A 57,671-nucleotide genomic window follows, 5' to 3' on the forward strand; every position below is an offset into this window, starting at 1 on the left:
CTACCAACCGTGGAACACGTTTTTCCGCCTTTTGTGGTCATCGCAATAAAACGAATGTAACGGTTATAAAAACGTGGGTCGCGTAAAGTTCTTACATCACTATCACTACAAGTAAAATCTAACTGAGCAATCTGCTTCACTATTGCTCCGTCCAAATAGGCAGACCTTTGATTTAAATAATCTACGTAAGCATCTATTTTCGACGCTTTTACCGAGTTGACGTAAAAGTTGGTTATCGAATGAAAGGCCACTACAAATATGGCGATGGGAACTAAGCCGAGTAAAATGGCATACCTTGTATTCTTTGTTATCAAAGTTCGTCCTGCTAATCTGTCAAGCAACCTAAGTGGGATATGAATACTATCTCATTTCTATAGTCCAAAAAGTGAGGAATGACGCTCAATAAAATTATAGACTCAAGTGGCTTTCAGATGTCGGGATTTAGAATGTGAGCACCAAACCACATTCGAGGAGAACAAAGTAGCGACTAAGTGGAAAGTAAGAACGAGCCCAACTGTTAAGTCATCCGTAATAAGAGTGACAACTTGGAGCTTGAGCAATACTTTTTAGATAGGCAGCAGATACGTTAAAAAAATAAAAAGGAAACGATTGATGCCAACCGCTTCCTTGATTTGTTATTGCTATTTAAAAGTGCGTGAATTACGCCACTTCAAGAATCACTTTTTCCAACTTATCTAGGCCTTCATTTAGCACGTCAGATTCGATGGTCAATGGAGGTAACAGACGAATCACGTTCGCTTTTACTCCACAAGAAAGCAGGATAAGACCATTTTCTTGCGCTTTAGAAATCACCGCTTTGGTCATCTCTTGCAGTGGTTTGCCTGATTCTGGGTCAGTAAACTCAATCGCCATCATTGCACCCGTGGTACGGATTTCACCGATAGCAGGCACTGATTGTTGCAGTTTCGTCATACGAACATTGACCACTTCACCGATGCCCATTGCTTTAGCACACAAGTCTTCTTCTTCGATGATTTTCAGCACTTCAAGACCTGCAACACAACCAAGTGGCGAGCCCGCATAAGTGCCACCTAAACCACCGGGTAGTGCAGAGTCCATCACATCCGCTTTCCCAACTACCGCTGAGATTGGGAAACCACCAGCAATGCCTTTCGCCATTGTCATTAGGTCAGGTTCAATGCCTAGATACTCTGTTGCAAACATTTTACCGGTACGAGCAAACCCTGTTTGGATTTCATCGGCAATCAGCATGATACCGTGCTTATCACACAGCTGACGCAAGCCTTGTGCAAACGCTTCAGGTGCTTTGTAGAAGCCGCCCTCGCCTTGCACTGGCTCGAAGATAATCGCCGCAACGCGTGAAGGTTCAATATCGCAAGCAAATAGATCGTCGATCGCTTGTAAGCTTTGCTCAACGCTGATGCCGTGGAACGCATTTGGGTACGGCGCGTGGTAGATTTCGTTCGGGAAAGGACCAAAGCCCGCTTTGTACGGCGCAACTTTACCAGTTAACCCCATCGTCATATTTGTGCGACCGTGAAAGCCGCCTTTAAACGCTATCACGCCGCTACGGCCTGTATGAGCGCGTGCCACTTTTACGGCATTTTCGACCGCCTCGGCGCCAGTGGTTAGAAAGATCGCTTTCTTCTTAGTCTCACCTGGTGCAAGTTCTGTCAGCTTTTCAGCCAGCTCAACGAATGACGCGTACGGCGTAACCATCGCGCAGGTGTGCGAAAAGTTATCCAACTGAGCTTTTACCGCTTCGCTAATGCGCTTGTGAGAATGCCCGGTGTTAGTCACCGCGATACCCGCTGCAAAGTCGATGTATTTGTTGCCTTCGATATCCCATACGTAAGCGTTTTCTGCTTTCTCGACGTAAAGTGGGTACAGTGCGCCCATGCCTTGAGCGATAACTTGGCTTCTTCTTTCGTGTAGTTGTTGGTTTGTCATTGTTTTGTCCTTAATTAGTTGCCGCCAAAGCAGAGATATTTCACGTCCATGTATTCATCGATACCTTGTTTTGCTCCTTCACGTCCGATACCGGACTGCTTAACACCACCGAAAGGAGCCACTTCAGTAGAGATCATACCTTCGTTAATGCCGACCATGCCGTATTCGAGCGCTTCTGCGATTTTCCAAACACGGTGAATGTTTTGGCTGTAGAAGTACGACGCGAGACCGTAGATGGTGTCGTTCGCCATTTCGATCAGCTGTTCGTCGCTGTCAAAACGAATCACTGGCGCGACAGGGCCAAAGATTTCCTCGGAAACAATCTTCATGTCGTGAGTAACGTCTTTGAGAACCACTGGCTGCATAAATAGACCATCGAGCTTTTTAAGTTCTGAAACCGGCTTCGCGCCTTGCTCGATAGCACCATCAATAAGCGTCTGAATGCCTTGCTTCGCTGACTCGCTGATCACTGGACCAATGTTGACCCCCTCTTCCAATCCGTTACCAACTTTGAGCTGCTGAACCGCAGCGTCAAACTTAGCAACGAATTCGTCATACACTTTGCTGTGTACATAGAAACGGTTCGCACAAACACACGTTTGACCTGCGTTACGGAATTTCGACGCCATCGCGCCTGCCACAGCTGCATCAATATCCGCATCATCGAATACGATAAATGGCGCGTTGCCACCGAGCTCCATTGAGGTACGTTTGATGTCAGCCGCACTTTGCTGCATCAGCACGCTACCGACTTGAGTAGAGCCAGTGAAAGACAACTTACGAATCAACGGGTGTGAAGTGAAGATAGCACCGACCTGACGGGAGTTTTCCCCCAATACCACTTGCAGCACATCGCGAGGGATACCCGCTTGATAGGCAAGCTCTGCGACCGCAAACGCAGACAGCGGCGTAGATTCAGATGGTTTTACGACAAAGCTACAGCCTGCCGCTAAAGCTGGACCTGCTTTGCGCGTGATCATCGCAATTGGGAAGTTCCACGGTGTAATCGCACAGGCGACACCAATTGGCTGTTTGATGGTCACCAAACGCTTGTCAGCACTTGGGGCAGGAATCGTCTCACCGTAGGTACGTTTCGCTTCTTCAGCAAACCATTCGATAAAGCTCGCACCGTAAAGCACTTCACCTTGAGCTTCCGCTAGCGGCTTACCTTGCTCTAACGTCATCAAACGGCCAAGGTCGGCTTTGTTTTCTAACAGGAGTTGGAACCAACGATTGAGCATGCCAGCACGCATTTTTGCTGGCAGTGCCGTCCACTCTTTCTGCGCCACACTGGCACGTTCAATGCCATTTAAAATGTCGTTTTCGGTTGAGACTGGTGCGTACCCGAGGAGTTCTCCGGTCGCCGGATTAGTCACTGCAATGCCCTGTTGTGGATTCGCTACCATAAACGAAACAAGGCTTTGGTTTTGTATCTGTTGCATGGTCATTCCTTTTGACAACTCATCATCGCCGCTAAGCCAGCGGCGAGTTTATGTTTAAGCAGGGATCTGCTGCGTAATGCAGTGGATGTTCCCTCCGCCGAGTAGAACCTCTCTCGACGGTATCGCGATGATTTGGTATTCCGGCATCGCGTTTTGCAAAATATCGATCGCCATAGCGTCGGTCTCTTCGTCCAGCATCGGCAAGAACACATGCTCGTTGACGATAAGAAAGTTGGCATAAGAGGCACTTAGGCGTTCGCCAGCTTGTCGACTCATTCCTGAACTGGCGTCAATGCCATTGGCTTCACGCTCGCTGTAATGCAACGGACCCGGTAATGGCAAACGGACAATTTCAATCTCGCGCCCTCTCGCATCGTGCTGAGATTTCAGTACTTGTTCCGCTTGACGAGATAACGCGTATTGCGGATCGCTTGGGTCATCGGTCCAACTTAGTACCACTTTACCCGGTGCGATAACGTGCATCAGGTTGTCGATATGGCCGTCTGTTTCGTCATTGAATAAACCATTTGGCAACCAAATGACTTTTTCGATACCGAGGTACGCCTTTAACTGCTCTTCGATTTGCGCTTTGCTCAACTGCGGATTACGTCCTGGGCTGAGTAAGCACTCCTCTGTGGTGTAAAGGGTGCCTTCACCATCGGTGTGAATCGCCCCACCTTCAAGTACAAACGGTGCGCGGTAATAATCAATACCGATGATGTCGCACACCGAGCCAGCGACAAGATCGTCCTGCTGCCAGTTATCGTAAAGCCCGTTGTATTCGCCGCCCCACGCGTTAAATTGCCAACTAATCCCACGGCGCTCACCCGCCTGATTAACAAGCACGGTCGGCCCAATATCGCGCATCCACGCATCGTTAAATGGGATTTCCACCAAACGTACGTCTGAATGGAGCATTTGACGCGCTCGGTCAAAGTTGTGCGAGCATACCGCCACGCACACCTTGGTCACTTCCGCGATTAAGTTCGCGATTCTGGCGAAAGTCTCTTGCGCGGGTAATGCGTCATCACGCCAGTTGTCTTTCCTTTCTGGCCACGCTAGCCAAACTTCACTAACCGGCTGAAACTCAGCCGGAAAATAGAAGCCATCTTGCGCTGGTGTTGTCGATAACTTCATACTAACGCCTCTTTAAACAGCTAGCTTACCAACGCTGGTGTAAAGGTCTGGACGACGGTCGCGGAACAAGCCCCACGCATGACGCGCTTTCGCTATCGCAGCGAGATCGATTTCTGCGTAAATGATGGTTTCACCTTCACGTGGTGCTTCGGCAATTTTTGCACCAGTGTGGTCAGTGATAAAAGAAGAGCCGTAGAACGTGGTCTCGATACCGTCATCGACCTCAGTACCTACTCGGTTTGACGCGATGACTGGAACGAGGTTTGCTGCCGAGTGACCTTGCATTGTACGTTGCCAGTGATCACGCGAATCCAGTGTTGGATCTTGAGGCTCAGAACCGATTGCCGTTGGGTAAAAAATCGCTTCCGCGCCGTGCAGAGCCAAGCTGCGAGCAAGCTCTGGAAACCATTGGTCCCAGCAAATGCCAGCACCGAACTTACCGAACTTGGTTTGCCACACTTTGAAACCGGTATCGCCAGGGCTAAAGTAGTACTTTTCACTGTAGCCCGGACCGTCAGGAATGTGTGACTTGCGGTAGTTATCTAGTACCGTGCCATCGGCATCTATCATTACTAGCGAGTTAAAAAACGTGTTGCCCGCTTTTTCAAAGTAGCTAACAGGAATAACCACGCCGAGTTCTTTCGCCAGAGCGCTCATCTCTTTAATGAGACGGCAATTCTCCGTTTCTTCCGCAAGCTCGAAATACTTTGCTTCTTGTTTTTTGCAGAAGTAAGGCGCAGCGAACAGCTCTTGCGGAAGAATCACGTTCGCACCGTTTTGTGCTGCTTCACGAATCGCCTTTTTTGCTTTGGCTAAGTTGTCTTCTAGATCCCAGCTTTTCGTCAGTTGAAGGGCTGCAAATTTCACTACTTTGCTCATTGGATATTCCTTATCTCTTAAATCGCCAGTTTGTCACGTAGGTTGTAGTAAGCCGCACCCATTGCCGTAAACGGAATTTGGAAGTGGCGGCCACCTGGGAAGGAGTAATGTTTCAGTGCAGCAAACGCATCGAAACGTTCAGCGTGTCCGGTCAATGCTTCTGCCAACAACTTGCCTGCTAGATGAGTACACGTTACACCGTGACCGCTGTAGCCTTGGAGGTAGTAAATGTTGTCTGCAAACGAGCCAAATTGCGGCATGCGTGAGTAAGTCAGCAAGAAGTTACCCGTCCAGGTGTAATCGATCTTAATGCCTTTCAATTGTGGGAAGACTTTTTCCATCTTCGGACGGATCAGTGCTTCGATGTTTTCTGGGTCACGTGCGCCGTAAACCACGCCGCCTCCGAACAACAAACGCTTGTCGGCAGTTAAGCGGAAGTAGTCAAGTAAGTAATTACAGTCTTCAACGCAGTAGTCGCTAGTCAGCACTTGTTTTAGCTGCTCATCACTCAAAGGTTGAGTCGCCACCACTTGCGTGCCACACGGAATCGCTTTGTTGCTGATGTTTGGAGCCAACCCACCAAGATACGCGTTACCTGCCAAAACCACGTACTTGCTCTTCACGCTACCTTGCGCCGTTTTGACTACTGGGTTAATCCCTTTGTCAATCGACACGACCGCCGACTGTTCGAAGATTTGGCCACCCAGAGAAATAAACGCAGCGGCTTCACCTAACGCGAGTTTAAGCGGGTGAATGTGACCACCGCGCATATCCAACAAGCCACCAGTGTACACTTTGGTCCCTACCGCTTGTTCTACTTCTCCTTCGTCAAGCAGAGTCAGTTGGTCGTTGCCGTAACGCTCCCAGTTCTTCTTATGTTCTTCTAGCCCTTTGAGTTGTTTACTGTTCAGTGCCGTGAACAAGCCGCCTTGCTTGTAATCACAGTTGATGTCGTATTTGTCGATCAGACCACGGATGATATCGCCGCCTTCAAAAATCATATCGCACAGAGCTTTGGCTTGGTTTTGGTCGTAACGGCTTTCAATCACGTCAACATCTCGGCTGTAGCTGTTAACGATTTGACCACCGTTACGACCAGTTGCTCCAAAGCCCACTTTTGCGCTTTCTAGCACAACGACTTTAAAACCTTTTTCTGCAAGGTGTAGTGCAGAAGAAAGACCAGAAAATCCCGCACCGACTACACACACATCGCACTCGATGTCGTTTTGCAACTGTGGGTATTCCGGCATGTTTGGCACAGAGTGCGCGTAGAACGAATCCGTATGCTTGTTCATAGAACTATTCCTTTATTTATCGTAATCGTCAGCAGGCTTAAGGATGGAGGCGAATCCAAGTGGTTTTGGTTTCGGTGAATTTTTCAATCGCGTGGAGAGACTTGTCTCGACCATTTCCGCTCATTTTGAATCCGCCAAATGGGACCGTCATATCACCTTCGTTGTAGTTGTTGACCCAAACCGAGCCGGCTTGCAGTCGTTTTGCTACGCGATGAACGCGGTTGATATTGCTGCTCCAAAGTGCAGCACCTAAGCCGTACTTCGAATCGTTAGCGATCTCAATTGCTTGCGCTTCGTCTTTGAATGGAATGACACACAGCACCGGACCAAAAATTTCCTCCTGAGCGACACGCATCTTGTTGTCGACGTTGTCTAAAATGGTTGGGGAAACAAATGCACCTTGCCCATCGACATCGCCGCCACAACGTACGTTTGCACCTTCTGATTCACCTAACGAGATGTATTCCAACACTTTTGATTTATGATCTTGGTCGATGAGCGCTCCCATGGATGAACTTGGGTCCATTGGGTCTTTTGGCGTGAACGCTTTCGACGCTTGAATAACTTTTTCTAAGAACTGATCTTTGATGCTTTCGTGAACAAGCAGGCGGGTTGCCGCGACGCACACCTCACCTTGGTTGTAGAAACACCCTGCGGCGGTTTCTGCTGCTGCGCGGTCTAGGTTGTCACAATCTTCGAACACGATGTTCGCGTTCTTACCGCCCGCTTCTGCAAACACGCGTTTTAGGTTGCTCTCACCCGAGCTGACCATCAGTTGGCCTGCAATGCGCGTCGAGCCTGTGAAGGCGATGCAGTCTACGTCTTGGTGTTTCGCCAGCGCGTCGCCAGCTTCATGACCAAAACCCGTAACGACTTGGAAAACGCCTGTTGGTAAGCCCGCTTGAGAAGCAAGTTGACCTAGAAATATCGCGGTGAGAGAAGATTTTTCTGACGGTTTTAGAATCACGCTGTTACCAGCGGCTAAAGCAGGACCAAGCTTCCAGCACGCAAGCCAAAGGGGGAAGTTCCACGGTACAACCGCAGCAACCACACCAATTGGTTGATGAGAAATAAAAGCGTGTACATCTTTTTCGGTTGGGGCAACTTCGCCGTATACTTTGTCGATTGCTTCTGCGTACCAGCGTAATGCACTCGCCGCACCAGGAATATCGGTAGAGAAGCTGTGAGAGATAGGCTTACCGGTATCAAGCGTTTCTAGCAGAGCCAATTCTTCTTGGTTTTGATCAATCAAGTCAGCAAACTGTTTAAGCACTGCTTTGCGATGAGCTGGGCTGCTCTCGCTCCACTGACCGGATTGAAATGCTTGGCGAGCGTATGAAACCGCGAGATCAACATCTTCATTTTGGCAACGGGCGATTTCGGTGAATATCTCATCTGTTGCTGGGTTAACTACCGGGATGGTTTGCCCTGTTAAAGCGGCACTGTATTCACCGTTAATGTACGCCCTGTTTTCGATGTTTAGATTGTTTTTTAGTTCAATCCATTGCTCTTGGGTTTTCATACGCTCTCCTTGTGATCACACAAGGCAAGCCCCCACTAAAATGTGGTTGGCGTATGCGCACTTATCATTCGACAAGCCTTGTCTGTGTGATTTGTAAATCGATGGGGCTTCGTCGTGTCAATAATGTACGACTCGCCCGCTGTTATGACATGAGATTGCCCTTTATATTCCAGAGTGATTTCACCCTCTAATACGGTGCCAATCTCTTCGCCTTCGTGTTTGATTTCTGCCGCACCAGTGGTTCCATAAGGTGCGTATTCCTCGATCAAGAATCCGATAACTTGATCTTTGTCGCCATTCGTTACCAGTTTCATGGACACCGTCTCGCTCCCGATTTCCACAAGATCTGACGGCTTGATGACTACTTTCACTTCATCGTTCGAAGGTTGTTCAAAAGTGAAAAACTCTGATAACGATAAAGAAAATACATTAACGATTTTTTGTAGTGAGCTGACCGACGGGCTCACTTTGCCATTTTCAATGGATGAGATTGCACTGTGGGTAATACCAGCGCGCTCGGCTAGTTCCCTTTGTGACAATCCATGTTTTTTTCGTAACTGAACAATATTTTTACCAATCTCTTGATTGTCCATTCATACAGCTCCAAACGTTTAACGAGAGGTAGCCATCATAAATTCATTGAACAAAATTTGAGAGAAATGATTGGTTTTTGCTTCCCATTCTGGGTGCCACTGCACGCCAACGAAAAATTTTTGATTAGGAAGACTAAATGCTTCTACCAAGCCATCCGGGGCTTTAGCTTCTACTTGTAATAGAGGAGCAAGCTGATCGACGCCTTGGTTGTGTAGTGTGTTCACTTCAAAGAAGGTGGTATTTTCCCAATGATTTTGCACCAGCCATTGTTCAAATAAGCTCTGCTTTTGAACTAGTACAGCGTGTGCTGGCGCGTATTTTTGTTCGAAATCTTCAACAGGCGCTTCACGATGGTCATTGAAGCCGGAGTCATGAACGGCTGGGTTTAACGAGCCACCAAGTGCGACATTCATCTCTTGAAAGCCGCGGCAAATACCAAGGCACGGAATGTTTTGGTCAACCGCATGACGAATTAACGTGAATGAGAGCTCATCACGAGCTTCATCTTTGTAGCTCTCTTCGTGCGTTGCATTGTATCGATGTGGCGCGACGTTAGAGTGGCTGCCAGGAAAAAGAAAACCATCACATATGTCTAGGATGGTGGTTACGTCATCGCCCGACATGTCGGGAGCCAACATAATCGGTAGTCCTCCAAAATCCTTTATGGCGCGAAGGTAAAAGTCGTTGACCGCTTGTATCTGATAGCCACCCAACTCTTTAGCGCAGCTAACCACACCAATGATGGGTTTGTGTGTATCTGCCATGATATGTCCGTGTTCAATTTATTTAACACAAACCCTACAAACCATGTACAAAATTATCAACACAGATGACCATTATTATCGTCACAACGTGATCTGACGCACTTTTTAGGCTTCAAAACTGAATATTCATGCTCATTATATTGAACAAAACAAAACCAACTGTTACAAAATAGTTAACAGAAAGACATAAAAACCAGCCGTTAAACATCAAAAACACAGTGTAAGTGCATGTTTAAATTAAAAATAACCTAAAAAACAAACAACTCGCTCAGAGTACTGTAATTTATTTGTTAATTTGGTTATTTCTAATTTCTACTCGTCAGGCTATTTGGAGAAGAAAATGGAATCGTATCTACAGGAAGTAAAAAATTTTAAACAAAAATGGCCCGATATTGAATTTATCGATCTCATCTTTACCGATATAAATGCCACCCCAAGAGGAAAACGCATCCCGATAGATGCTCTAGAAAAACTGAATAAAGGTGTTGCCCTCCCCCTTTCGACCATCACCCTAGATACCAAAGGTAACGTCGTTGAAACAGCCGGGTTGGGAGAAGATCTCGGAGAACCAGATAATCTCTGCTATCCAATCAGCGGCACCTTAATGCCGACGGCAAAAGAACAAGTTGGTCAGCTACTGCTTAGTATGATGGATGAAACCGGGCAGCACCCTAACCCACTGTTCATCCGAAACATTCTCGCTTCTATATTGCAAACACTGCATGCTAAAGACCAATATCCTTGCGTCGCGCTCGAGCTGGAGTTCTATTTAATAGACAAAACCCGCGGCGAAAATGGCGAACCATTAACGGCAATTAACCCCACGAAAAAAACTCGAGAAAAAGATACCGAGGTTTACGACCTTGATGGACTAGATGACTACGCTGATTTCTTGGCCGACCTTAATCGAATTGCATTAGAACAAGGTTTAAACACTTCCGGAGCCCTATCTGAATCGGCACCAGGGCAGTTCGAAATCAACTTCAACCATTCTAAAGATGTGCTTCGAGCATGTGATGAAATCATCATCGCAAAACGCTTGATTCGCCAGGTCGCTCATCAGCACGGATTTGACGCCACATTTATGGCGAAACCTTTTAGTGAGCAAGCGGGTAATGGCATGCACATTCATCTCAGCTTGGTTGATACAGATGGTAACAACCACTTTAGCCAATCAGACGGTCAAGCGAGCGCCTTCTTCTATCAAACCATGGCAGCGATGCTGTCACAAACATCCGATGCCATGGCCCTAATCTGTCCTAACGTTAACTCTTACCGTCGCTTTGTTCCTGGCGCTTACGTCCCGACCAAAGCCGATTGGGGAGAAAACCACCGCGGTGTTGCGTTGCGTGTGCCTATCAGCGATAGCAAAAATCGCCGTATAGAGCATCGTATAGCAGGCGCTGACGTTAACCCATACATTCTCGCTGCAGTAGTACTTTCCGCAGTATTAGCGAGTGAAAGCTACACCAAAGATCAATGTCCACCGACTCTCAGTGATGATGCAATTGAGTTACCTCTGCGTATGTCAGAAGCTCTAGAGCGACTGGAGCACAGTGAGCTAGCTCAATACATCTCAAGAGATTTTATCGATTTGTATCTAGCTTGCAAACAGAGTGAACTCGCAGAATTTGAGCGAGCGATTACTCCATTGGAAATCGACTGGATGTTGCACTCGGCATAAACAAAGGAAATGAACTTTATGACTACGCAGACCAAGGCGCTGGATGCGCCTCTTAAAATCAACTCTCAACACATTATTGTTTCTTTAATCTCGGTTGCGACGTTTGTCTTTTTTACCACAATCGGTTTGAACCATGAGGAAGGCGAAGCCTACGGATGGATGAGTCTTTTACCAACGGCGTTGGTATTGGTCTTTGCGCTGACAACACACCGAACTGTGGAAGCCCTCTTTAGCGGCGCTATTGCCGGTGTTCTTCTGCTTAACCCAACTGAAGCGGTGGAACAGATTGTTGATATTTCCATGAGTGTAATGATGGATGAAACTATTGCTTGGATCATCCTCGTTTGTGGTTTGATGGGCGGCCTAATTGCTATTTTGGAGAAAGGCGGCAGTATCTTAAGCTTCTCCGACATGCTGGTCACGAAAGTAAAAAGCCGTAAGCAATCGATGCTGATGACCTTTGCTTTAGGTATTCTGATCTTTATCGACGATTATTTGAATGCGATTGCAATTTCTTCCTCAATGAAAAAAGTTACGGACGGCTACCAAATCTCGCGTGAAAAGCTCTCATATCTTGTGGATTCAACCGCCGCGCCTATCTGTATCCTCGTACCAATTTCCACTTGGGCAATTTTCTTCAGTTCGTTGCTAGAAGCAAACGGAGTAGCAGAAGCGGGAGATGGTATCAAAGCATACATTGAAGCTATTCCATACATGGCTTACGGCTGGGTAACGCTGGTGATTGTTTTGCTGGTTGCAATGGAAAAGATCCCAGATCTAGGTGCGATGAAAAAGGCAGAAAAGCGTGCGAAGAATGGTCAAGTTCGTCCAGACGGTGCAACAGATGTCGACTTTGGTCCCGATGTATCTGCACATACCAACCCAACCATGGGCCTTGTCAACTTCTTGTTACCAATGATCGTACTTGTTGCCGCAAGTTGGTATTTTGGTATCGATCTACTTGCTGGTGTTTTCGTCTCGTTAATCTTTACTATTAGCTTTTACGGCGCACAAAAACTGATCTCGATGAACGACATGTTCGAAGCTGTTTATGATGGCATTAAAGTTATGCTACTGCCGCTTGCGACCGTTATTGGTGGTTTCATGTTGAAATCGGTCAACGACTCATTGGGCGTCACGCAGTATGTCATTGAGACCGTCAGCCCTTACCTGTCAGCGTCTTACTTCCCTGCGATTATCTTTATGATTACGGGCGCGTTGGTATTTGCAACGGCATCGTCTTGGGGAACGTTTGCAGTAGCGATGCCAATTGTTCTACCTTTGGGCGAACAGCTTGGTGTGCCTCTACACTTAACCGTTGCAGCGCTGCTTTCAGCATCAGCGGCAGGGAGCCACTCTTGTTTCTTTAGTGACTCAACCGTGTTATCTGCACAAGGTTCAGGCTGTACAGCAATGCAACACGCAACCACACAGTTTCCTTATGCGTTGATTGGTATTGTTGCAACCGCGATTTTCTTCTTCATCATCGGTTAGCCCCTTTATCTAATTGCAAAACCCTGCTCAAAAATAGCGGGGTTTTGTTCTATCAAGTCAAATGATCCTCTTAAAACTACTTTACGCGCGTTCAGTATAAAAATACTCAAAGATGTACAGCTGCACTCAATAAGGGTTTGGTAAACCTAATATTTTTGGTTTACGCTTAGCGAAGCGTTTATTGTGCAACAAGGCAGCTTTTGAGTAACTTAAATGCCGCCTTAATACAGTGTTAACGGTTGGAGAGACATGAAAAAGTTAGCCCATGAGATATGGATATTTGACGGAGATCCCGTCCAATTCTTAGGACTCCCATACACCACTCGTATGACTATTGTTAGGCTTTCTGATGGTAGCCTTTGGATTCATAGTCCAATTAAGTTATCAAATTCGATTAGAGAGCAAATCAACAATCTAGGCCAAGTGAAATACTTAATCGCTCCTAATCATTTACACCACTTGTTCTTATCTGAATGGGTATCTGCCTATCCTAGCGCAGAAGTTTATGGCACAAATGAAGTCATTAAGAAGTGCCGTGATATACACTTTCACGCTTCACTTAACCAAGGCGGTAATGCTTGGAACTCTGAGATTGAACAAGAACTATTTTCTGGCTCTCCATTAATGGAAGAGTGTGTGTTTTATCATCGACTTTCAAAGACCTTAATTGTTACTGACCTCGTCGAGAATTTTTCTGGCCAGAACTTTAACTACTGGCAGCGGTTTGTGGCTAAAGGGGCCGGTATTCTTGCTCCGAATGGAAAAATGCCTTTGGATTGGCGCCTAAGTTTTATGTTTAGCAAACAAGAGGCTCGAAAACACTTAAATAAATTGCTGTCTTGGAAACCTAATATATTGGTTATGGCTCACGGCGAAATCGTCCTTGATAATGCAGACGAGTTCTTACAGCGCTCTTTTAAGTGGCTAGTATGAGACAGCATTGAAAACTCACACAACAGAATAGACAAGAAGCTATTTTAAAACATTAGGCCCTTTTAGCTTAGTCTTAGGGACGAATTTACAGCACTACACGTTATGTTTAACGATAAGATCCCCTGTTCCTCTTAATTGAGCATTATGCAGCAATTTAAAATTCCGTTAGAATTGCACTTCAAAAACTTCAATGCGAAGAATTCTGGACATTGATACGGACATAAGTTCAAGAGTTAACATAACGCTATAGCAATCTCTTACTAATAATTTGCTTCGAGACATTGGCATACTCCCGAAACAAACCCTTCTACTCTAAAGGTTTTGTTAATAACAGTTGCCATGCTTGTTAGTTATTCTCGTTGAACTCAGTATCTTGAAGTTGTTTGAATATATAAATTTAAAAAAAGAGACATAAGATGCACAAAAAACTCATCGTTCTAAGCTTGCCTATTCTATTAGCCGCATGTGCGGCACCAAAGTATACGGTAGAAACAATCTCGAAAGAAAATCAGAGCAAGGAAATCACCATCGTAAAAGACAACGCCACGCGAGATGTTTTCTTAGATTCGATGCAAGACTGGTGTTTGGATACCGCCCATAAATGCACAGTCGTAAGCGATGGCACTCCTCCTGTTAGCTCTGAGCTGACACTTACTTACGTATCACGCTGGAGCTGGGATTTTAGAACATTTATCGCTGATGCTCAGATCAAAGCCTACAAAAATAACGAAAAAGTAGGACAAGTTGAATTTAAAGCACCAAACAGCGCGAATCCAGATAAATGGGGTAAAGACAACAAACGAATCATTTCGATGATGGATTTGTTATTCGGTAAACAAACCGTGAGTGAGGCTCAATCCAAGATTAAGCTGGGCGAAATGTAATGAGCCGAGCAATTGCCCATTTAACCAGCCTCATATATTTGTAGAAAAAGATAGGAATGTTTAAGTGACTGAAGTCAAAACCATTGGGCTTTTCTTTATAACCGCCATTGCAGAAATATTAGGCTGCTACTTACCTTATCTCTGGTTAAAGGAAGATAAGTCAGTTTGGCTTTTGGTACCAGCAGCGCTATGCCTTGCTATGTTTGCTTGGCTTCTATCTTTACATCCTACCGCAACTGGCAGAGTTTATGCTGCTTACGGAGGTGTCTATATTTTTGTCGCAATTCTATGGTTGTGGTGTATCGACGGCGTTCGACCGACGCTCTGGGACATAGTGGGGGTTTCTGTCGCTATGCTTGGCATGTCAATCATCATGTTTTCACCCAGAGCATCCTAAACGTAACCGAGGGAAATCCCTACGCTTAGTATTTTGGCTATGTGCTAGATTTATTGATTAATAACATTATGACGTAATTGCTACATAGCCAAAGTACGCTTGGGCTTCACCCCAAAACAGCGCTATTTATAGGAGATACCAATGAACCATGCAGTGAAGGCAAGATTTGATGAGTATCCAAAACATGTGCGTATTCGGATAGAAGAGCTACGAAATATCGTCTTAACTATCGCTTCTGAATTAAAACTGGGGGAAGTTGAAGAATCTCTAAAATGGGGAGAGCCAAGCTACAGTGTGAAAACAGGTAGCCCGGTAAGGATGGATTGGAAACAGAAAACGCCTAGTCGTTATTATCTGTTCTTTAATTGCCAAACTAAGCTCGTCGACACATTCCGCGAACTGTATAGTGACTCACTTGAGTTTCAGGGTAATCGAGCAATAATTCTATCTTTATCAGCACCTTTGCCAGAAGCTTCAATCAAGACCTGTTTAGAATTAGCATTAACCTATCAAAAGCGAAAGAACTTACCTCTTTTAGGTATGTAAGATCGCTTAATAAAACTATTTACGGCCGATTAACCATATTCAACTACTCTACCTTTGTATCCTTTTTAATGCTTCCGCAGTAAAGTTTTAGATTAAGTGGTCACCTTAATAGCGCCGTAACCAAACTAGTAATATCGAAATAAAGAAGAGTTTATGAAATCAAAAATCTTGTTCTTACTTATGCTTGGAGCTCATTTCAATGCTTTTTCAGCGACGAACTATCAAGTCAATGTGGTAGTAACAGAGCCTCAATCAACATTCATTTTTCCGACTTTTGAAATATCCTCTAAAGGAAAAAGCAAAACCAGTTTTGTCGACGGCTGCGCGTACTTAGGAACCCTTTCAGAACCGAGCAAAAATAGCATACAGCTTGAAGCTACCATGTCATGCAACCGAGATGGCGCTACGTCAAGGATGGAAATGCCGGTATTTGTTCTCAACTCCGAGGGTCAAAGCGCGAGTTATGATCTTGTAGAAAACGGGATCGTGATGTGGAAATATTCTGTAGAAGTTAAGCCGTCACTTAAAAAGTGATATATCAGAAATACTAAAGTAACAATCAGCACTATTAACCGCCGCTTAAGTGTAATAGGTATATTCTTTACGACTTAATGACGTTACTTGTTGCCGCAATTCTCCAACTCATGTACAAAACAGCCCTAATTTTAATAGGAGCTAAGTGGCATGAATTTAATTGTACGTCAGGTAACTTTAGGTGATGCTGAAGGCATTACAAACGTCCTCAATCCCATCATTATTGAAGGTTTATACACTGTATTAGATACGCCTTTCACACCTGAAGAAGAAAAAGAGTTCATTACTCATTTCCCAGAACGGGGCGTGTTTACAGTCGCTTTATCCGAAAATAGCTCACAAGTCATTGGTTTCCAAAATATCGAGCCCTTTGCACAATATACAAAAGCTTTTGACCATGTTGGCATAATTGGTACGTTTGTTAGTGACGGTGTTCGTGGCCAAGGTGTGTCTAAACAGCTTTTCAAATCGACATTCGAAGTAGCCAAACAAAAGGGTTACGAAAAACTATTTGCGTACGTTCGCAGCGATAATGAGCGAGCGTTATCAGCCTATCTCAAACAAGGCTTCGAAATCGTAGGGACCGCGAAGAAGCATGCAAAAGTTCGTGGGAAATACGTAGACGAAGTCCTCATTGAGAAGTTTTTGTAGGTGTTAAGTCGCTAAACACTAAGCACGCATATAAGAACATTTGAACCAAGACTCAATTTCCGTCGTAACAATGTCTTTTCTAAAATAGGTTATTTGAAATGAAACTGACCTCGGAAACTGAGTCAAGAATAATAGAAATGGCATGGGAAGACCGCACCCCATTTGAGGCTATCGAATTTCAATTTGGTTTGAATGAATCCGACGTGATTCAGTTTATGCGTAGCCGGCTCAAATCAAGTAGCTTTAAATTGTGGCGTAAAAGGGTTTCGGGGCGCAATACAAAACACAACAAGCTACGAAACTCAGACATCATTAGAGGTTATTGCCCAACTCAATATAAGCCGCGATAGCGAACTGCACTTGGCATAAATTTTTATTACGAATCGCAACATTTATCGCCCTACCTTTGAACCAACTTCATGATTGGAGGGGAATAGTCACCACTTAATTCAACCTAGGTGTTTCAGGGCGATAATAAATTCAATGGGAGTCATATTAACATCCTCAGACGCCATCAAACTAATGATTCCACAGAAAAGATTGATACAAAACGCCCACTAAAAGTAACTCAGATTAAGGCGTCATTTAACCCGTGTATCAATCTCTTTTACCTTCTATTTAGGCACTAGAATCACTAACCTTCTATTTTATCTTTGAAGGCACAGACAAAAAGCTGCATGATTAAAAAGGAAAAATAGCTGATAACGGTTTAACAAGCACTCGGAGCTTGGAGGCAATTTTGAACAAATTACTTATGATATTTGCGTTGGTTTCTTTACCTTGCTTGGCTTCTGCTGATGTTGAAGATCCCTGCAAAGTAAAAGGCGGTGGCGTTATGGCTGGTTATCAGTGTGTAGAAAAGAAGATGGAGTCTGCAGATAAAGAGCTTAACGAAAGTTACAAGGAAGCAATCGCTAGAATAGGTGAGGAAGAAAAAGCACTAAGGAAAACATGGTCTCAGACCGAACTGGTAGAGCCATTTCGAAAGGCCCAAAGAGCTTGGCTAAAATACAGAGACGCCGAATGTGAATTTACGGGCCTGTCTTCCACACCCTCACCCTGGCAAGGTGTCCAGATTGAAGAGTGTAAGTTAAGAATGACGTTAGAACGCGTCGAGTACTTCAATGGAGTATACGTAGGCTAAACGGATTACATCTAACAAAGCACTTCAATAAGATTCGCAACTCTTGGCAATTTCAGTTTAAATGTACTCAGTGTTTAAGATGCAAACGTTCAGGTTGAGTGGTCGCTCCGCTTACTACTTAACCCTGCGTTGTGCGTAAAGCTAATATGGGTGTGAAATAATTATGGAAAAAGACGATTTAGTTGGGCTAGTAGTTAAGTATTTCGAGAAAATAGATGCCGGTGATCCTAGCTATCTGGATCTATTCTCAGAGGATGTTGATTTTTTCTTTCCTAAATTTGGGCAAGCGAAAGGAAAGAGTGCCTTAGTGGAGTTTGGCAATAGGATTGGTAGCTCGTTGATTAGTATCTGGCACGACATAGACGGCTTTCAAATAACGACTGCTGGAAACAAGGTCATTGTTGAAGGACAGGAAGGCGGCGTAATGAGTGATGGTACCTCTTGGCCGGACAACAAAGTTTCCACAGGGCGTTTTTGTAGTGTATTTGAGTTTGAAGGAAAAATGATAAGTCGTATGTTTGTGTACGTAGACCCTGACTTCCCGAGTCGAGATTTTGAGAGAATTTCCGTGCTGTCAGGCGAGAGCAACGTGCGACAAACTGTTCAAGCCTGAATACTACCGTTACCGCATAGCATCTTTGTTATGCGGTAGTATTCGTAGTTAAGGTGTGTTGAGGGCTTTGATATCGCTTTACTCACACCTTATCAGTGCGTTAGCCACATTCCCTTACTGATAGAAATGCTACTTTCTTCAATCGTCCTGTATTATGATAATGAAAAAGATTGCATTAATTTTAAGATTAAAATGAACCAAAAATTTTTTCTAAAACTACTCCCTGTCCCTTTTCTTCTAGCCGGTTGCCAGTCTACGCAAAGCCAGCTACAGCCTATACCTGAAAACGTATTATCAAACCTATCGACTCAATGGGCAGTGGTAGAGGCCTGTTTTCATTCCGATGCTTATAGCTTAGAGCAATCGGTAAACTATCGAGAGGCCATTAACTATTCTTTTTCTACTTGGCTAGTCGATCAGTCCGGTATCGATCAGTCTGTAAATGAAGCTCGTGTAGCGTTATCAGAATATCAGTCTCAGAATGATGGTTTAGGAACAACATGTAAGGATTGGCACCTACCCTTAGAATCTGGATTGCGAGAAGTTAACAATCACAAGAATCAAGTGGCGATAAACCAGCAGCGAGCACATGAAATACATAAAGCAAACGCTTCTAAACCTGTGACCTATTCAACACCAGCATCTACTTCGACTAGTAATGTTGTTCACTGTTACAAATTGGAAGACGTTAGCTTGAATAAGAACATTCAAACGTTTAATGGAATGATATGCCCTATAGGCTGGCTTAAATATTATGGCTATTAATGCATTTGATTAATAAAGCCCTTAAGAATGAACTCAAAGTTTAATTTTTAGTTCAAGGTTGGGTTTCGTGTTTACAATGTTATGTTTCCAGTTGGATTACCGTATTCGAATAGATTGACGAAGTTAATCAATATATGTGTATTGATGCTTACTTTTTATCGAGTTATCTTTGTTTGATAGCCATTAAAACGAGTAAGGAAACAAAGTGACTGTGTTAACAAAAGGCATACACCACGTAGGTTTAACCATATCTAACCTAGAAGCAAGCGCGAAGTTTTTCACTGAACAATTAGGTTGGAGTGAAGTAAAAAGAAATCCAGACTACCCGGCAATATTTGTGAGTGATGGGCATATCATGCTTACACTATGGACGGCTAAGGCTGATGCCGCCACTCCATTTGACAGAAAAACGAATATTGGTTTGCATCACTTAGCTTTACTGGTAGAGACTGAAAAGCAACTCTATGAGTTGCGTGATCAATTTATGGCGTCGGGAATCGAAATTGAGTTTGGTCCCGAGCTTGTTAAAACAGGACCCGCAAAACATTTAATGTGTTACGACCCAAGTGGTATTAGGGTTGAGTTTTTCTGGGCGGGCTCATAAAACAAACATAACAAAGTTTTATAATAGGGATTTGGTACACATGGCATTGTTAGTTTGCACCGCCTTTGGTGTTTAAGGTGCTCAGCAGAAGCTTGTGTATTGAATGCCCTCCCCTCCTACTACACATTTTGCGACTTACGAGTAAGTCCAAAAGGATAAATGTTATGTATAAAATCGGCGTTGTTTTATTTGATGATTTCACGGATGTCGATTTCTTTCTTATGTATGACTTGCTAGGGCGCACAACCGACAGTTGGACAGTAAGTATACTTGGAACTAAATCTGAACATCATTCCCACCTCGGTATGAAAGTTAAAACAGACGGACACCTTTCTGAGGTGACGAATCAAGATGTCGTTCTTATTACAAGCGGCAAACGGGGTATTCCAGCCGCTTTAAAAGATGCTGAATTTATGTCAGCGTTGAATCTTGATCCAAATAGGCAGCTAATAGGTTCGATTTGTGCGGGATCATTCATCCTCCATGAACTCGGTTTACTAAAAGGCAAGCGATTAACAACAAACCCAGATGCAAAGGACGTTCTACAAAGTATGGGAGGAGATGTTCAGGATCTGCCTCTCGTGATAGACGGTAATGTAGCGACGGCTGGTGGCTGTCTTTCACTGATGTATCTAATTGGTTGGTTAACAGAGCGGCTATTTGACTCAAACAAACGAAAAGCTATACAAAATCAATTGATACCTGCTGGGCAATTAGCTCTATTTGAAGAGCTTATTGCCACAACTATTCAATCAGCAGAGTTAGCAAGCTCGGATAACAAGGCGTTAAATAATCATTCATAACATGTGGTGTTTTACATTACGTTAGTTTTAGTGTTTAGGGTAAGTCACACATCAGTCTTGTGTGACTTACCCTTGAACATAACGCCACTTGGGGAAATTAACTTACAGGGAGTAAATCAATTGGTAAAAATGTACGGTTCTGAAGAGACAAGAGCGTTTTGCTGTAATTGTAAAGAAGTAACGCTACATCGGTACGAAAGCTTCTCTAAAGCGCAGGAAAAGACCGAGAAAAAAGCTAAAGGTTTCTTCTCAGGTCTATTTGCAGCAATAATTAGCTCATTAATGGAAGGCGAAGCGACTGGTGACTACAAATGTACAATATGCGGCACCAATCTTCACACGCCAGATAATTTAGATTAATAGTCAGTGTCTCTAATGCCACGGCTAGTGGCACGCAACATGATTTATAGACGGCTCTAGTGGGTTTGAAGCGTATGCACCTTATGCATTGCATTTAGGGTTTTGAGGTTGTGTTGCGGATCAAGTAGTGCGCTTTTATCTCTGACAAGGGGCTAAAGCAGAGCAAAAACAAGGGACAAGAAAAGAAGTAGTTTTACTTGAGTATCAATGAATTACAGACACAAAAAAGCCCACCAAAAGGTGGGCTTTTTTAAAATTTGGTGGGTCCGGGCGAACTCGAATCGCCGACCCCTACCATGTCAAGGTAGTACTCTAACCAACTGAGCTACGGACCCAAATTTTTATGTTCCTAACCATTCAATTCAGAATGGTGCGTCCGAGTGGACTCGAACCACCGACCCCCGCCATGTCAAGGCGATACTCTAACCAGCTGAGCTACGGACGCATTTCTCTGGAACGACGAGGATATTAGCTATAAGCGAACGACGGTGCAAGCACAAATTTACCAACTTTGAACCGTTTGGCGAAAATGTAAACTCAACACGCGTTTTCAGATGATTTTATCGACAAGGACTGAGCCTGCAGGGTTTAAAAGTGTGATCTATATAACTTTTATTATCTCACTTAATTGTCGTAAGGCACTTCACTGAGCATCCAAATCTGTAAGGTTTGCGATACCTTAGGGCAAGTGCCGAACAAAATCTGATATTTAGGTTTAAATGGTTCGCCGATATAGGTTGTACGAATCAACTCTCCTGTTTTGACGTCCACTTGAGTGCTCACCCTGCCTTTGAAGTTTTGAAATATGACAAACTGCTCACTGTGGTAAATCATTTGCTCTCGGTAAAACAAGAAATGATCTTGGGGTGTCTCTGTCAATTCACACTCCAGTGGTTTCAAATTAGGTATCGCACTAACATTAGATGCGATGAACAATGCTGACAAAATCCATCCGTATCGCATATGGCTGCCCTATTCTGCACTCTTTTTCAAAGTATAGGTCTTGCCTTGAGGACAGATACAAAAAAGGCTTTGATCATCTCTAATCAAAGCCCCTTATTTCTGCAGGTTAATTGTCGTGTTTAGTCGTCCGCCTCAAACACAACGTTATAATTTTCGGTGTATGTACAATTCGGCTGACGGCTACAAGTAAAGAAACGTCTCCCTTTGAACTCACCTTGGCTTGCGGTTTTAATGATCATCGGACTGCCGCATTTTTTGCAAAAGCGCACTTCTTTATCGGGCTCAATCAAATCAATGTGTGCCGCAAGCAAACGACGTAATCGCCCAACTTGATAACTGTGCTTTATCGAAGCGCCGATTAAAGGCAGGTTGGCCGTCTTACAAACATGAATCAATAACTTTTGTCTTTCTATCTTACCCTTGTTTAGCTCCTGCCCATTATCCAATTCAACGATAACGCGCGGCTCTAGTGTCCTTGGGTCACAAATAACGTAATCAAAATAGCTTCGAGATATACGATTGTTCGCGACAAAAAACTGCTTCTTATTTTTGATTTCTTTTGGCGTAACCAAACTGGACATGTTTACTTTCGCGAATACTACGGCATGCTCCCCGACCGCCGCTCTTAACGCATTATAGAACGCACCCTCTTGACCTCTGAGCAGAGGGCCTTTCGAGCGATAAGGATAATCACGCGTGTCATCGTGCTTAATCACGTACTTTTGAATAACAAAGAAGAATAAAACCAGAAGAACAACAATGATAAAAATGTTGGTCATAAATAAAGTGCATCCAAAACAACTCGTTGCTCAAAGCGTAAATGGAAATGTTATGCAGAGCAACAAAACCTCGCAATTTTGAGGCGCCACGACGATAGCGAGAAACAGAAAATTTTGCTCACCAATAAAAACGAGCCAATCACACACTTGGATTGGCTCGTTTAAATTTTGTTAATACATTATGTATGCTAAGAATCAACTATTAGCGTCTGGCTGATTCTCTGGCATCGCATCAATAAAAGCTGGCAGTTGATTGCATGACTGCACAACAGCGTTAATGGTTGGATAAAGAGAAGTATCTACACCAAAGCGTTGTGCGTTATAAAATTGTGGTACCAGACAAATATCGACAATAGATGGCGAGCTTGTCAGGCTAAACTTGCAATCACCATTTAGTTTACGATGCTTCTGAAGTTTCTCTTCTAATGCTGTAAAACCTTTGTGGATCCAGTGATGAATCCAAGCGACTTTGCGCTCTGGCTCGCAAGCTAACTCCCCCTCTAAATACTGTAGAACTCTTAAGTTATTCAGGGGATGAATCTCCATTGCAATATCCTGAGCCAAAGCTAGCGCTTGGTATCGAAGCGGCGTTTGTTCGGGGATCACAGTGACATCCGGGTAGTGTTCTTCTAAGTATTGAATGATCGCCAGTGACTGGGTTAACTGAACCTCCCCATCCACCAGCAAAGGAACCAGTTCAGAAGCGTTTAACTCATGGTACTCGTCACTATGTTGTTCGCCACCATTGCGCACCAAGTGTACCGATTTTGAATCATACGATAACTCTTTAAGATTCAAGCAAATACGCACACGATATGCCGCCGATGATCGCCAGTATCCGTATAAAATCATGCTATCGCTCATATCGTCTCCCAACCAGCACTGTTAGTGCTTGAGATATTGGCTAACTTGTTGGTCAATCGAACCGAATATGTTGTTGCCATCCGCATCGAACATTTCCAATCTAATAGAATCTCCAAACGACATGAAGTTAGTCGACGGCTTACCATCACGAATGGTTTCAATCATGCGAACTTCCGCGATACATGAATAACCAACACCACCCTCCTCAATCGAAGTGCCATGTTCGGTGCCTTGCTTATTAGATACCGTGCCAGAACCTATAATTGCCCCAGCAGATAGCGGGCGCGTTTTAGTCGCATGAACAATTAAGTCTGCAAAATCAAACGTCATATCGATACCCGCATTTGGGCGACCAAACGGCTTGTGGTTGTAGGTCGAGACCAGTGGTAAATGCACTTTGTTTTCGTACCACGCATCGCCTAGTTCGTCAGGTGTTACTGCCACAGGAGAAAACGCAGAAGAAGGTTTAGATTGGAAAAAACCAAACCCTTTAGCTAACTCTGCCGGAATTAGACCACGCAGTGAGACATCATTCACCAGCATGATCAAACGAATCGACTCCTGAGCCTCTGCAACACTCGCGCCCATTGGTACGTCACCAGTTACCACAGCAACTTCACCTTCGAAATCAATACCCCATTCATCACTCGCAAACTCGATGTTGTCACAAGGTCCAATAAAGGCATCAGAGCCTCCTTGGTACATCAACGGGTCCGTCCAAAAACTCTCTGGCATTTCAGCGCCGCGAGCTTTTCGAACCAACTCAACGTGGTTTACGTAAGCACTGCCATCAGCCCACTGATAAGCGCGAGGAAGCGGCGACTCACAGTAGTGCGCTTCAAACTCTTCATACCCTGCAACCGTGCCATTGTTCAGTGCAACGTATAGCTCTTCCAGTTGTGGTGCTAGCGTATCCCAGTTATCAAGTGCCACCTGCATCGTCGGTGCTAAGTTCATAGGGTGGAAAATTTCTGTCGCAGGTACGCAGCGCGTTAAGTCTTTGCTCACGACCATCAACAAACCGTCACGAGTGCCATTTTTCTTGGTTGCTAATTTCATCCTTGCCTCTTACTTCTCTTGCCAGCTATAGACGTATTCTTTGTTTTCTACTTTTTCCAGCTCATCCGAAAACTGAAGTGCGTGACGCGTATCAATCATGACCGCGACTTCGTCGGTAAAAGTCTTCTTATGCTCTCGCCCTGCTTTGAAAGCTTTCGGGTGAGGGCCATGTGTAAATCCTGCTGGATGGAATGTCACCATACCCGCTTCAATGTTGTCACGACTAAAGAAGTCACCTGCATGGTAGAACAAGACTTCGTCATAATCGTCATTGTTGTGGTAGAACGGTACTTTGAGCGCTCCAGGATCACTTTCAATTGGACGAGGAACGAAGGTACACACCACAAATCCTGCTCCTACAAATGTGGTATGTGCAGAAGGCGGTAAATGGTAACGATGTGACATAAGTGGACGAATATCACGCCAGTTCACTTTTACTACCGCCAAATCACCATGCCAACCAATCGCATCCAATGGGTTGAATGGGTAAGTGATAACACTGACTTTATCGTGGCGTTTCACCTGAACCTGTGTTTGATTATCAGAGTATTGAGCACGGAACTGATCGTTGATCGACGGCGTTTCTAGAACCGCCGGATCAAACACCGCGTGGTTTCCAACCATGCCTTTTTCGGGCAATGTATAAGCCGCATCGGTGTTTTCGATCATCAGAATGAACATCGGCTCGCTTGGCTCTAAACGCCAGCTCGTTGAGCGCGGGATCATGACATAATCCCCTTCGCTCACTTTCAAATGACCATAATCACAGTAGAGATCTGCCGTACCTTGGTGGATGAATAGCAGTTCGTCGCCATCTGCATTTCTCACCAAGAAGTCCATTTTTTCATCCATACGCCAAACACGAACTTTACAATTCGCGTTGTGTAATAAATGCGGGACTGCCCAAGGGGTAATATGGCTGGCTTTTTCGACTAGATTAAAATCAAACGCTCGTGGACGTAGCTCACCCTCCCACTCAGACCACCCCGTTGGGGCATGTTGATGATGAAAATGTGTTGCGGGGCCGAAGAAGCCACTTCGACCTGCCTCACGTTCATAAATTGCCTCTTCCGGGAAGTCAGCATGTGCTTGTTTAGAGCACACTCCCTCCCGATGAGGGAATGTGATCCATTTATGCATCGCTCAATACTCCTCGGCGAATTTGGTCTTCTTCTATCGATTCAAACAACGCTTTGAAGTTACCCTCGCCAAAGCCTTCATTGCCTTTACGTTGGATGATTTCGAAGAACACAGGGCCGATAACGGTTTGAGTAAAGATTTGTAGCAAGATGCCATCTTTCGTTGGTGCACCATCAATAAGAATCTGCAAATCACGAAGCTTGCTTACATCTTCACCATGGCCTTCAACACGCTGATCGACTTTCTCGTAATAAGTATCTGGCGTTGGCATAAAGTCCATGCCTCGCTCACGCAATGTTTTGACCGTTTCGTAGATGTCGTCTGTGGTCAATGCGATATGTTGAATGCCTTCGCCATTGTATTCACGGATAAACTCTTCAATCTGTGATTTATCATCTGACGACTCATTGATAGGAATTCGGATTTTGCCGCAAGGTGCGGTCATCGCACGGCTGACAAGACCAGTCAGCTTACCTTCGATATCGAAATAACGAATTTCGCGGAAGTTACCAATGCGCTCATAGAAACCAGACCAGACATCCATGTTGCCTTGCTTAACGTTGTGCGTTAAGTGGTCGATTTCGTAAAGACCAACATTCGCTTTTGATAAACGCTCATCAGCATCATCATAAAAACGAAAATCGACATCATAAATGCTCTGCTTTCCATAACGATCGACAAAATAAAGCAAGCTTTCACCGATGCCATAAATAGCAGGAATACTAAGCTCCATCGGCCCAATTTCCGTTTTATATTCTTTACCGCCATTCTCTAACGCATGCGCCAGAGCAACGGTGGCGTCTTTCACACGAAATGCCATGCCACAAACCGACGGACCGTGAACTTTGGCGAATCCCTCAGCTTGGCTATGCGGCTGCGCATTCACAATAAAGCTAATGTCACCTTGTCGATATAACCACGCTTCTTTTGAGCGATGCTTTGCGATTTCCGCAAAACCTAACGATATAAACAGATCTTTAAGCTGTTGAATGCCTTTGTTGTCTGCAGCGGTATATTCAACAAACTCAAATCCGTCTGTTCCTAGTGGGTTATATGCATCAACCATGACTTTCTCCTTGTCTCAGTAGCTTTTGTTTGGACTTATTTTTCTAACTTGGCGCAGGTATTGAGAAATTGGAATACGTGGGGAGAAATCTTTATCTTGGCGATTTTTACTCACAATTGTAAAATATATGTTACACGAAGGGTGCACGTCGAATCCACTTTTGTAAACATTAAATAAACTGCTTACTTTCAATATATTAGATTGATATTTTCGGCTTTACGCCAACATATAAAATGTAAACAAGTTGTTACTTTGGCATTTTATCTTGGCAACGTAACTCAAAAAGTAAAAGGGGATGGAAAATCTATTGCACCCTATCTCTATCCGATTTATTCATTTGCTCCTGCAAAACATCAAAAGTAATGTTTCGTGACGCTTCATACAGTTCGAAAGGCTCATCGGTCAGAATCGTGTCATGGATACCCCTTTATTGATTCACCTCAGTTTTATTCAAAAGTAACTGTGCCATAAGTGGTGCTCTGTTCCCTATCGAGCCGAGCCACAAGGCTTCACGCTCGATCAGAAAAAGAGACATCTAATGACACACATCAATCAAGAACGCTTAGTTGAACACTTTTGCCAACTAGTACGTATCGACAGCGAATCAACAAACGAAAAACAAATTGCAGAAACACTGGCAGAACAGCTAGGCAAGCTAGGCTTTACCGTACGCAAAATTCCAGTACCTGAGCACATTTCTAACGGTTTTAACGTGTACGCCCGTTTAGACGGCAAAAAAGACGGCTCTATTCTAATGAGCTGTCATATGGATACGGTCACTCCAGGTATTGGCATTGAGCCACTCATCGAAGACGGCGTTATCCGTTCAAAAGGCAATACGATTCTTGGTGGCGATGATAAATCTGGTATTGCTGCCATCATGGAAGCCGTTCGTTGTATTCAAGCGGAAAACCGTGAGCACAAAACGTTAGAACTTGCTTTCACCGTGTATGAAGAAGGCGGTTTATTCGGTTCACAATACTTCGATATGTCACACGTCACTTCAACGGAAGCAATCGTGTTAGATACGGGTGGCCCTATTGGCACCATTGTGACCGCAGCCCCAGGCCAGCAAAAAATCATGGCAAAAATCAAAGGTCGACCAGCACACGCAGGGCTTGCGCCAGAAGAAGGCATCAGTGCGATCATGGTGGCGGCTGATGCTATCAACCAAATGAAGCTACTTCGCATCGACGAAGAAACGACAGCCAACATCGGTGTAGTGAATGGCGGTCAGGCCACAAACATTGTTATGCCTGAATTAAAAATCGTGGCAGAAGCACGCTCCCTGAATGGCGATAAACTAGATGCTCAGGTCAATCATATGATCTCAACATTAGAGTCTGTCTGCGAAAAACACGGTGCAGAAGTCGAAATTGAATCTAGCCGAGCCTACGACGCTTTTGTTATTGAAGAAAACCACCCACACGTAAACGCTATAAAAGCAGCATTTTCAGAGTTGGGAATTGACGCCTTCACAAAAGGCACTGGCGGCGGTAGCGATGCCAACAACTTTAACAAGAAAGGTCTCACAACTGTCAACCTTTCAACTGGCATGGCAAAAGTACACACGACAGAAGAGTTTATCGCGGTAAGTGATATGGTCAAAATCACTGAGTTCGTGAAACATTTCCTAGTCAGTTAACGTCGTGCCTTTTGAAGAGCAGATTGACTATCTTCCCCTTCTAGCCTGTGCTTGAAGGGGATTTTAATTTGTATCGAAGCAAAATTACTTCCCGTCATGCCAACTTGATATCAGATCTTCAAAGAAATTCCCCTAGCTCACTTTTTGAGACCAGACAGCTCAACACCTGACACCCTGTTACAGTAATGTTAAAACTCGATTGTGTAGACAATTTATACAATATACATTTTTGGCATCTTTCAGGATGAAAAGAGTGAGACAAGGATGAAATTACCTAAGTTGCTTTTATTAGCGTCGATGATGAGTCCAATACTGGCAACATCAAGCTATGCCGCACCGTATCCCGCAGGTGTGACCCTCGCTGAGATACAAGAAATTACGCTAAACAATGGAGCTGAAGTTACTTCTATTGACCCAGCCAAGCAAGCCGCAGAGCCCGCTTTTAATCTCGGTCGAGACCTGTTTGAAGGTCTGGTCATTCAAGATAAGCAAGGTAAAACCATTCCTGGTGTTGCTGAGTCTTGGTCAGTCAATGACAACAATACGGTTTATACCTTCCACTTACGTGATGCAAAATGGTCAAATGGCGAAACGGTCACTGCACAAGATTTTGTCTACAGCTGGCAACGCTTACTGAATCCAAGCACTGCTTCACCCTACGCTTGGTTTGCGGCCATTCCAAATATCGAAAACTCGCAAGCCATTATGAAAGGCGACGCCGCCCCCGAGTCTTTGGGCGTGAAGGCGCTGGATGAAAAAACGTTCCAGGTAACACTCGAAGAGCCTATTCCCTTCTTTACGAAACTATTAAGTCATCCAGTGCTTGCCCCCGTTCATAAAGCGACCATTGAAAAACATGGCAACCGTTGGACCCAGCCTGAGCATATCGTTACAAATGGTGCGTTTACTGTCTCTGAATGGAAAGTTAACGAAAAACTGGTGATGGTTAAAAATCCACATTATTGGGACGCAAGCAATGTAGTGCTGGAAAAAGTCACTTGGCTACCAATTGGTGATGCAAACGTAGTGCTAAACCGCTACCTAGCTGGTGAGATAGACCAAGCGGTTTCCATTCCTGCCGCCCAGAAGAAAAAGTTAATTCAACAACGCCCACAAGAAGTGGCAAGCACCAGTGCGTCTCTTGGCTCCACATTCTATTACCTCAACACTCAACAAGGACCAACAAAAGACGTGCGGGTCCGTAAAGCCCTCTCATATGCCATTGACCGTCAACTGTTAACGAGTGCTATCTTGAGAAACGGTGGGGTTCCAATGTATACCCTTGTGCCACCTCAAACAGATGGTTTTAAATCTCACACTCCTGAGTTCGCAACTTGGAACCGTCATAAACGTATCGAAAAAGCGCAGCAATTACTGTCAGAAGCTGGATACGATAAAAGCAATCCGCTTAAGTTGACGTTTACCGTACCAACTTTCTCGATGGACGTAAAAATGGCAACGACCATGGCAGGTATGTGGAAAAGCCGTTTGGGTGCGCAAGTCACAATAAAACAGCTAGAACCGAAAGTGTTCTACGCACTTAAAGAGCCGACCGACATTACTCGCGGCGGCTGGACGGCCGACTACAATGAAGCCTCTACATGGTTGGATATCTTCGTTTCTAGTGGCGAGTACAACGATTCTCGTTATAACAACCCGCAATACGACGAGTTAATGGCTCGCTCAAAGACCATGAGCAACCCATCAGAACTGTATCTACAAGCAGAAAGCATGCTGATTGAAGACATGGCCATTATTCCTATTTATCGTCCGGGTAACGATCAATACCTCATCAAGCCTTACGTGGGCGGCTACGAACTGACAAACCCTGAGTCGTCGTACTACCGCAAGAATGTCTATGTAAAAGCCCACTAAAAGCATGTTTTCGGTCTGAGTCGGCAAGTTCAATGTTTACTTGCCGTTCCTCATATCTCTCGGTGGAGAAGGCAACCTGAGCTCAGACCATTTTTTATTCATAACCGTTCGAAGTGATTTCGGATGACCAAAGGATGATGGATCATGATTTGGTACATTGTTAAGCGATTAGCTATCGCTATCCCCACGCTTCTATTCATCGCACTCGTATCATTTTGGCTGATGCACATTGCACCAGGGGGGCCATTTGATATGGAACGGCCTATGCCAGAGGTGGTACGTGCGAATATCGAAGCAAAATTCCATTTGGACCAGCCCTTCCTTACTCAGTTTTGGATTTACATTGGTAATTTCATACAAGGAGATCTCGGTCCGAGCTTCGTTTATCAAGACTTCAGTGTTACACAGCTCGTCGCACAATCATGGCCTGTTTCAGCAGTATTAGGCGTACTCTCTTTTTGTATTTCCGTTCCACTTGGCATGTTGCTTGGCACCATTGCGGCATTGAACCGAAATAGCCGCCTAGATTACGGCCTGATGACACTTTCGATGACTGGAGTTGTGGTTCCGGCTTTCGTGCTTGCTCCAGTTTTAGTCATGATTTTCGCTATTCAGCTCGGCTGGTTCCCTGCTGGTGGTTGGGAAGGAGGAAAGCTGGCTTTTCTTGTTCTTCCCGTGCTCAGCCTGGCGATTGGCTCCATTGCGAGTATTGCACGCGTCATGCGTGGCGCAATGATTGAAACACTCAACCAACCATACATTCGAACGGCAAAGGCCAAAGGTTTGTCCACAACCTACATTTTATTCCATCACGCTTTGCGACCATCCCTGATTCCCGTCGTTGCGATGCTCGGCCCTGCGTTTGTGTCTGTCGTGACAGGCTCGGTAATTATCGACATTTTCTTTGGTACAGGTGGCATGGGACAACACTTTGTGTCTGGGGCTCTCAACCGCGACTACGGCCTAGTAATGGGCATTACTCTGATTGTCGCTTCACTCACTATCTTCTTTAACCTTGTGGTCGACTTGCTATATACGATTATCGACCCTCGTATACGCGTTTAGGAGTCCGGCATGTTAACGATCAAAAAACTGGATACACAAGCTCTTCAAGATCAAGTCGTCGACAATATTGAAGCCGTCGAAGGTCGCAGTCTTTGGCAGGATGCATGGACTCGATTTCGTAAAAACAGAGCCGCGATGACATCAGTGTATGTTTTGGCGTTCATTACCTTATGCATCACCTTCGGCCCCTCTCTTGCCGCTTTTGGCCATGATGAAATTGACTGGGAAGTGCTCATCGATCCATACGAGCTAGGGAAACCTTCACTGAGCAGTGGCCATTACTTTGGTACCGATGATCTCGGGCAAGATGTCTTTGCTCGCACGATGCAAGGCGGCAGGCTCTCTATTTTGGTGGGTTTTGTCGGCGCCTTAGTCGCCGTTGTTATTGGTACGATTTGGGGAAGTATTTCCGGCTATCTTGGCGGCGTTGTCGATAGCGTAATGATGCGCATTATTGAGGTGCTCGATTCGGTGCCATTTATGTTTATGGTTATCCTGTTTGTTACCCTTTTTGGCAACAACATCTACCTGATTTTTATCGTGATCGGAATGGTATCTTGGCTGGGTATTGCCCGTGTTGTACGTGGTGTCACCTTCGGTCTAAAAAAGAGAGAGTTCATCGAAGCCGCACACTCTATTGGGGTTTCTAAATTAACAATTGTCCGACGCCATGTTCTGCCTAATGTGCTTGGGATCGTGATGGTTTATTCCTCATTAATGGTACCAGGATTCATAATGTTCGAATCGTTTTTGAGCTTCTTAGGGCTTGGTGTTCAACCACCCGACACGAGCTGGGGAATCCTAATTTCCGAAGGCGCAAAAACGATTGACGTTGCATTGTGGATGCTGCTTTTTCCCTCTCTGTTTTTAGTTGCCACCCTCTTTTGTTTTAACTTCATCGGCGATGGCTTGCGTGATGCTCTTGACCCGAAAGACCGATAAGGACAAACCCATGCTATCTATTGAAAACATGAACGTGCGCTTCGATACGCCAGATGGGCAAGTGCAAGCGGTCAGTAATCTCTCCTACTCGATTAAAGCGGGCGAAACTCTTGGGATTGTTGGGGAATCAGGTTCGGGAAAAAGCCAATCTGTTTTCGCATTAATGGGGTTAACCGCAGACAACGGCGCCGTGTCTGGAAGCGCAATGTTCCACGGTGATGATTTACTCGCGATGTCGAAAAAGCAGCTCAACCGCATCCGTGCAGAGAAAATCGGAATGATCTTTCAAGATCCGATGACGTCACTTAATCCATTCATGAAAATTGGCAAGCAGCTTTGTGAAGTTCTCATGATTCATAAAGGAATGAGCCGAAAACAAGCAAAAATTGAATCGATTCACATGTTGGATGCGGTGCGTATTCCCTCTCCCGAAACTCGGATGAATCAATACCCTCACGAATTATCTGGCGGAATGCGTCAGCGAATCATGATAGCGATGGCGTTGTTGTGTAAGCCCGAGTTATTAATTGCAGACGAACCAACCACCGCATTAGATGTAACCGTTCAGGCTCAAATTTTGACGCTATTACGAGACTTACAACAAGAGTTCAATACGGCCATTTTACTGATCACTCACGATATGGGCGTCGTCGCCGAGATGTGTGATCGCGTATTGGTCATGTATGGTGGTCAAAAAATGGAGCAATCCGATACCGAGACATTGTTCGCTCAACCTGCTCACCCCTATACTCAAGGCCTGCTAAAGGCTATTCCTTCTATCACTGAAGATATGCCGCGTTTACCAACCATCCCAGGTAACCCACCAAGTGCGTTGATTAACCATAAAGGGTGTCCGTTTAGAGAGCGGTGCGAGCATCGAGAGACGCGTTGCCAATACGAAACCCCACGGTTTTCTCCATTAAACACGAGCCAGTCCATTGCCTGTCACGTTAACGCACCCAGTGTTATCACTCCTATTCAAATAAAAGCTTAAGGAGGCGTTATGAATAAAAAGGAAGTCCTCATGTCTGCTCGTGATTTAAACGTCCACTTTCCTGTGTCACGTCACCTTATTCCAAGTCGACGTAAAATCGTGAAAGCGGTCAATGGTATCGACTTAGATGTTTATCGAGGCGAAACACTTGGCATTGTGGGGGAATCAGGCTGCGGAAAATCAACGCTTGCACGCGCCTTACTTCGCTTAATTGAACCTACACATGGCGAGTTGACTTGGAAAGATCAAGACATGCGCGGGTTTAGTAAGAAAGAGCTTTCCTCTCGACGTAGAGAATTTCAGATGGTGTTTCAAGACCCATCCGCTTGTTTGAATCCGAGGTTAACCATCTCAGAATGCATCGCCGAACCACTGCTCACCCACGAGCCAAAGCTTAAACGGGCAGAGGTAGAAAAGCGTGTCATCGCTATGATGGATAAAGTGGGTCTCTTGGCGAGCCAGCGAAACCGCTATCCACATGAATTTTCCGGAGGTCAATGCCAGCGTGTGGGCATTGCCAGAGCATTAATTCTCAATCCAGATTTGGTCGTGTGTGATGAACCCGTTAGTGCACTAGATGTCTCCATACAAGCTCAGGTCATCAATCTTCTAGATGATCTTAAACAAGAAATGGGGTTAACACTGGTGATGATTGCGCATGACTTAAGCGTGGTGCGCCATATCAGCGACCGCGTTATGGTGATGTATCTTGGTAAACCTATGGAAGTAGGACGTTACGATCAAGTATTTGATGATGCTCAACACCCCTACACCAAAGCACTGTTATCTGCTGTCCCGATAGCTAATCCGCAATTAGCACGTGACCGTGAAATACAACTATTGCCCGGCGATCTTCCTTCTCCACTTAACCCACCGAGCGGTTGCGTTTTTCGTACTCGATGCCCAGAAGCAACAGAAGTATGCGGGCAACAGAACCCAATAAAAACAGGCTCGGAGCAGCATCATATCTATTGCTCAAATATGACTTTAGGAACCATTTAATGAACAATACTAACTCAGTAAACCAACGCCTTACGTTATTGCGTGAGGCAATGTCCTTTCACAACGTGTCTGCATATATCGTGACCAACAATGACCCACATAACAGTGAATACTCAGCGGATCATTGGTTAGCGCGAAGCTGGATTTCAGGTTTTACCGGCTCAGCAGGCGATGTCGTCATTACCCAACAAGGTGGTGGCCTGTGGACTGATGGTCGTTACTATATTCAAGCTGAAGAACAGTTACACGGCACAGGACTTGAACTGTTTAAAGCCAAACAACCAGAAACGCCGACAGTTGCCAAATGGCTGGCTACCACGCTACCAGAAAACAGTATTATCGCGGTTGACGGGCGCGCCATCAGTTACGCTTTTTATCAAGGCCTCAAACAAACCTTTGAAGCGAAAAACATTAAGATCATTCTCGACCTGGATTTACTCACACCGATTTGGCTTGAAAGACCACCTCGCCCAAGTGCACCCGTATTCGAGCACCCCACCGCTTTTGCTGGCGTTGACACTGAAAATAAGTTAGCGAGAATCCGTTCTTGGTTAACCGAGAACCAAGTAGATAGCTTATTAGTGTCAACGCTAGATGATGTCATGTGGACAATGAATATTCGAGGTGGTGATACGAATTACTGCCCAGTTTCTGAAGCCTATCTAGTCGTAGAGCAATCACTTGCGACACTGTTTATTGATAAAGCCAAACTGCCTCAAGACGTTGAAAGAGCGCTGACCGATCAGAGTGTACACATTCGCCATTACAACTACGTAAGTCAGTATTTGAATCAGCAATGTGAGGGATTATCGCTCGCTTTTAACCCGACCCACACAGACAGCTTATTGGTGAGTTCGATTGAAGGGAATGTGAATCTAAAGCCAATGGCTTGCCCTGTAACGGCAATGAAGGCCATAAAAAATGCGACCGAGCTAACTAGCCTAGAACAGGCATTAACAGATGATGGTGTGGCAATCGTAAGGTTTATGAACTGGCTCGAAGAGCAAGTTCCAAGCGGACTCGTTACAGAATTGTCTGCTGAGGCACAACTGAATCACTATCGCCGTCAAACCCGACATTATGTGAGTGACAGTTTCCGCACTATCGCAGGCTTCGCAGCTCACGGGGCAAAAATGCATTATGCCGCCGATGAAGAAAGCAATGCGGCAGTCAATGAAAGCAACTTCTTTCTCGTCGATTCTGGTGGCCAATACCTTGGCGGGACAACAGACATCACCCGTACTTTCCACTTCGGGTCACCGACCATTAAGCAGCGCAAAGATTATACCTTGGTGCTCAAAGCGGTCATCCGACTGACTCAGACTCGATTCATGAAAGGCTCTACGGGTGCCAATCTTGATATCATGGCGCGTGGCGTCTTATGGCAACATGGTATTGATTACAAGTGCGGCACTGGACACGGCGTGGGCGTTTGCTTGAATGTTCACGAAGGCCCACAAAATTTCTCGCAAAGCCACCACGAGGTTGAACTAAAACCGGGTATGGTCATTACTAATGAGCCAGGCGTTTATCGCGAAGGTGAGTACGGGGTAAGAATAGAGAACATTCTTAAAGTTGTAGAAGTAGAACAAAATGAGTTCGGCACGTTTTACGGTTTTGAGACCATCACTCTTGCTCCAATTGCGACCAACGCCCTTGATTTATCAATGCTAGATCAAGCAGAGCTAGACTGGCTCAATCATTACCATTCACGAGTCTATCAAGCACTTAGCCCTTTTCTTGATACGCAAGATAAAAACTGGCTTCAACGCACAACCCAACTTATTGAGAAATAGGATATCAGCAAGCTTTATAACGTTTTCATTTTCATCTCAAACTCCTTGTTTGCCAGCCTTCGGGCTGGTTTTTTTATAGAGATAACGGCGTGAAAAACAAAAACGCCCCGCAATGTTAGCGAGGCGATCAATTAAATTAAAATGATGCAGTTAAAATGCCCTACTGACGACACTTCTGAGCATCAAAATCAACGACGATGGCGGCATTCTCAAAGTCACCAGAGACTTTAACGTAGCCCCAGTAGTTACTCTGATTTGACAACGTAATACACTCTCCATTACCAATATTATCTGACCACCCGTGAAGATTAGCACCATCCGGCCAACCAGAGTTACTGTATTCAAGCTTTAGGTTGCCCATACCGTTCCCCGTCGTTATCGCCAGATTTGAGCTCTCATTCACCGCTGGCACGCTCAGCCAAATGGTTTGTTGATTTGCCAAGCAAACAGGCTCTCCTGCTGTTAGGCGCCCACCGCTTACTTTACTTTGCACCGCGCAGTCTTGTGGCAATGTGTCATTACCGCCCAACGTTGAGATAACAACACTATGAGTGGCGGTTGCCGTCAAGCCTTCACTGTCTGTCACACTTAGACTGACCGAATACTCCCCTTCACTCCCATATTGGTGCGTCGGCTTGGTTTGTGTACTTGTCGAGCCATCACCGAAGTCCCATAAGACGCTGACGATCTTCCCGTTTGGGTCTGTACTGTTTTCACTGCTAAATGTAATGCTTTCACCGACTTTCCCCTTGTTGTTTGCGGTTATGACTGCATTAGGTGCACCATTTGAGACAAGGGCTTGCTGCCACTGCTCAAACTCACTTTGATATAAATTCGCCCATTGGGTGATCGTTGCTTTGTAATTGCTCCAATTCCCTTGGCGTGTTTCCACCAGCATTTGGTTTACGTCATCTTTATGATTTTCAAACATAAAACGTACAGCTAAGTACCCCCAACGATAAATTCGATCGACATCAAACCCATCATAAGTAGTCTCGAAAATCTCACTTAAGGTATATGTCGAGCCGTCTAAAATCGTCTCAAGTGCTGCTTGGTTGTCATTTTCTTGAGCGACATACTCTGCAATGCCTTCACTCCACCACACTATTTTTTCAGTTGGATGACTAAACCCTCCATAGAGATCAAATCGACCATCTAAGTAATGCACGTATTCGTGCTCTAAGTTCCAGACAAAGTGATCCGCGTTCGCATAAGAGGCTTCATAAGCAATAAAGTTGGGAATATTCCCCGGCTGGGAAGGATCGCCTTCCAAGTACATACCGCCATTGTCAGTACTAATATCGAAAATTGGCCCTGCGTACTTACCATAATCGGTGCTTGAATCGAAGATATTGACTTGGAGCTGAGTATTGTGGTCATCTTTTACTGGCTGTTCACCAGTTTCTAATGACTGATGAAAGTAACCCTCTTCGTAACCCATTTTAGAACATGCGGCCGCGTGTTGCTCTTGCGTCATATTCTGGGACAATATTCGAATTGTTGGACTACAAGTATAAGTTTGCGATAGCACTAAGCCTTTTAGCTCAGTTTCGAAATTACAAATTCCGAACTCACTACAATCTGCGTAATATGAGGCAGTGTCCGCCGCCGCAAGCCAAACCGCGTCACCCCGACCATACATTTCATACTGTTCAAAGATTCGACTCAGCTGACTCTTCACAACAGAACTCGCGTTACCCGTATACTTGGTCAAACGCCCGAGCTCTCGCCCCGCATTCGCGGCCATGAACTCATCTTCAGCACCGATTGATGATGCCCTCAGAGCAAAATCGCCTAAAGCTTTGGCAAGGTCCGTTTGGTTGCCAATTATTTGCACAAATTGCTCGTTCCACTGCCCACCAAACAAAATAGTGAAAACACCGTTAACTGCATTGCGCATATACCAGTGCTGGGCGTATTGATCATTCCAACGTGTAAGCCACTGGGTCACTTGCGGTAAGTACGCGTGCTGCAAGCCCGCACTATCCATAGTGATGATGACTTCACTAAGCACTTTGCCGTGACGGTCGCTGTTCTCATAGAAGTTTGCGTTATTAACAAACGCATCCACGGATTCTTTCACCGCTGGGGTAACCCATTCAATAAATGAGATGTTGTCATTGTAAAACTCGGCGTAATAACCCGCGCGCAAGTATAAGAAAAACGTTTCGAGTTCATCGCTCCCGCCACCTGTATACCCCTTCGCCAATGTCGTAGTGCGCTTCGCAATGTTGTACATATGATCGGAGCTAAATACCGACTCCTGAATCCGACTTTCAGCAGAGAATAACTGGTTCACGCACGTCGCGCCCTGACTTAAAATTTCGCTGATCAATTGGTTACTGCTTTCGGTAACCAATGCTTCCAAATCACAAGCAGTGCTCGACTCATCAAGGCTTTCAAGTGACTGTACTCGAGTTGCCTTGGAGGGCTGAATAGGGAGAGTTGCGGTTGGTTGGTATTCAACTCGATTGGATTCAACACCGTGTGTATGAGCCGAATGTGCATGTTGCTCTGTAACTTGAGAAACTGGCTCGCTTAACGCAAATACGCCAGTGCTGGTTAATGTTGTCGCAATCGCGACACTCAAAGTCTTCAGTTCCATCTAATTTCTTCTATATTGAGTTTTCCTTAAATGCATTACGTCTTTTGCATCGCCACTGCCCTTATTACTGCAAGAGCATCTCCATATAATCTACTCGCAAGACAAGATGAAACATTTTGTTAACAACTGAACGTGACGGTGTCAGTTTTTGGTACTCGAGTTGCCGTTGCACGAGCTTGCCAGAAATCGATTTGCTTTAGTAATATTGATCAACTAGTTGTTTATCTTTCCATTCAAATATCTTTTATTGCTCCTCACAAAAGCGATAAAATGGTTTCTTTTCTTTTTGCTAAACAACTCCTATGACCGACGCTGATATTGAGCTACAACACCTTTGGTTAGAAGTCCAAGCCGAACGCTGGCAAAACCTGCCACGCTTTTTATTCAGTTACTACTGCTACAAGCACAACCTTGTCAGTAAAACCAACAAAGTTTGCTGGGAGACGGCACGTGCAAAACTGCGCGCTTCAACCTCAATAAAAGAGCGAAAAAACGCGGTGGTTGAACTGTTAGTCCCTGAGGAAGCCGTCGTTGGATTATTGAAAACCATCAGCAAAGATGGGGAAATGACGTTTGACGTGATGGTAACCACACTTAATACGTTTTTGCACTATGTTGTGATTAGCAAGGAAGAAAAAGCGCAACTTAAATCAAACATGCCAGCTAGTTGGTATCAGCAATCGAACAAGTCGCCTTTGGCACGTTTCGAGCAAGCTGGCATTAAGCTACAAGAGTGATATGTCAGTCATCGCTGAAGATAAACACAAAAGACAAGCGCCTACAATGAGGCGCATTTGATCAAAAATTGAGGTGCCCCTAAACAAAAGTGCAAAGTGACCAACAAAGCAAAAGTTTGGTTATTCTTGAATGCCTCGAATGCGTACATTACGTCTACGTAAAACTTCTAATGTCACGAGCAAACACACCGACATAAAAATCAACAACGTAGCGACCGCCAATATGGTCGGACTAATTTGCTCTCGAATTCCTGACCACATCTGCCTCGGAACGGTTTTTTGTTCTGCCCCAGTCAGGAATAACGCCACCACAACCTCGTCGAACGAAGTGCCAAAAGCAAACAAGCCGCCAGATATCATCCCCGGACGAATCATCGGAAAGGTAATGTGTCTGAAAGTATAAACAGGGCTTGCTCCTAAGCTAGCCGCCGCTTTTACCAAGCTATGGTCAAAGCCGCTTAACGTCGCAGTAACGGTAATGACGACAAAAGGCGTACCTAACGCAGCGTGTGCCAAAATGACGCCTAAATAAGTTTGTGATAAGCCAAGGCGTGTGTAGAAAAAGTACATCGCAGCAGCAGAGATAATGACTGGTACGATCATGGGCGAGATCAACAGCGCCATAATCGTATTGCGAAAAGGCAAATTACTACTGGCTAAACCCAACGCCGCCAGAGTTCCTAGCCCTGTTGCAACGAGTGTCGCCATAAAAGCAATAAACGTGCTGTTTTTCAGCGCCAACAGCCACTGATCACTAGTAAACATTTCTTGATACCAGCGAGTAGAATACGCTGCCGAGTCAAGGTTTAACATCCCCTCGGTAAAAGTAAAGTAAGGCGTTACATTAAACGATAGCGGGATGATGGTCAGAATTGGAGCGATTAAAAAGCACAGCACCAACCCACAAAAAACTAAGTAGCCTGCGTAAGCGACTCGCTCTACTTTTGATGCATAGTTTGGTAATGCCATGGTTATCCTCCTACCTTAAGGTTATTCATGCCAACCACACGGTTGAATATATAAAACAGAACCAGTACAACGAACAAAAGCAGTCCACCCAATGCGCCAGCCATCCCCCAGTTCAGTGATGTCTGCATATGATAGGCAATCATATTGGATATCATCTGTCCGCTTCTTCCACCAACCAAAGCGGGCGTAATGTAGAAGCCAATAGAAAGAATGAAAGTAAGCAAGGCCCCCGCACCTATCCCCGGTAACGTAAGCGGCATATAAACTTTGATGAACGCAATGAAAGGCGTCGCGCCTAGAGAACGAGCGGCACGGAAATAAGTTGGGCTAATTCCTTTCATTACGCTATACAGAGGCAGGATCATAAAAGGCAACAGAATGTGCACCATAGACACCACCGTTCCGAAGGTATTGTGAATCATCTGAATTCGCTCAGAAGTAAAACCCGACCAAATAAGGAGATCATTAATGACCCCTTGGTTTTGCAGCAGAACAATCCAAGACGTGGTTCTGACTAACAATGATGTCCAAAATGGCAGCAGCACAATAATTAAAAGTAAGTTCGCGCGCTTATCAGGTAAATTGGCAAGCAGGTAAGCAACGGGGTACGCCATCACCAAACAAATTAAGGTGATTGAAATAGACATCCAAAAAGTTTTAAAGAAAAGGTCGACGTATATTTGGCGTTTTTCTGGTTGGGGCTCAATGTCTCCAAACTCATTCACTTGCAAGTCTAGCGCTGCAAGATAGTGACTGAATGTTAATGCGCCACTAAGATTCTTAAACGCCGCCCAATATTTAGGATTAGTCCATCGCTTATCCAGCTTAGCCAACTGTGTCACCGAGCTCGGCAGCGACGTCAAACGAGACAACTTTCTGCCGGTTTTCATGAGTAAACTGCGCATACCAGACTCTTCAATATTCATCCGGTTGGCTATTTTCGGCAGCTCTTTGCTTTGATAAAGCGCAAGTACTTCAACAGAGAATGCCTCAATGACTTCTTGATGAGGCTGACCTTGATAATCCCAACTTTCTAAGGCTTGAATAGTTTGTGGTAGTGACAGGGATATTTCTCGGTTATCCACGCTTCGATAAAGCATGTCGAGGATAGGAAAAGCAAACGTAAGCAGAATAAAACACACCAATGGCGTTGTGAGCATAATGGAGCGAAGCTTTTTTCGGCGCTCGGCCTTTTGCAACTGCGCTTTCAAATTGGTTTCTTGCTCATGAACTTGGCGTTCGATTTCCAATACAGAATCTAATGCGGTTAGCTCTCGACTCATGCTGCTACCTCGCTACTTTGAGTTTGTGTCCCATCAAGAGCATGGCAATCGTCACTTTGCCAACCAATACGACAAATTGAGCCAGGCGTTAACTGCAAGTGTTTACGATTATCGTTAGGTACTTTAACGATGAAGTGACCAACGCTCTCTACTTCGACGACCAGACGATAATGATCACCGTGATAAATCAATTCTCGTAGGACGCCCGAGACTTGGTTCTCACAAGACGCTTTCTCTGGTTGAATAACAATCTTTTCTGGTCGAATGGAAAGTGTTGTTCTCTGCCCTTGCTCAGAGACTCTGACAGGTTTCGCAGTAAATAACTCTTTCCCAACGAGCACTTGGCAATACTTTCCGTCCCACTCTTTGACTAAACCTGAGAGTTGGTTGTTTTCTCCGATAAACTGCGCAACAAACGTATTACTCGGAGATTCATAAAGCTCGGTTGGTGTCGCGAGTTGTTGCACTTCGCCGTGATTAAAAACCGCAATACGGTCGGACATAGTGAGAGCTTCGTCTTGATCGTGCGTCACATACAAAATGGTAATGCCAAGCTTTTCATGCAAATGTTTAATTTCCATCTGCATTTGCTCACGCAGCTGCTTATCTAACGCGCCTAGTGGTTCATCCATCAACACGAGTTTAGGCTCAAACACTAATGCTCGCGCTAACGCAACACGCTGTTGTTGACCACCTGATAACTGCTTCGGATATCGAGTCGCAACATGCTCAAGCTCGACCATTTCTAATACACTCTGAACTTTGCTTTGAATCGTGTCACTGTCGAGTTTTCGCACCTTTAAAGGAAACGCAAGATTCTCAGCAATGGTCATATGTGGAAACAACGCATAGTTTTGAAACACCATACCAATATCGCGCTTGTGCGGCGCGAGATGATTGACAGGAACGCCATCGATATAAATGTCTCCACCGGTCGCAGTTTCAAAGCCTGCTAGCATCATCAAGCAAGTGGTCTTGCCCGATCCTGACGGCCCCAACATAGTAACGAACTCTCCAGGAGTAATATCTAAGTTGAAGTCTTTCACCACCAAATTCGTGCCATCGTAGGTTTTCTTAACGTGTTGAAAGCTGACATAGTCCTTGTTTTCCGTGCTCATGACTTCCCTCTTCTCATTTTTTGAATATTACGAATGAGTAGAGCGTCAGTTAACGCTCTACTAAACAGCACAATTACAGATTGTATTTGGATAGGTCTAAGCGGGTTTCTAACGCATGTTCAACCATTTGAATGACTTGTTGACGCTCTTCACCTTGTAAGAGTTGGCGTGGCGCACGAACTTGTTCAGAGCCACGTCCGCAGACTTGCTCGGCCAATTTTATGCACTGAACCAGCGTAGGAATGGTGTCTAAACGCAGTAGGGGTAAGAACCAACGGTAGATCTCTAACGCTTCAGCATAACGACCTTGGCTTGCCAGTTTATAAATCGCAACGGACTCTTCTGGGAATGCGTTGGTTAAACCAGAAATCCAGCCGGTCGCACCTAGCATCAATGATTCAAGAGCGATGTCATCAACACCACTGAACACGGTAAAGCGGTCATCAAATTTATTGTAAAGCTCGGTGATACGACGAGTATCAGTGGTCGACTCTTTGATAGCTACAATACTTTCAAACTCAGCCAGTTTCGCCATGATATCGAGGTTTACATCGACACCATAAGCAACCGGGTTGTTGTAAATCATGATTGGCATTTCTGGCGTTGCTTCTGCTAGCGTGCGGTAATATTCGAACGTTTCGCTCTCAGACGTGCGGTAAACCATGGCAGGCATCACCATACAACCATCGATACCAATTTTGTACGCATCCTGCATGTAATCAACAGCTGCTGTGGTAATAGACTCTGCTGTACCAGCAATCAAAGGCACACGGCCATTTACGACTTCTTTTGCCGCTTGCAAAACCTGGCGTTTCTCCTCCGGGTACAACGCGCAGTTCTCACCGACAGTACCCAAGCAGATAATGCCATTCACACCATCTTTAATCTGGTTGTCTATAACGGTTTGCGTTGCGTCTAAGTCAATTGACTGATCTTGACGAAATTGCGTACTGACCGCCGGATAAACACCTTTCCAATCAATTTTCATGAACTACTTTCCTTATATGTATATTGTATGCAATTTAAATGAACGAGCGAAAATGCTCAGACATGGCTATCTATGCCATTTTCTAACAACACCGCCTTTACAGCGGCCAAATCAGCCAAAGCACTGCCAACTGATTTGTATAAAGTAATGACCTCATCGTTTTGACGTCCTGAGATTTGTTGGGCGCAAAGCTGCGGTAATTCCCCTTTGATATCGTCTGACGTGAATACGCCCTCTTGAATTGGAATGAGAAGATCGCCCGCTTCGGCTAATACATTAATACGGCTATCAACATACACCTGTGCTCGTTGCACTGCTTCGGAGTCACATTCACGCTTGTCCAAGTCATGATTACCGACCAAATCAATATGGGTGCCCGGCTGCACGTCTGCGCCATTAAACAAAGGCTCTGCTGATGCAGTAATACAGCTGATGATGTCAACGTGTTTGATAACGTGGTCCACTTTTTCTACGACTGAAACGCGAAACCGACGCTCATCAGGAAGCGACTGATACTCTGAAGATGACACAATGGCATCTACCGTCGCCTCGGCTTTATCTGAGTTACGCCCCCAAATATAAACCTGCTTAAGTGGGCGAACCGCAGCGTATGCCCACGCAAAATAAGGCGCAAGATTGCCCGTTCCGCAGATCAACAGACGATCAGCATCGGGACGCGCCAAATAGTCCGCTGCCAACGCAGAAGCTGCGGCGGTGCGCCAAAACGTTAAAACTTTACCGTCCACGAGTGCGAGCGGCTCACCATCGTTTCGTCTAAAAACAAGCAGCTTAGATGCAAGCGTATCTTTGCCTTGCTCAGGGTTATGCGGGAAATACGTAAAGGCTTTCACCGCAATTAACTCCTGGTTCCAAGCTGGAAGTAGCGCAAACGCCTCGTATTCTCCCTCTTCTAAGGGCATGACTCGGCGTTGAGGTATTGTTGCTGGCCGCGAGTACATTTCACGCATCGTTTCAATAAGAGACTTCATTGTTAAACATTGCGCAACTTGCTGTGCTTCGATGACTTTCATCATTTCTCCGAAAACATAAATACAGTTGAGGAAAGTACGGAACCTCGCTTATGGATGAAAACTCGACCCCATACACAAATTAACGCCTAGTTAAGCAGCCAGGTATTGAACTCTTCATTGAGTTCATCCGCGTAGTCTGACCACCATTCATCGTTAATCAGGAAGGCGGTTTGGAAGTTTTGAGGTGCGGTAGGAAGGTTCGCTAAAATGTCTGGGTTCACCTCCGCCGAAGACGACTTACGCGTAGGCCCATAGGCAACGTACTTAGCTTGATCAGCTAATGGTTTTGTTCCTGAAGAAAAAGCAATGAAGTCCAATGCAAGCTTTGTGTTCTCACTCCCTTTAGGTATCGCCCATCCATTCATGTAACCCATTTGACGGTCCCATATAATCCGAAATGGTTGACCTTCATCCTTACGGGCATTGTGGATTCGGCCGTTAAACGCCGAGGCGATCACCACTTCTTTGTCTGCAAGCATTTGAGGTGGCTGGGCACCTGTTGTCCACCACAGTACTTCTGATTTGATCGTATCCAACTTAGCAAAAGCACGCTCACGCCCCGCTTCGGTTTCGAGCAGGCTGTAGACCTCTTCTGGCTTTACACCATCAGCCAATAGTGCCCACTCAAGATTGCCCTGAGGTTGTTTTTGCAATGCACGTCGACCTGGAAAAGTTTTTAGGTCAAAAAGATCGGTCAACTTGCTTGGCAAAGCCTTACCTTTAAACGCGTCTTCGTTCACCGCTAATACAGTGGACACTACGATGGTATTGATTGCGCACTCGTGAATCGCACCATCAATAAAATCCTCTTGTGCTGGTGTTCCATCTGCGCCCGGAGGCAAAATACTTGGGTTCACTGGTTCTAGTAGCCCTTCGGCGCAACCACGAACAATGTCTGGCTTGTCGAGAGAAACCAAATCCCAGCGCACGTTGTTCGCTTCCACCTGTGCTTTAATTTCAGCTAATCCGCCGCTGAAATCCTCGGATACGATCTCAACACCTGTTTTTTTAATGAAAGGCTTATGATATGCCTCCACTTGGCTCTTGGTGAATGCACCACCCCAAGATACGACCGTCAATTTGTCTTCAGCATAAGCAGAGGCCCCCAACAGCATTCCTGAAATCAACAGCGCCAATGGTGCTTTGGTCATTCGTGACATGTTTTACTCCTTTTGGTTGTTTTTCTGGAGGCATCCGAGTACGGCTGTTGGACACCATTTTTGTTAAAATTAAGTTAACATTAGCATTTAATATATTTTATACAATATTTAATATTAAATTTTTCAGGCGAATCGTTGTAATGAAAAAGGTGATAGATCAATCGATGTCGGCTTTCCTTCGATAAGCTCTAAAAGGAGATCTGCCGTAATCGCCGCTTGAGTTAATCCAAGGTGTTGGTGGCCAAATGCCAGTAATACATTTCCATCCCAAATGCTATCAATAACCGGTAACGAGTCGACTGTTGAAGGCCGATTACCCATCCACTTTTCTCCTTGCTTGAGTGGATTTAACTCCGATTCAAACATCTCATCACCTAACTGAAAAAGCATTTCTGAACGTTTCATATTGGGTGGTGATTCTACATCGGCATACTCAACAGTGCCTGCCAAGCGTAGCCCGCCAGACATCGGAGTCATGATGAATTTTCTATCGGCAGAGCTAATAGGAAATGGCAGTACATCACGCTTGTCATCCACCATTAGGTGATAACCACGCTCGGCTTGAATAGGCACTTTGACTCCGGTTAGCTGCCATATCAAAGGCTTAGAATGTACACCAGCGGCAACAATGATTCGGTCAAATGAATGTGTTTGAGACTCAACCAACACATCACCATTTTTCTCCAACGCAGATACACCTTTTTGTAAAATCTTACCGCCAAGAGCTTCAAAAGCTTCACTTAGCTCAACACAGATCTGATAAGGGTCTAGCGTATGTCCTGTATCGGGAAAAAAGACGCCGACACGAACCTTATGGCTGAGATCAGGTATCCGCTTTCGAATCGCCTCTTGCGTCCAAACTTGATACGCCACACCGTTTTTGGCCAGTGAGTTAAGCGTACTTTGGTAGTCTTTAAACAGTTTCTCGTTTTCAAAAGTGAGCAATGAACCATTCATTTTTATTAGATGCGCTTTTCCGATTGAATCAAGCACGCCACGCCAACTTGCCACTGACCGCTCGTTAAGAGTTTTAATCGCGTTTTTTGCCTGCTCCGCGGCTGATGGCTTTGTTTGTAATAGAAAACGAATCATCCACCCGATAGTGCTTGGAATATCTTGCCAACGGATCGAAACCGGACTTTTGGGATCTAGCAGCATTTTAGGTAATTGTGGAAGCAGCGCTGGCGTTGCAAGAGGGAAGATTTGCTCAGTCGCGATATGACCTGCATTTCCCTTAGAGCATCCATTCCCCACGCCATTGGGATCAAAAATTGTGACTTGATAACCTTGCTGCTGCAACTTCAATCCAATTGATAAGCCAATAATCCCCGCACCTATCACGGCGATCCTTTCCTTTTTTGTTTCATCCTTGACCAACATAAATATGCTCCGAGTCACACTTGAAAACGTAGATTGTATACAATATATTTTACATTACGTTAACATCACTATTGTTTAATTCAACCATTTTTTCAGCAAGGAGCGAAAAATGAGACAAGGAACTTTTTTCTGTATTGATGCCCACACCTGCGGCAACCCAGTTAGGCTGGTCGCAGGCGGTGTGCCTCCACTCGAAGGCAATACCATGAGCGAAAAGCGCCAATACTTTCTTGAGCATTATGATTGGATTCGTCAGGCACTCATGTTTGAGCCTCGCGGACACTCAATGATGTCGGGGTCAGTTGTCTTGCCTCCTTGCAGCGATAACGCAGACGCTTCAATTCTGTTTATTGAAACCAGTGGCTGCTTACCAATGTGTGGCCACGGCACCATTGGAACCGTCACTACCGCTATCGAGAATCGCCTTATCACTCCCAAAAAAGAAGGCCGTTTGATACTTGATGTCCCAGCAGGACAAATCGAAGTGCACTACCAAACAAAAGGTGACAAGGTCACGTCAGTGAGGATATTTAACGTACCAGCTTACCTTGCCCACCAAGACGTAACCGTGGACATAGAGGGCTTAGGTGAGCTCACTGTCGATGTTGCTTATGGCGGAAACTATTACGTAATCGTCGATCCTCAAGAAAACTATGCCGGACTTGAACACTACTCTCCAGATGAAATTTTGATGCTTTCACCAAAAGTTCGCGAAGCGGTATCTCGAGCGGTTGAGTGCGTACATCCAGAAGATCCAACAGTATGCGGTGTTTCTCACGTGCTATGGACCGGAGAGCCCACTCAAGAAAACGCCACCGCTCGAAATGCTGTGTTTTACGGCGACAAAGCGTTGGATCGCTCGCCATGTGGTACGGGTACTAGTGCACGCATGGCGCAATGGCATGCAAGAGGCAAACTCAATCAAGGAGAAGACTTTATTCACGAAAGTATCATCGGCAGCCTATTTCAAGGACGTATAGAAGGCATTACCGAAGTGAATGGCAAAGCCGCTATTTTGCCAAGTATTGAAGGATGGGCACAAGTATACGGTCACAACACAATATGGGTAGACGATGAAGACCCATATGCGTACGGATTTGAAGTGAAGTAATAAGGATAGTAAGGAAGAATGATGACCCCACAAGAACCAACCACTTTTTACGCAGTCAACGCCTTTACTGGTGAGCCTCTACCTATTGCGTTTCCGGTACATGGAGAGCAAGAAGTTAATCAAGCCGCCTCAGCCGCCCAAAACGTTGCGCGTGAGTTTCGCCAACTAAGTAATGCAAAGCGATCGAGCTTACTTTGCTCTATCGCCTCTGAATTGGAAGTGAAGAGTGAAGAAATCGTTGCTCGTGCTCATTTAGAAACTGCCCTTCCCGAAGCACGTTTAAGCGGTGAAATAGGACGTACCGCCAACCAATTACGACTATTTGCCGAGGTTGTGAGCTCGGGTAATCACTATCAAGCAATCTTCGATACGCCAAACCCAGACCGCCAACCACTGCCAAAACCAGATATTCGTCGTCAGCAAATAGCAATTGGCCCTGTCGCCGTGTTTGGTGCGTCTAATTTTCCGCTCGCATTTTCTACTGCAGGAGGTGATACGGCTTCGGCACTGGCTGCTGGCTGCCCTGTGATTGTAAAAGGCCATACCGCCCACCCTGGCACCAGTCAACTTGTTGCTGAGTGTATTGAGGCTGCACTTGAGAAAGAGTGCTTACCGCAAGCCATCTTCACGCTATTGCAAGGTAACAAACGTGCACTTGGCCAAGCACTCGTTACCCATCCAAAAATTAAAGGGGTTGGGTTTACAGGTTCAGTCGGTGGTGGCCGTGCGCTGTTCAATCTAGCCCAGCAAAGACCAGAGCCAATCCCCTTCTATGGCGAACTAGGGGCGATTAATCCAACATTTATTCTCCCTTCAGCCATACGGGCAAACGCATCATTGGCTGAAGAATTTGTGGCTTCTATGACTTTGGGCTGTGGACAATTTTGTACAAAACCAGGCGTTGTATTTGTCTTGAATTGCCCAGAAACGCAAGCCTTTATCGAAACCGCTCAAGGGTTAATTCGACAACAATCAACGGCCACTTTGCTAACGCAAGGAATCCGAGAAACATATGAATCCGAAGTGGATAAGCGAACTTCCGAAACAGGCATTAACGTCACTCGTTCTGAACAAGCAGAAGCGACCAATGTCTCACCAGCACTGTTCGTGACGGACAGTAAAAACTGGCGTAAAAACCCACAATGGGAGGAAGAAATATTTGGTCCTCAATCGTTAATCGTAATCTGTGAAGATTTCGATGACATGTTGAAACTGAGTGATTCACTGACTGGCTCGCTCACCGCAACCCTTCACGCTACCGCTGAAGACGAAGAACAAGCCAAGCAACTGCTTCCAAGTTTGGAAGAAATCGCCGGACGCCTTGTATTCAACGGTTGGCCAACTGGCGTCGAGGTTGGTTACGCTATGGTTCATGGTGGACCATATCCGGCTTCAACCAATTCTGCCTCAACATCTGTCGGTGCGGAGGCTATTCATCGTTGGTTGCGTCCGGTCTCTTATCAAGCTTTGCCAGAATCTTTATTGCCGGATTCATTAAAAGCGTCGAACCCACTGGGTATCCAACGCGCCATAGATGGCAGTGTGTCCCAATAAGATCAACAAATGGCTCAAAAAGGCATCAACTGATGCCTTTTATTTCACTCTACTTCTCAAAACCTTCTTTCCTAGTTGGTTTGTGCCAGAAAAACAATAAACTACTAAAGTAAAATGGATTGGATACAATATTAATTTCACGGGAGACTTCAATGTCACAGAAACCTGTTTTTAAAACGCGCACTCAGCTCGTTGAGGAAGCAATTCGAACTCAGATCTTGAAGGGCGAGTTAAAAACTGGTCAACCTTTACGTCAAGATGCGTTAGCAAAAGAGTTTAATGTTAGCCGAATTCCTGTGCGTGAAGCGTTAGTTCAATTGGAAGCACAAGGACTCGTTAGCTTTGAACCTCACAAAGGTGCGACGGTCACTGAGCTATCTCCAGAGAAAATCAATGAGCTATTTGAACTGCGCGCTGTCGTGGAATGCCACATTTTAGAGCGCGCGATTCAAAATATGACAGACGCTGACCTTGAACGCGCGCGCGAAGTTCGTGAACGTTTCGAGTCAGTAGTGAACAGTGGTGACGAAGTAGAAGAATGGAGCAACTACAACTACGAGTTCCACAAAGCCCTATATGCGCCAGCCAACATGCCTGAAACTATGGACGTCATTTACAACCTGAACACAAAGTGTGACCGATACATACGCATGCAGCTATTGTTTACTACAGGCATTAAAAAGGCAGAAGAAGAGCACTTAAGCTTGTTTGAAATGTGCCAAAATCGCGATATCGAAGGCGCCAAGTACCTGCTGAAAAAACACATTCTAGAAGCGGGCACAGCGATTCGAAACCTGCTGCTTGAAAGGCAAAATATCAGCCAGTAAACGGAATAACGAATAAGGTGATATTCAAGGATGAATGTTGGACCAAAGTTTTTACTTGCAGCGCTACGACAAAAGATTAAAGAAGAAGGGCTTTGCTACAATTCCTTGTCAGAGAAAAGTGGCATCCCTTTATCTAGTATTAAACGCCACCTACATAATCCAGCTTTAGGTTTGGATAAAGTACTTATTTATCTGAACTACCTGAATACCGATCTCATCGAACTCGCAACCTTAGCCAACGAGCTTCAGCACCAAAACGAGCAAATGCTAACAGATGAAGAGAGCGCCCTTTTCGTTGAGCATCCTTATTTACTTGATTTTATTTATATGCTGACTTCTCGTGATATTAAACCGCAAGAGATAGCCCAAACTTACGGACTTTCTGATACAAGCTTACGATTCTATTTGCGTATCGCGGAAATTCTAGGATATGTCGAAAACTTCGGAGACGGCTTGTTTTACCGTTCTGGTCGTCGATTTATTATGGAAGAAGGTACGGCATTAGACACCTTATTCAAAGAGCGATTTCAACAAGATTCGCTTTCTCATGATATCAACCCAGGCGTATGTATAGGTCGCATTAGGCTCACCGAAGAGCAGAAAGTGCAAATAGAGGACGAGCTTTGTAATAAATTAGCGAAACTTAACGCAGTTAACACTTCCAACAATGAAGGTGAACTAACAAATATATTAATGCGCTGTACTCCTGGTTCTCAGATATTTTTCGCTGATGATTTACCTAACATTGACGGAAGCCTATTAAAGCACGTCGCTCAACTCACTAAATTAAGTTAAAGCATCAGACAAATAAATCAAACAAACCCCTGATAACATCATATATCCCTACCAAACTATTGATTCAAAGCGTTTCCTGAATCTAATTCTGATTTAGCAAGCATCGCTTAGTCAACTAAGAACTTGTCTTAATTTCACACTTATTAATTGTCTTGTTAGATCTTTTGAAATAGACAGAAAACTTAAGTAATGACTCATTTAGCTTAAGGATAAAAGACAACTTTTTTACGTTATTTACCTCACACTATTTAACTATAAATTTGCAGACGAACAAATTAAATTAATACATTCACCTAGCTAATAAAAACAAAAGCAAAACACATAATTATAATTCTATTATTTATAAGGACATAGAAAAGTGAAATTTAAGTATTCTTTAGCAACGGCAGTCACTCTCGCATTATTACAAGGCTGTGGCGGTGGCGGCGGTGATAGCTCATCACCTACTCCGTCCACTAGCAGTGCAAACGGTCCAACGTGGAAAGTTCATGATTTTAGCCAACCGTCGAAAACGTTTATCAACCAATGTGAAACGCCCCGCGTCGGACTGGACCCATATGACAACTATGCCGCCTATCCAGATAAATTGGGCTCTGCATTACACGAAAAACTCTTTTTAAGAGCTTTTACTAACGAAACGTATCTATGGTATGACGAGGTTCCTGATAATAATCCAGCAAACTACAAAACTGTTACTGATTACTTCAATACGCTGGTCACCTCTGCTACTACCGCGACGGGTAAACCAAAAGATCGCTTCCATTTTACCGTCCCTTATGAGGATGATATGAAATCATCGCAATCCGGTTTAGTTGCTGGATTTGGTTTTAACTGGGCATTCCTACGTGGCGTACAACCTCGAGACGTTCGTATTTCCTACACTGAAGAAGCCTCGCCAGCTGATAGAAGCGGCATTGCTCGTGGTGATAAGCTTCTGAAAATCAATAATATTGATGTGGTTAATACCGGTAGTCAGTCCGACATTGATTTTATTAACAAAACGCTCTTTAACCCTGACATCAATCAAGATTACACCTTCACATTTGAGAGTGTTGGCGGTCTAGAGAAAACCGTGACGCTTACCGCCTCTGATGTCATGACCTCTCCAGTTAAAAATGCCAAAGTGATTACACAAAATGGTATGCGGATCGGCTATCTGCAATACAACTCCTTTGAACCAAGCGCTCAAGCCCCGCTTATTGAGGCGTTCAGTACGCTCTCAGCAGAGAATGTTGACGAGATCGTCGTTGATTTACGTTACAACGGCGGTGGCTTAGTCCTTCAGTCCTCGCAAGTAGGCTACATGCTAAGCGGTGCTGGTCAGAACCGAGTCTTCAGTGAGTTGATTCACAATGACAAAGTGATGCGTACCATTAAAGATGGGGATAACATCTATCGCTTTACGAATCTAGCAATAGACTGGGCAGCACAGAAATATTCGGATCAAGTGCTTCCGACACTGAACAAAAAGCGCGTATATGTGCTGACTTCAGGAGGCACGGCTTCCTCAAGTGAACTGCTAATCAACGCTTTGCGCGGCATTGATGTTGAGGTTATCCAAATAGGCTCAACAACCACAGGTAAACCGTATGGGTTCTCACCAGAACAAAACTGCGGCACTATGTACTACACTATTCAGTTCAAGTCGGCGAACGAGAAAAAATTTGGCGACTTCGCTGATGGTTTTATTCCTACTCCAAAGAGCCAAATCAATACCGAGCTAGGCTTAAACAATAGAGTGGAAGGTTGCTGGGTCAATGACGACCTAACAAAACCATTAGGCGATCCGTCTGAAGGTATGCTTTCTGCGGCGCTAAACTACATGGAAACAGGAGCCTGTCCGCCAGTATCCCCTTCAAGTTTCAACGCCATGCCGCGTAACATTTCATCTCCGGAGTTAAGCGATCTTCGCTCTCCGCTACGAACAGAGGCAATTCATGTTGAGATCAACTAACTTTTTACGAATGCTGATTCGGGTTGCGCTTTTCCTAGGCACTTCAATTTCTTTGATAGGATGTCAAGCTATGTCACAAGAACCCGTTGAAGCATTGAGTAAAAAGAACTCTCCAGAAACAGTCATAGAAATTCAAAACGCGATCGCAGAAATCCAAGGGACACCAGCACCTAGAATCGCAAATAACGTATTTGAATCTTCACCGCATTTGTTGATTGAAAAAGGACGAGTAAAAGGGAACAACAATCAACTGTTGGATGGCAGCTATACGGATCTTCCAGACCAATATACGTTGCAGATAAGAGGTGAAACCTGTGGCTTGTACTACGCCAAAACAGATACCTTTGTCACTCTCACTTCACTAGATTGTGAGCCCATCATTAAGTTTTAGATCTCCCAGAAAGAGAAGCCCGCTGATATCAGCGGGCTTCCTACTTTATTGTTCAGTGTGAAATGGTCAACGTTACTTTAGTTCAATCCATGCTTTGCGCTGTTGCTTATCCATGTATGACCAAGCTACAAAGCGGCTCACTTTCTGCCCTTGACTCATTTCAACCACACGAATGGCTTTCACACCCAATTTTTCAAGCTGCTTGCGCATCGGACGAACGTTGTCTTTTTTGGATATAAGGGTTGTAAACCACAAGACCTGCGCGGCAAAAGCTTGGCTTTCATTCGCCATTTTTCGGATAAACGCCGCTTCTCCACCTTCACACCACAATTCAGCGTTTTGACCGCCAAAATTCAACGCGGGCTTACTTGTCTTTACTTGTGCGGTTTGAGGTTTTAGCCCTTTCTTACGCTGGTTTGCTTTTAGATTATCGATTTTACGCTGGCTGCCCATAGCGGCATCTTCCGCCGAACGGTGGAATGGCGGATTACATGTCGTCACATCATAACGATCATTCGGTTGAATGATACCTCGATAAATATTGGCATCATTGTGTTGCTGTATCAGTGCAATTTTTCCCGTCAAAACACGATTGTGCTCTACGATCGTTTGAGCCGATTGGATAGATTTTGGATCGACATCGCTGCCCGTATAGTGCCAACCGTATTTTGTTACACCAACAATCGGATAAATACAGTTTGCTCCCACGCCAATGTCCAACGCTTTCACTTTTTGGTGCGCGTACTGACCTTTTACTTCACCATCAAGTAGTTCTGCCACTCGGTGAATGTAATCAGCGCGGCCCGGAATCGGTGGGCAAAGGTAGGTGTCGGGAATGTCCCAGAACTCGATACCATAATACGCAGCAAGCAATGCTTTATTGAGAATTTTAACAGCGTCAGGATCAGAGAAGTTTATGGAGTCTTCCCCTTTCGGGTTTTTGATAACGAATGGCTTTAACTGTGGTTCACTTTCCACGAGTTTTTTAAAATCGTAACGACCTCGATGAACATTACGCTCATGCAAACCATTCTTCGCTATTTTTATGAACTCGACTTCGCTCTTTCCCGCAGGCTGCGAGGATTTGCGCGCAACTTTGTCTTTAACACGCTTCGGCTTGGCTTTATTCGCGTCTTTATTCTGACCCGCCATTGAAGCCTTAGGCTTTGCTTGCTTCGCGTTGTGATTATTGTTCTTCATTCAAATTCGCTTTTAAATCGAGGTAAATCATAAACAAACGAGCATCAAATTCGAGTTGATGATACTCAGGCTCCATATAGCAACATAGCTGATAAAACGCCTTGTCGTGGTTTTTCTCACGAGTATGCGCCAACTCATGTACCACCAGCATTCTTAATAGTGGCTCGGGCGCATCCTTAAATACATTGGCAATGCGAATCTCGTTTTTCGACTTCAGCTTACCGCCATGGTTTCTACTGATTACACTGTGCAAGCCAAGCGCGTTGTTTACCGCGTGAATTTTCTTATCGTAGACAACTTTACTGATTGACGCGGCTTTCTTCATGTAGCGGTTTTTGATTGCCATGGCGTACTCATAGAGCGCCCTTTCGCTTTTGATTTGGTGCCTATCGGGATAACGTTTTTCGAACCAAGGAACAAACTTGCCACTCGCTATCAATGAGCTCACCTGCTCTACGATGTTTTGTGGGTAGCCTTGAATGTATCGAAGTGACGGATGCATAGAGTTAACGTCTGTTATGACAAAATAAAGGCGCTCAATATACCTGAGATAAAGGACAGTTTCACCTTAGCTTTCGCCTTTCATTTATGACGAAAGGCCGTTAAACTTCGCCTCCCAATGATAATGGAGAGAAATTCAATGAAACGTGTCGTTCTTTACGTCAAAGATAAATGCCCTCACTGCAAAGATGCTCAACGTTATCTGGATTCGAAAAATATTAACTATCGTTTGTGCAATGCTAAGATGCAACGCGGTCGCAAAGAACTTGATGCGCTTGGTGCTCGTTCAGTGCCTGTTTTAAAAATTGGTGATCGGGTAATGATTGGCTGGAACCCAAAGAACTTCGAGAAGATGTACAAAGGCGACTAGTGCTCGGACGATGAATCTGCGCTGCATTTAAACGTAGCGCTTGATAAAGTCGATAAACGTTCGATCTGCTATTGATAAGTACCCCTGCTTGCGCCAAGCAAGTGCCAGATCCAGCGTAACGGGTGGTTCAAACGGTAGGCCAACAACGCCCGACTCATGTTGAGTCACCAATTCCAGTAACGCGGTAATCGCAAACTCTTGTTTCACAATACTCAAAATCAAAGGCAGTAAGTTGGTCTCGAATGATGACTTCATGGTAAACCCATGCTCCTCACTCACCTGATCCAAAAATTCACGGTGAAAATAGCCATGCTGAAACATAACCAAATCGTGTTCAAAGAACTCATCAAAAGTAAGAGCGTCTCGCTGGGCTAACTCATGCTCAGGTGAAACAACTGCGACCATTTGGCTAGTAAACAAATGGTCAGTTTCTAGATCATCAGGCACATTATCACAACTGATCACACCGATATCGAGTTGACCATTGAGCAGCATACGACGAATCGATTGAGTCCCAGCTTCGACCAAGGTCAATTTTAACTCAGGGAACTGGCTTTTAAACGCCATCACAATTCGTGGAAAGAAATAACTGCCCATCATTGATGGCGTTCCTAGTCTTACTTCGCCTTTCGCTAAACCTTTCAACTCATCAATCGCGAGCTGCGCGTCGTGCAACTGTTGAATCACCCGCTTAGCATGCACAAGTAACGTTTCGCCCTCTTTCGTTAAGCTGATTTTTTTATCATCACGGCGAAATAGGGTAACGCCCAAAGACTGCTCAAACTTTTTGATAGAAATGCTTAATGCGGGCTGGGCAATATGCAGGGCTTTCGCCGCATGGGTAATGTTTCCATGTTCAGCGACCGCCAGAAAATGTTTAAGTTGTTTCGATTCCATTAGATCAAAAATATATGGTGTCCATATTTTTAATATATTTTTTTAATTTACAACGAACTGATAGATTGATCACAGTCTCTCCATTTGCTCACATTAGGCAGGATTCATGGTCAGTTTTGGCACACCGGAATACAAACGCATTACGCTCTCGCTAGCGCTTGGTTCCTTCTTGGTTTTTTCAAATTTATACCTACTACAGCCAATGCTGCCCACTTTTGCCCAAATTTTCACGATCTCAGAAACGCAAGTGAACTGGTTATTTGCGGCCTCAACACTCGCTCTCTCTTTTAGCCTCGTTCCAATGGCTGTGTTGTCAGAATCAGTGGGACGAAAGCCAGTCATGATGGCTGGTCTGTTTTCGATTCCTACCCTTTCCGCTTTGATGCTGTTTGGTGACTCATTTCTGTTTTTGGTGGTATGTCGAGCACTGATCGGTGTCGCGCTCGCAGCTTTTGCTGCGGTCGCCGTGGCTTACATGGCAGAAGAACTCGACAAGCACGCCTTCTCGATGGCAATTGGAACGTACATTGCGGCTAACTCATTAGGCGGCATTGCAGGGCGTATTAGCGGCGGCTTATTGGCGGACAATTTCAGTGTTGATGTCGCCATTGAAGTTATGATGGTGTTCACTCT

The 57,671-nt window shown here is 44.9% G+C and carries 57 protein-coding genes and 2 tRNA genes (2 of these 59 only partly in view); 31 read left to right on the top strand and 28 right to left on the bottom strand.

The genetic code is table 11. The features are described from left to right. From J4N43_RS08645 to J4N43_RS08685, 9 genes are all read right to left on the bottom strand, one after another. Positions 1–314, bottom strand: the start of a protein-coding gene (locus J4N43_RS08645) for an EAL domain-containing protein (protein WP_054574100.1). The gene continues 1,183 nt to the left of window position 1, outside the view; the window shows 314 of its 1,497 coding nt (coding positions 1–314); its start codon is at positions 312–314; its stop codon lies off the left edge, out of view. Between the two features lie 346 nt (positions 315–660). Further along, complete coding sequence (gene gabT, locus J4N43_RS08650; protein ID WP_054574099.1) at positions 661–1,932, bottom strand: 4-aminobutyrate--2-oxoglutarate transaminase; 1,272 nt, start codon at positions 1,930–1,932, stop codon at positions 661–663. A 14-nt stretch (positions 1,933–1,946) separates the two neighbouring features. Next, entirely contained in the window at positions 1,947–3,374 is a 1,428-nt protein-coding gene (locus J4N43_RS08655; RefSeq protein WP_053047234.1) for an NAD-dependent succinate-semialdehyde dehydrogenase, read from the bottom strand. Between the two features lie 54 nt (positions 3,375–3,428). Further along, positions 3,429–4,511 (bottom strand): agmatine deiminase, encoded by a 1,083-nt coding sequence (gene aguA, locus J4N43_RS08660; RefSeq protein WP_042522530.1) that lies wholly within the window; start codon positions 4,509–4,511, stop codon positions 3,429–3,431. A gap of 12 nt (positions 4,512–4,523) precedes the next feature. Then, on the bottom strand, positions 4,524–5,390 hold the full coding sequence (gene aguB, locus J4N43_RS08665; RefSeq protein WP_033905196.1) for an N-carbamoylputrescine amidase: 867 nt from the start codon (positions 5,388–5,390) through the stop codon (positions 4,524–4,526). Positions 5,391–5,407: 17 nt separating this feature from the next. After that, positions 5,408–6,685 (bottom strand): NAD(P)/FAD-dependent oxidoreductase, encoded by a 1,278-nt coding sequence (locus tag J4N43_RS08670; protein WP_158159638.1) that lies wholly within the window; start codon positions 6,683–6,685, stop codon positions 5,408–5,410. Between the two features lie 37 nt (positions 6,686–6,722). Then, a complete protein-coding gene (locus tag J4N43_RS08675; protein ID WP_053350395.1) occupies positions 6,723–8,207 on the bottom strand; it encodes an aldehyde dehydrogenase in 1,485 nt (494 codons plus the stop codon). Between the two features lie 35 nt (positions 8,208–8,242). Beyond that, the gene (gene puuR / locus J4N43_RS08680; RefSeq protein ID WP_005377813.1) at positions 8,243–8,800 is read right to left on the bottom strand and encodes an HTH-type transcriptional regulator PuuR; all 558 of its coding nucleotides are present in this window, start codon (positions 8,798–8,800) and stop codon (positions 8,243–8,245) included. An 18-nt stretch (positions 8,801–8,818) separates the two neighbouring features. Next, positions 8,819–9,565, bottom strand: coding sequence for a gamma-glutamyl-gamma-aminobutyrate hydrolase family protein (locus J4N43_RS08685; protein WP_005377814.1), 747 nt, complete (start codon positions 9,563–9,565; stop codon positions 8,819–8,821). A gap of 340 nt (positions 9,566–9,905) precedes the next feature. Here J4N43_RS08685 and J4N43_RS08690 point away from each other — a divergent pair, with 340 nt between their 5' ends. The 15 genes from J4N43_RS08690 (at position 9,906) to J4N43_RS08760 (ending at position 20,977) form a co-directional block, all read left to right on the top strand. After that, complete coding sequence (locus tag J4N43_RS08690; protein WP_053350396.1) at positions 9,906–11,249, top strand: glutamine synthetase family protein; 1,344 nt, start codon at positions 9,906–9,908, stop codon at positions 11,247–11,249. Between the two features lie 18 nt (positions 11,250–11,267). Next, positions 11,268–12,743: a Na+/H+ antiporter NhaC family protein gene (locus J4N43_RS08695; RefSeq protein WP_042522526.1), complete on the top strand. Its 1,476-nt coding sequence runs from the start codon at positions 11,268–11,270 to the stop codon at positions 12,741–12,743. Positions 12,744–12,992: 249 nt separating this feature from the next. Then, the gene (locus J4N43_RS08700) at positions 12,993–13,676 is read left to right on the top strand and encodes a DUF4336 domain-containing protein (protein ID WP_053350397.1); all 684 of its coding nucleotides are present in this window, start codon (positions 12,993–12,995) and stop codon (positions 13,674–13,676) included. Positions 13,677–14,092: 416 nt separating this feature from the next. Further along, positions 14,093–14,560, top strand: coding sequence for an Sbal_3080 family lipoprotein (locus J4N43_RS08705; protein WP_025766736.1), 468 nt, complete (start codon positions 14,093–14,095; stop codon positions 14,558–14,560). A 64-nt stretch (positions 14,561–14,624) separates the two neighbouring features. Next, positions 14,625–14,957 carry a YnfA family protein gene (locus tag J4N43_RS08710; protein WP_005377819.1) on the top strand — a complete coding sequence of 111 codons (333 nt, stop codon included), beginning with the start codon at positions 14,625–14,627 and terminating at the stop codon, positions 14,955–14,957. A 141-nt stretch (positions 14,958–15,098) separates the two neighbouring features. Further along, entirely contained in the window at positions 15,099–15,503 is a 405-nt protein-coding gene (locus J4N43_RS08715) for a DUF1801 domain-containing protein (protein ID WP_017633973.1), read from the top strand. A gap of 153 nt (positions 15,504–15,656) precedes the next feature. After that, positions 15,657–16,037, top strand: a complete 381-nt coding sequence (locus J4N43_RS08720) for a hypothetical protein (protein ID WP_025766737.1) — start codon at positions 15,657–15,659, stop codon at positions 16,035–16,037. A gap of 150 nt (positions 16,038–16,187) precedes the next feature. Beyond that, positions 16,188–16,688 carry a GNAT family N-acetyltransferase gene (locus J4N43_RS08725; protein WP_025766738.1) on the top strand — a complete coding sequence of 167 codons (501 nt, stop codon included), beginning with the start codon at positions 16,188–16,190 and terminating at the stop codon, positions 16,686–16,688. A 98-nt stretch (positions 16,689–16,786) separates the two neighbouring features. Continuing rightward, complete coding sequence (locus J4N43_RS08730; protein ID WP_005377824.1) at positions 16,787–17,038, top strand: TIGR03643 family protein; 252 nt, start codon at positions 16,787–16,789, stop codon at positions 17,036–17,038. 404 nt (positions 17,039–17,442) lie between these two features. After that, positions 17,443–17,832 (top strand): lysozyme inhibitor LprI family protein, encoded by a 390-nt coding sequence (locus J4N43_RS08735; RefSeq protein WP_042522523.1) that lies wholly within the window; start codon positions 17,443–17,445, stop codon positions 17,830–17,832. A 163-nt stretch (positions 17,833–17,995) separates the two neighbouring features. After that, the gene (locus tag J4N43_RS08740) at positions 17,996–18,445 is read left to right on the top strand and encodes a nuclear transport factor 2 family protein (protein ID WP_005377826.1); all 450 of its coding nucleotides are present in this window, start codon (positions 17,996–17,998) and stop codon (positions 18,443–18,445) included. A 192-nt stretch (positions 18,446–18,637) separates the two neighbouring features. Further along, positions 18,638–19,210 (top strand): hypothetical protein, encoded by a 573-nt coding sequence (locus J4N43_RS08745; protein WP_242013642.1) that lies wholly within the window; start codon positions 18,638–18,640, stop codon positions 19,208–19,210. 205 nt (positions 19,211–19,415) lie between these two features. Then, a complete protein-coding gene (locus J4N43_RS08750; protein ID WP_053350400.1) occupies positions 19,416–19,814 on the top strand; it encodes a VOC family protein in 399 nt (132 codons plus the stop codon). 164 nt (positions 19,815–19,978) lie between these two features. Continuing rightward, the gene (locus tag J4N43_RS08755) at positions 19,979–20,617 is read left to right on the top strand and encodes a DJ-1/PfpI family protein (protein ID WP_047100683.1); all 639 of its coding nucleotides are present in this window, start codon (positions 19,979–19,981) and stop codon (positions 20,615–20,617) included. 129 nt (positions 20,618–20,746) lie between these two features. Continuing rightward, entirely contained in the window at positions 20,747–20,977 is a 231-nt protein-coding gene (locus tag J4N43_RS08760) for a hypothetical protein (protein ID WP_017820907.1), read from the top strand. A 258-nt stretch (positions 20,978–21,235) separates the two neighbouring features. Here J4N43_RS08760 and J4N43_RS08765 read toward each other — a convergent pair. From J4N43_RS08765 to hppD, 8 genes are all read right to left on the bottom strand, one after another. Beyond that, positions 21,236–21,312 (bottom strand) — tRNA-Val (locus J4N43_RS08765). Between the two features lie 33 nt (positions 21,313–21,345). After that, a tRNA-Val gene (locus tag J4N43_RS08770) sits at positions 21,346–21,422 on the bottom strand. Positions 21,423–21,601: 179 nt separating this feature from the next. Continuing rightward, a complete protein-coding gene (locus J4N43_RS08775; protein ID WP_053350401.1) occupies positions 21,602–21,940 on the bottom strand; it encodes a hypothetical protein in 339 nt (112 codons plus the stop codon). A 119-nt stretch (positions 21,941–22,059) separates the two neighbouring features. Continuing rightward, positions 22,060–22,719 (bottom strand): DUF2726 domain-containing protein, encoded by a 660-nt coding sequence (locus J4N43_RS08780; RefSeq protein WP_005377831.1) that lies wholly within the window; start codon positions 22,717–22,719, stop codon positions 22,060–22,062. A gap of 195 nt (positions 22,720–22,914) precedes the next feature. Next, on the bottom strand, positions 22,915–23,583 hold the full coding sequence (gene maiA, locus J4N43_RS08785) for a maleylacetoacetate isomerase (RefSeq protein WP_005377832.1): 669 nt from the start codon (positions 23,581–23,583) through the stop codon (positions 22,915–22,917). A 21-nt stretch (positions 23,584–23,604) separates the two neighbouring features. Continuing rightward, positions 23,605–24,642: a fumarylacetoacetate hydrolase family protein gene (locus J4N43_RS08790; RefSeq protein ID WP_025766743.1), complete on the bottom strand. Its 1,038-nt coding sequence runs from the start codon at positions 24,640–24,642 to the stop codon at positions 23,605–23,607. Positions 24,643–24,651: 9 nt separating this feature from the next. After that, a complete protein-coding gene (locus tag J4N43_RS08795; RefSeq protein WP_033905172.1) occupies positions 24,652–25,782 on the bottom strand; it encodes a homogentisate 1,2-dioxygenase in 1,131 nt (376 codons plus the stop codon). Next, positions 25,775–26,848, bottom strand: coding sequence for a 4-hydroxyphenylpyruvate dioxygenase (gene hppD / locus J4N43_RS08800; RefSeq protein WP_005377835.1), 1,074 nt, complete (start codon positions 26,846–26,848; stop codon positions 25,775–25,777). Before hppD ends, J4N43_RS08795 begins: the two co-directional genes overlap by 8 nt. A gap of 538 nt (positions 26,849–27,386) precedes the next feature. Here hppD and J4N43_RS08805 point away from each other — a divergent pair. The 7 genes from J4N43_RS08805 (at position 27,387) to J4N43_RS08835 (ending at position 36,167) form a co-directional block, all read left to right on the top strand. Then, a complete protein-coding gene (locus J4N43_RS08805; RefSeq protein WP_053350402.1) occupies positions 27,387–28,493 on the top strand; it encodes a M20/M25/M40 family metallo-hydrolase in 1,107 nt (368 codons plus the stop codon). Positions 28,494–28,757: 264 nt separating this feature from the next. Then, positions 28,758–30,368: a peptide ABC transporter substrate-binding protein gene (locus J4N43_RS08810; protein WP_053350403.1), complete on the top strand. Its 1,611-nt coding sequence runs from the start codon at positions 28,758–28,760 to the stop codon at positions 30,366–30,368. A gap of 144 nt (positions 30,369–30,512) precedes the next feature. Continuing rightward, positions 30,513–31,433: an oligopeptide ABC transporter permease OppB gene (oppB, locus tag J4N43_RS08815; RefSeq protein ID WP_005377838.1), complete on the top strand. Its 921-nt coding sequence runs from the start codon at positions 30,513–30,515 to the stop codon at positions 31,431–31,433. Between the two features lie 9 nt (positions 31,434–31,442). Then, positions 31,443–32,375 (top strand): ABC transporter permease subunit, encoded by a 933-nt coding sequence (locus tag J4N43_RS08820; RefSeq protein ID WP_005377839.1) that lies wholly within the window; start codon positions 31,443–31,445, stop codon positions 32,373–32,375. 10 nt (positions 32,376–32,385) lie between these two features. Next, positions 32,386–33,369: an ABC transporter ATP-binding protein gene (locus tag J4N43_RS08825; RefSeq protein WP_005377840.1), complete on the top strand. Its 984-nt coding sequence runs from the start codon at positions 32,386–32,388 to the stop codon at positions 33,367–33,369. Positions 33,370–33,378: 9 nt separating this feature from the next. Beyond that, the gene (locus J4N43_RS08830; RefSeq protein WP_053350404.1) at positions 33,379–34,371 is read left to right on the top strand and encodes an ABC transporter ATP-binding protein; all 993 of its coding nucleotides are present in this window, start codon (positions 33,379–33,381) and stop codon (positions 34,369–34,371) included. After that, positions 34,371–36,167, top strand: coding sequence for an aminopeptidase P family protein (locus tag J4N43_RS08835; RefSeq protein WP_053350405.1), 1,797 nt, complete (start codon positions 34,371–34,373; stop codon positions 36,165–36,167). The genes J4N43_RS08830 and J4N43_RS08835 overlap by 1 nt, the downstream gene beginning before the upstream one ends. 160 nt (positions 36,168–36,327) lie before the next feature. Here J4N43_RS08835 and J4N43_RS08840 read toward each other — a convergent pair whose 3' ends face one another. Next, complete coding sequence (locus tag J4N43_RS08840; RefSeq protein WP_017820899.1) at positions 36,328–38,772, bottom strand: collagenase; 2,445 nt, start codon at positions 38,770–38,772, stop codon at positions 36,328–36,330. Positions 38,773–39,074: 302 nt separating this feature from the next. On the opposite strand from J4N43_RS08840, the gene J4N43_RS08845 reads away from it, so the two are divergent. Beyond that, positions 39,075–39,509 (top strand): hypothetical protein, encoded by a 435-nt coding sequence (locus tag J4N43_RS08845; protein ID WP_054574079.1) that lies wholly within the window; start codon positions 39,075–39,077, stop codon positions 39,507–39,509. Between the two features lie 120 nt (positions 39,510–39,629). Here the strand turns inward: J4N43_RS08845 and J4N43_RS08850 are convergent, their stop codons facing one another. The 7 genes from J4N43_RS08850 to J4N43_RS08880 form a co-directional block, all read right to left on the bottom strand. After that, positions 39,630–40,478 carry an ABC transporter permease gene (locus J4N43_RS08850; protein WP_054574078.1) on the bottom strand — a complete coding sequence of 283 codons (849 nt, stop codon included), beginning with the start codon at positions 40,476–40,478 and terminating at the stop codon, positions 39,630–39,632. Positions 40,479–40,480: 2 nt separating this feature from the next. Continuing rightward, positions 40,481–41,761 (bottom strand): ABC transporter permease, encoded by a 1,281-nt coding sequence (locus J4N43_RS08855; RefSeq protein ID WP_158159637.1) that lies wholly within the window; start codon positions 41,759–41,761, stop codon positions 40,481–40,483. Then, positions 41,758–42,879 carry an ABC transporter ATP-binding protein gene (locus J4N43_RS08860; protein WP_054574076.1) on the bottom strand — a complete coding sequence of 374 codons (1,122 nt, stop codon included), beginning with the start codon at positions 42,877–42,879 and terminating at the stop codon, positions 41,758–41,760. Before J4N43_RS08860 ends, J4N43_RS08855 begins: the two co-directional genes overlap by 4 nt. Before the next feature lie 73 nt (positions 42,880–42,952). Beyond that, positions 42,953–43,867, bottom strand: coding sequence for a dihydrodipicolinate synthase family protein (locus J4N43_RS08865; RefSeq protein WP_005377851.1), 915 nt, complete (start codon positions 43,865–43,867; stop codon positions 42,953–42,955). Between the two features lie 56 nt (positions 43,868–43,923). Beyond that, the gene (gene lhpI, locus J4N43_RS08870; protein ID WP_005377853.1) at positions 43,924–44,898 is read right to left on the bottom strand and encodes a bifunctional Delta(1)-pyrroline-2-carboxylate/Delta(1)-piperideine-2-carboxylate reductase; all 975 of its coding nucleotides are present in this window, start codon (positions 44,896–44,898) and stop codon (positions 43,924–43,926) included. 86 nt (positions 44,899–44,984) lie between these two features. Then, on the bottom strand, positions 44,985–46,058 hold the full coding sequence (locus J4N43_RS08875) for a polyamine ABC transporter substrate-binding protein (RefSeq protein WP_017820893.1): 1,074 nt from the start codon (positions 46,056–46,058) through the stop codon (positions 44,985–44,987). A 123-nt stretch (positions 46,059–46,181) separates the two neighbouring features. Continuing rightward, positions 46,182–47,438, bottom strand: a complete 1,257-nt coding sequence (locus tag J4N43_RS08880; RefSeq protein WP_033905157.1) for an NAD(P)/FAD-dependent oxidoreductase — start codon at positions 47,436–47,438, stop codon at positions 46,182–46,184. Positions 47,439–47,547: 109 nt separating this feature from the next. Between J4N43_RS08880 and J4N43_RS08885 the strand changes: the two genes are divergently transcribed. The 6 genes from J4N43_RS08885 to J4N43_RS08910 all read left to right on the top strand — a co-directional run bounded on the left by J4N43_RS08885 (position 47,548) and on the right by J4N43_RS08910 (position 54,070). Beyond that, complete coding sequence (locus tag J4N43_RS08885) at positions 47,548–48,549, top strand: 4-hydroxyproline epimerase (protein WP_017820891.1); 1,002 nt, start codon at positions 47,548–47,550, stop codon at positions 48,547–48,549. 21 nt (positions 48,550–48,570) lie between these two features. Then, positions 48,571–50,103 carry an aldehyde dehydrogenase (NADP(+)) gene (locus tag J4N43_RS08890; RefSeq protein WP_158159811.1) on the top strand — a complete coding sequence of 511 codons (1,533 nt, stop codon included), beginning with the start codon at positions 48,571–48,573 and terminating at the stop codon, positions 50,101–50,103. 152 nt (positions 50,104–50,255) lie between these two features. Beyond that, entirely contained in the window at positions 50,256–50,930 is a 675-nt protein-coding gene (locus J4N43_RS08895; protein WP_005377862.1) for a GntR family transcriptional regulator, read from the top strand. A 30-nt stretch (positions 50,931–50,960) separates the two neighbouring features. Continuing rightward, entirely contained in the window at positions 50,961–51,725 is a 765-nt protein-coding gene (locus J4N43_RS08900) for a hypothetical protein (protein ID WP_033905155.1), read from the top strand. Positions 51,726–52,083: 358 nt separating this feature from the next. Next, positions 52,084–53,679 carry a S41 family peptidase gene (locus J4N43_RS08905; RefSeq protein WP_158159636.1) on the top strand — a complete coding sequence of 532 codons (1,596 nt, stop codon included), beginning with the start codon at positions 52,084–52,086 and terminating at the stop codon, positions 53,677–53,679. A 70-nt stretch (positions 53,680–53,749) separates the two neighbouring features. Further along, positions 53,750–54,070 (top strand): hypothetical protein, encoded by a 321-nt coding sequence (locus J4N43_RS08910; RefSeq protein WP_158159635.1) that lies wholly within the window; start codon positions 53,750–53,752, stop codon positions 54,068–54,070. Positions 54,071–54,142: 72 nt separating this feature from the next. On the opposite strand, the gene rlmF is transcribed toward J4N43_RS08910, so the two are convergent. Further along, the gene (gene rlmF / locus J4N43_RS08915; protein ID WP_252094106.1) at positions 54,143–55,270 is read right to left on the bottom strand and encodes a 23S rRNA (adenine(1618)-N(6))-methyltransferase RlmF; all 1,128 of its coding nucleotides are present in this window, start codon (positions 55,268–55,270) and stop codon (positions 54,143–54,145) included. Next, positions 55,257–55,772: a M48 metallopeptidase family protein gene (locus J4N43_RS08920; protein WP_158159634.1), complete on the bottom strand. Its 516-nt coding sequence runs from the start codon at positions 55,770–55,772 to the stop codon at positions 55,257–55,259. Before J4N43_RS08920 ends, rlmF begins: the two co-directional genes overlap by 14 nt. A 138-nt stretch (positions 55,773–55,910) precedes the next feature. On the opposite strand from J4N43_RS08920, the gene J4N43_RS08925 reads away from it, so the two are divergent. Then, positions 55,911–56,141, top strand: a complete 231-nt coding sequence (locus tag J4N43_RS08925; protein WP_005377871.1) for a glutaredoxin family protein — start codon at positions 55,911–55,913, stop codon at positions 56,139–56,141. 27 nt (positions 56,142–56,168) lie between these two features. Here J4N43_RS08925 and J4N43_RS08930 read toward each other — a convergent pair whose 3' ends face one another. Then, positions 56,169–57,038 carry a LysR family transcriptional regulator gene (locus J4N43_RS08930; RefSeq protein ID WP_025766764.1) on the bottom strand — a complete coding sequence of 290 codons (870 nt, stop codon included), beginning with the start codon at positions 57,036–57,038 and terminating at the stop codon, positions 56,169–56,171. A 106-nt stretch (positions 57,039–57,144) separates the two neighbouring features. Between J4N43_RS08930 and J4N43_RS08935 the strand changes: the two genes are divergently transcribed. Next, positions 57,145–57,671, top strand: partial view of an MFS transporter gene (locus J4N43_RS08935; protein WP_158159633.1) — the beginning only. Its footprint extends 697 nt past the window's final position; only the first 527 of its 1,224 coding nucleotides appear in the window; its start codon is at positions 57,145–57,147; its stop codon lies beyond the right edge, outside the window.

The organism is Vibrio sp. SCSIO 43009 (assembly GCF_023716525.1).
GTDB classification, from domain to species: domain Bacteria; phylum Pseudomonadota; class Gammaproteobacteria; order Enterobacterales; family Vibrionaceae; genus Vibrio; species Vibrio alginolyticus.

Excerpts from the sequence above, each read along its gene's own strand:
- J4N43_RS08930 (WP_025766764.1), bottom strand. The coding sequence starts at position 57,038 with ATGGAATCGAAACAACTTAAACATTTTCTGGCGGTCGCTGAACATGGA.
- J4N43_RS08895 (WP_005377862.1), top strand. The coding sequence starts at position 50,256 with ATGTCACAGAAACCTGTTTTTAAAACGCGCACTCAGCTCGTTGAGGAA.
- J4N43_RS08670 (WP_158159638.1), bottom strand. The coding sequence starts at position 6,685 with ATGAACAAGCATACGGATTCGTTCTACGCGCACTCTGTGCCAAACATG.
- J4N43_RS08845 (WP_054574079.1), top strand. The coding sequence starts at position 39,075 with ATGACCGACGCTGATATTGAGCTACAACACCTTTGGTTAGAAGTCCAA.
- J4N43_RS08810 (WP_053350403.1), top strand. The coding sequence starts at position 28,758 with ATGAAATTACCTAAGTTGCTTTTATTAGCGTCGATGATGAGTCCAATA.
- J4N43_RS08890 (WP_158159811.1), top strand. The coding sequence starts at position 48,571 with ATGACCCCACAAGAACCAACCACTTTTTACGCAGTCAACGCCTTTACT.
- J4N43_RS08720 (WP_025766737.1), top strand. The coding sequence starts at position 15,657 with ATGAAATCAAAAATCTTGTTCTTACTTATGCTTGGAGCTCATTTCAAT.
- J4N43_RS08820 (WP_005377839.1), top strand. The coding sequence starts at position 31,443 with ATGTTAACGATCAAAAAACTGGATACACAAGCTCTTCAAGATCAAGTC.
- J4N43_RS08690 (WP_053350396.1), top strand. The coding sequence starts at position 9,906 with ATGGAATCGTATCTACAGGAAGTAAAAAATTTTAAACAAAAATGGCCC.
- J4N43_RS08745 (WP_242013642.1), top strand. The coding sequence starts at position 18,638 with ATGAACCAAAAATTTTTTCTAAAACTACTCCCTGTCCCTTTTCTTCTA.
- J4N43_RS08740 (WP_005377826.1), top strand. The coding sequence starts at position 17,996 with ATGGAAAAAGACGATTTAGTTGGGCTAGTAGTTAAGTATTTCGAGAAA.
- rlmF (WP_252094106.1), bottom strand. The coding sequence starts at position 55,270 with ATGAAGAACAATAATCACAACGCGAAGCAAGCAAAGCCTAAGGCTTCA.
- hppD (WP_005377835.1), bottom strand. The coding sequence starts at position 26,848 with ATGGTTGATGCATATAACCCACTAGGAACAGACGGATTTGAGTTTGTT.
- J4N43_RS08760 (WP_017820907.1), top strand. The coding sequence starts at position 20,747 with ATGTACGGTTCTGAAGAGACAAGAGCGTTTTGCTGTAATTGTAAAGAA.
- J4N43_RS08830 (WP_053350404.1), top strand. The coding sequence starts at position 33,379 with ATGAATAAAAAGGAAGTCCTCATGTCTGCTCGTGATTTAAACGTCCAC.
- J4N43_RS08755 (WP_047100683.1), top strand. The coding sequence starts at position 19,979 with ATGTATAAAATCGGCGTTGTTTTATTTGATGATTTCACGGATGTCGAT.
- J4N43_RS08885 (WP_017820891.1), top strand. The coding sequence starts at position 47,548 with ATGAGACAAGGAACTTTTTTCTGTATTGATGCCCACACCTGCGGCAAC.
- J4N43_RS08730 (WP_005377824.1), top strand. The coding sequence starts at position 16,787 with ATGAAACTGACCTCGGAAACTGAGTCAAGAATAATAGAAATGGCATGG.
- J4N43_RS08725 (WP_025766738.1), top strand. The coding sequence starts at position 16,188 with ATGAATTTAATTGTACGTCAGGTAACTTTAGGTGATGCTGAAGGCATT.
- J4N43_RS08805 (WP_053350402.1), top strand. The coding sequence starts at position 27,387 with ATGACACACATCAATCAAGAACGCTTAGTTGAACACTTTTGCCAACTA.
- J4N43_RS08675 (WP_053350395.1), bottom strand. The coding sequence starts at position 8,207 with ATGAAAACCCAAGAGCAATGGATTGAACTAAAAAACAATCTAAACATC.
- J4N43_RS08795 (WP_033905172.1), bottom strand. The coding sequence starts at position 25,782 with ATGCATAAATGGATCACATTCCCTCATCGGGAGGGAGTGTGCTCTAAA.
- J4N43_RS08655 (WP_053047234.1), bottom strand. The coding sequence starts at position 3,374 with ATGCAACAGATACAAAACCAAAGCCTTGTTTCGTTTATGGTAGCGAAT.
- J4N43_RS08780 (WP_005377831.1), bottom strand. The coding sequence starts at position 22,719 with ATGACCAACATTTTTATCATTGTTGTTCTTCTGGTTTTATTCTTCTTT.
- J4N43_RS08855 (WP_158159637.1), bottom strand. The coding sequence starts at position 41,761 with ATGAGTCGAGAGCTAACCGCATTAGATTCTGTATTGGAAATCGAACGC.
- J4N43_RS08775 (WP_053350401.1), bottom strand. The coding sequence starts at position 21,940 with ATGCGATACGGATGGATTTTGTCAGCATTGTTCATCGCATCTAATGTT.
- J4N43_RS08790 (WP_025766743.1), bottom strand. The coding sequence starts at position 24,642 with ATGAAATTAGCAACCAAGAAAAATGGCACTCGTGACGGTTTGTTGATG.
- J4N43_RS08920 (WP_158159634.1), bottom strand. The coding sequence starts at position 55,772 with ATGCATCCGTCACTTCGATACATTCAAGGCTACCCACAAAACATCGTA.
- J4N43_RS08840 (WP_017820899.1), bottom strand. The coding sequence starts at position 38,772 with ATGGAACTGAAGACTTTGAGTGTCGCGATTGCGACAACATTAACCAGC.
- aguA (WP_042522530.1), bottom strand. The coding sequence starts at position 4,511 with ATGAAGTTATCGACAACACCAGCGCAAGATGGCTTCTATTTTCCGGCT.
- J4N43_RS08910 (WP_158159635.1), top strand. The coding sequence starts at position 53,750 with ATGTCACAAGAACCCGTTGAAGCATTGAGTAAAAAGAACTCTCCAGAA.
- J4N43_RS08925 (WP_005377871.1), top strand. The coding sequence starts at position 55,911 with ATGAAACGTGTCGTTCTTTACGTCAAAGATAAATGCCCTCACTGCAAA.
- J4N43_RS08825 (WP_005377840.1), top strand. The coding sequence starts at position 32,386 with ATGCTATCTATTGAAAACATGAACGTGCGCTTCGATACGCCAGATGGG.
- J4N43_RS08715 (WP_017633973.1), top strand. The coding sequence starts at position 15,099 with ATGAACCATGCAGTGAAGGCAAGATTTGATGAGTATCCAAAACATGTG.
- maiA (WP_005377832.1), bottom strand. The coding sequence starts at position 23,583 with ATGAGCGATAGCATGATTTTATACGGATACTGGCGATCATCGGCGGCA.
- J4N43_RS08850 (WP_054574078.1), bottom strand. The coding sequence starts at position 40,478 with ATGGCATTACCAAACTATGCATCAAAAGTAGAGCGAGTCGCTTACGCA.
- J4N43_RS08705 (WP_025766736.1), top strand. The coding sequence starts at position 14,093 with ATGCACAAAAAACTCATCGTTCTAAGCTTGCCTATTCTATTAGCCGCA.
- lhpI (WP_005377853.1), bottom strand. The coding sequence starts at position 44,898 with ATGAAAGTCATCGAAGCACAGCAAGTTGCGCAATGTTTAACAATGAAG.
- puuR (WP_005377813.1), bottom strand. The coding sequence starts at position 8,800 with ATGGACAATCAAGAGATTGGTAAAAATATTGTTCAGTTACGAAAAAAA.
- J4N43_RS08700 (WP_053350397.1), top strand. The coding sequence starts at position 12,993 with ATGAAAAAGTTAGCCCATGAGATATGGATATTTGACGGAGATCCCGTC.
- J4N43_RS08735 (WP_042522523.1), top strand. The coding sequence starts at position 17,443 with ATGATATTTGCGTTGGTTTCTTTACCTTGCTTGGCTTCTGCTGATGTT.
- J4N43_RS08900 (WP_033905155.1), top strand. The coding sequence starts at position 50,961 with ATGAATGTTGGACCAAAGTTTTTACTTGCAGCGCTACGACAAAAGATT.
- J4N43_RS08865 (WP_005377851.1), bottom strand. The coding sequence starts at position 43,867 with ATGAAAATTGATTGGAAAGGTGTTTATCCGGCGGTCAGTACGCAATTT.
- J4N43_RS08860 (WP_054574076.1), bottom strand. The coding sequence starts at position 42,879 with ATGAGCACGGAAAACAAGGACTATGTCAGCTTTCAACACGTTAAGAAA.
- J4N43_RS08695 (WP_042522526.1), top strand. The coding sequence starts at position 11,268 with ATGACTACGCAGACCAAGGCGCTGGATGCGCCTCTTAAAATCAACTCT.
- J4N43_RS08835 (WP_053350405.1), top strand. The coding sequence starts at position 34,371 with ATGAACAATACTAACTCAGTAAACCAACGCCTTACGTTATTGCGTGAG.
- J4N43_RS08875 (WP_017820893.1), bottom strand. The coding sequence starts at position 46,058 with ATGTCACGAATGACCAAAGCACCATTGGCGCTGTTGATTTCAGGAATG.
- aguB (WP_033905196.1), bottom strand. The coding sequence starts at position 5,390 with ATGAGCAAAGTAGTGAAATTTGCAGCCCTTCAACTGACGAAAAGCTGG.
- gabT (WP_054574099.1), bottom strand. The coding sequence starts at position 1,932 with ATGACAAACCAACAACTACACGAAAGAAGAAGCCAAGTTATCGCTCAA.
- J4N43_RS08685 (WP_005377814.1), bottom strand. The coding sequence starts at position 9,565 with ATGGCAGATACACACAAACCCATCATTGGTGTGGTTAGCTGCGCTAAA.
- J4N43_RS08880 (WP_033905157.1), bottom strand. The coding sequence starts at position 47,438 with ATGTTGGTCAAGGATGAAACAAAAAAGGAAAGGATCGCCGTGATAGGT.
- oppB (WP_005377838.1), top strand. The coding sequence starts at position 30,513 with ATGATTTGGTACATTGTTAAGCGATTAGCTATCGCTATCCCCACGCTT.